The 56,816-nt window shown below is 50.1% G+C and carries 57 protein-coding genes and 1 riboswitch (2 of these 58 running past the window's edge); of the genes, 28 read left to right on the top strand and 29 right to left on the bottom strand.

Translation table 11 applies throughout. The features are described from left to right. On the bottom strand, positions 1-557 hold the 5' portion of the coding sequence (gene rlmF / locus LVQ77_RS06325) for a 23S rRNA (adenine(1618)-N(6))-methyltransferase RlmF (RefSeq protein WP_034456477.1). Its footprint begins 385 nt before the window's first position; only the first 557 of its 942 coding nucleotides appear in the window; its start codon is at positions 555-557; its stop codon lies beyond the left edge, outside the window. Positions 558-658: 101 nt separating this feature from the next. Between rlmF and LVQ77_RS06330 the strand changes: the two genes are divergently transcribed. The 6 genes from LVQ77_RS06330 to ybiJ all read left to right on the top strand — a co-directional run bounded on the left by LVQ77_RS06330 (position 659) and on the right by ybiJ (position 5,523). Further along, positions 659-1,282, top strand: coding sequence for a flavin reductase family protein (locus LVQ77_RS06330; RefSeq protein ID WP_232903985.1), 624 nt, complete (start codon positions 659-661; stop codon positions 1,280-1,282). A gap of 178 nt (positions 1,283-1,460) precedes the next feature. Then, positions 1,461-1,721, top strand: a complete 261-nt coding sequence (gene mcbA / locus LVQ77_RS06335; RefSeq protein WP_034456479.1) for a DUF1471 family periplasmic protein McbA — start codon at positions 1,461-1,463, stop codon at positions 1,719-1,721. A 362-nt stretch (positions 1,722-2,083) separates the two neighbouring features. Continuing rightward, positions 2,084-3,070, top strand: a complete 987-nt coding sequence (locus LVQ77_RS06340; RefSeq protein ID WP_232865054.1) for a TRAP transporter substrate-binding protein — start codon at positions 2,084-2,086, stop codon at positions 3,068-3,070. A gap of 72 nt (positions 3,071-3,142) precedes the next feature. Further along, positions 3,143-3,640: a TRAP transporter small permease gene (locus tag LVQ77_RS06345; RefSeq protein WP_232865055.1), complete on the top strand. Its 498-nt coding sequence runs from the start codon at positions 3,143-3,145 to the stop codon at positions 3,638-3,640. Continuing rightward, a complete protein-coding gene (locus LVQ77_RS06350) occupies positions 3,640-4,941 on the top strand; it encodes a TRAP transporter large permease (RefSeq protein WP_232865056.1) in 1,302 nt (433 codons plus the stop codon). Before LVQ77_RS06345 ends, LVQ77_RS06350 begins: the two co-directional genes overlap by 1 nt. 321 nt (positions 4,942-5,262) lie before the next feature. Then, complete coding sequence (ybiJ, locus tag LVQ77_RS06355) at positions 5,263-5,523, top strand: DUF1471 family protein YbiJ (protein WP_120066057.1); 261 nt, start codon at positions 5,263-5,265, stop codon at positions 5,521-5,523. Between the two features lie 134 nt (positions 5,524-5,657). On the opposite strand, the gene ybiB is transcribed toward ybiJ, so the two are convergent. Continuing rightward, entirely contained in the window at positions 5,658-6,626 is a 969-nt protein-coding gene (gene ybiB, locus LVQ77_RS06360) for a DNA-binding protein YbiB (protein WP_232903986.1), read from the bottom strand. Between the two features lie 14 nt (positions 6,627-6,640). Then, positions 6,641-8,800 (bottom strand): ATP-dependent DNA helicase DinG, encoded by a 2,160-nt coding sequence (dinG, locus tag LVQ77_RS06365; protein WP_232903987.1) that lies wholly within the window; start codon positions 8,798-8,800, stop codon positions 6,641-6,643. Positions 8,801-8,967: 167 nt separating this feature from the next. Here dinG and LVQ77_RS06370 point away from each other — a divergent pair, with 167 nt between their 5' ends. From LVQ77_RS06370 to LVQ77_RS06380, 3 genes are all read left to right on the top strand, one after another. Continuing rightward, entirely contained in the window at positions 8,968-10,089 is a 1,122-nt protein-coding gene (locus tag LVQ77_RS06370) for a ribosomal protein uL16 3-hydroxylase (RefSeq protein WP_232903988.1), read from the top strand. Between the two features lie 70 nt (positions 10,090-10,159). Next, positions 10,160-10,915, top strand: coding sequence for a MerR family transcriptional regulator (locus tag LVQ77_RS06375; RefSeq protein WP_232865059.1), 756 nt, complete (start codon positions 10,160-10,162; stop codon positions 10,913-10,915). 75 nt (positions 10,916-10,990) lie between these two features. Then, positions 10,991-11,098, top strand: coding sequence for a YohO family small membrane protein (locus tag LVQ77_RS06380; protein WP_232865060.1), 108 nt, complete (start codon positions 10,991-10,993; stop codon positions 11,096-11,098). Here LVQ77_RS06380 and LVQ77_RS06385 read toward each other — a convergent pair. The 5 genes from LVQ77_RS06385 to bglX form a co-directional block, all read right to left on the bottom strand. Continuing rightward, a complete protein-coding gene (locus LVQ77_RS06385; protein ID WP_232865061.1) occupies positions 11,079-11,810 on the bottom strand; it encodes an ABC transporter permease in 732 nt (243 codons plus the stop codon). The two genes, LVQ77_RS06380 and LVQ77_RS06385, sit on opposite strands and share 20 nt — an antisense overlap. Further along, positions 11,794-12,753, bottom strand: a complete 960-nt coding sequence (locus LVQ77_RS06390; protein WP_232903989.1) for an ABC transporter ATP-binding protein — start codon at positions 12,751-12,753, stop codon at positions 11,794-11,796. Before LVQ77_RS06390 ends, LVQ77_RS06385 begins: the two co-directional genes overlap by 17 nt. Continuing rightward, entirely contained in the window at positions 12,750-13,907 is a 1,158-nt protein-coding gene (locus LVQ77_RS06395; protein WP_232903990.1) for an ABC transporter permease, read from the bottom strand. Before LVQ77_RS06395 ends, LVQ77_RS06390 begins: the two co-directional genes overlap by 4 nt. A gap of 109 nt (positions 13,908-14,016) precedes the next feature. Next, positions 14,017-14,928: a glycine betaine ABC transporter substrate-binding protein OsmF gene (gene osmF / locus LVQ77_RS06400; protein WP_232865064.1), complete on the bottom strand. Its 912-nt coding sequence runs from the start codon at positions 14,926-14,928 to the stop codon at positions 14,017-14,019. A 151-nt stretch (positions 14,929-15,079) separates the two neighbouring features. Then, a complete protein-coding gene (bglX, locus tag LVQ77_RS06405; RefSeq protein ID WP_232904216.1) occupies positions 15,080-17,377 on the bottom strand; it encodes a beta-glucosidase BglX in 2,298 nt (765 codons plus the stop codon). Between the two features lie 193 nt (positions 17,378-17,570). Between bglX and dld the strand changes: the two genes are divergently transcribed. Then, complete coding sequence (gene dld, locus LVQ77_RS06410) at positions 17,571-19,316, top strand: D-lactate dehydrogenase (RefSeq protein WP_232903991.1); 1,746 nt, start codon at positions 17,571-17,573, stop codon at positions 19,314-19,316. A 118-nt stretch (positions 19,317-19,434) separates the two neighbouring features. Further along, entirely contained in the window at positions 19,435-19,986 is a 552-nt protein-coding gene (locus LVQ77_RS06415; RefSeq protein ID WP_232865066.1) for a GNAT family N-acetyltransferase, read from the top strand. 137 nt (positions 19,987-20,123) lie between these two features. On the opposite strand, the gene pbpG is transcribed toward LVQ77_RS06415, so the two are convergent. The 5 genes from pbpG to LVQ77_RS06440 all read right to left on the bottom strand — a co-directional run bounded on the left by pbpG (position 20,124) and on the right by LVQ77_RS06440 (position 24,974). After that, positions 20,124-21,065: a D-alanyl-D-alanine endopeptidase gene (pbpG, locus tag LVQ77_RS06420; protein WP_232903992.1), complete on the bottom strand. Its 942-nt coding sequence runs from the start codon at positions 21,063-21,065 to the stop codon at positions 20,124-20,126. 132 nt (positions 21,066-21,197) lie between these two features. Next, positions 21,198-21,785 (bottom strand): Yip1 family protein, encoded by a 588-nt coding sequence (locus LVQ77_RS06425; RefSeq protein WP_064517294.1) that lies wholly within the window; start codon positions 21,783-21,785, stop codon positions 21,198-21,200. A gap of 289 nt (positions 21,786-22,074) precedes the next feature. Next, positions 22,075-23,361 (bottom strand): TRAP transporter large permease, encoded by a 1,287-nt coding sequence (locus tag LVQ77_RS06430; protein ID WP_232865068.1) that lies wholly within the window; start codon positions 23,359-23,361, stop codon positions 22,075-22,077. A 15-nt stretch (positions 23,362-23,376) separates the two neighbouring features. Continuing rightward, entirely contained in the window at positions 23,377-23,886 is a 510-nt protein-coding gene (locus tag LVQ77_RS06435; RefSeq protein WP_232865069.1) for a TRAP transporter small permease, read from the bottom strand. A gap of 98 nt (positions 23,887-23,984) precedes the next feature. Further along, positions 23,985-24,974, bottom strand: a complete 990-nt coding sequence (locus LVQ77_RS06440) for a TRAP transporter substrate-binding protein (RefSeq protein ID WP_232903993.1) — start codon at positions 24,972-24,974, stop codon at positions 23,985-23,987. Between the two features lie 230 nt (positions 24,975-25,204). Between LVQ77_RS06440 and LVQ77_RS06445 the strand changes: the two genes are divergently transcribed. Further along, positions 25,205-25,774 carry a DedA family protein gene (locus tag LVQ77_RS06445; RefSeq protein ID WP_232903994.1) on the top strand — a complete coding sequence of 190 codons (570 nt, stop codon included), beginning with the start codon at positions 25,205-25,207 and terminating at the stop codon, positions 25,772-25,774. On the opposite strand, the gene LVQ77_RS06450 is transcribed toward LVQ77_RS06445, so the two are convergent. From LVQ77_RS06450 to LVQ77_RS06460, 3 genes are all read right to left on the bottom strand, one after another. Beyond that, entirely contained in the window at positions 25,771-26,544 is a 774-nt protein-coding gene (locus LVQ77_RS06450; protein WP_232865072.1) for an SDR family oxidoreductase, read from the bottom strand. The two genes, LVQ77_RS06445 and LVQ77_RS06450, sit on opposite strands and share 4 nt — an antisense overlap. Positions 26,545-26,609: 65 nt before the next feature. Next, positions 26,610-28,055 carry a multidrug resistance outer membrane protein MdtQ gene (gene mdtQ, locus LVQ77_RS06455; RefSeq protein ID WP_232903995.1) on the bottom strand — a complete coding sequence of 482 codons (1,446 nt, stop codon included), beginning with the start codon at positions 28,053-28,055 and terminating at the stop codon, positions 26,610-26,612. 165 nt (positions 28,056-28,220) lie between these two features. Next, a complete protein-coding gene (locus LVQ77_RS06460; protein WP_232903996.1) occupies positions 28,221-28,685 on the bottom strand; it encodes a winged helix-turn-helix transcriptional regulator in 465 nt (154 codons plus the stop codon). Between the two features lie 242 nt (positions 28,686-28,927). Here LVQ77_RS06460 and LVQ77_RS06465 point away from each other — a divergent pair, with 242 nt between their 5' ends. The 4 genes from LVQ77_RS06465 to LVQ77_RS06480 all read left to right on the top strand — a co-directional run bounded on the left by LVQ77_RS06465 (position 28,928) and on the right by LVQ77_RS06480 (position 32,169). Continuing rightward, positions 28,928-30,076, top strand: coding sequence for an MFS transporter (locus LVQ77_RS06465; protein WP_232904217.1), 1,149 nt, complete (start codon positions 28,928-28,930; stop codon positions 30,074-30,076). Positions 30,077-30,206: 130 nt separating this feature from the next. Then, complete coding sequence (locus tag LVQ77_RS06470) at positions 30,207-30,944, top strand: class I SAM-dependent methyltransferase (RefSeq protein ID WP_232903997.1); 738 nt, start codon at positions 30,207-30,209, stop codon at positions 30,942-30,944. A gap of 106 nt (positions 30,945-31,050) precedes the next feature. Next, complete coding sequence (gene yohP, locus LVQ77_RS06475) at positions 31,051-31,134, top strand: small membrane protein YohP (RefSeq protein ID WP_072009412.1); 84 nt, start codon at positions 31,051-31,053, stop codon at positions 31,132-31,134. 120 nt (positions 31,135-31,254) lie between these two features. Then, positions 31,255-32,169, top strand: coding sequence for a LysR family transcriptional regulator (locus tag LVQ77_RS06480; RefSeq protein ID WP_232903998.1), 915 nt, complete (start codon positions 31,255-31,257; stop codon positions 32,167-32,169). A 57-nt stretch (positions 32,170-32,226) separates the two neighbouring features. Here LVQ77_RS06480 and LVQ77_RS06485 read toward each other — a convergent pair whose 3' ends face one another. The 3 genes from LVQ77_RS06485 to licT form a co-directional block, all read right to left on the bottom strand. Next, positions 32,227-33,618 carry a glycoside hydrolase family 1 protein gene (locus LVQ77_RS06485; protein ID WP_232865077.1) on the bottom strand — a complete coding sequence of 464 codons (1,392 nt, stop codon included), beginning with the start codon at positions 33,616-33,618 and terminating at the stop codon, positions 32,227-32,229. A gap of 10 nt (positions 33,619-33,628) precedes the next feature. After that, positions 33,629-35,476, bottom strand: coding sequence for a PTS beta-glucoside transporter subunit IIABC (bglF, locus tag LVQ77_RS06490; protein ID WP_232903999.1), 1,848 nt, complete (start codon positions 35,474-35,476; stop codon positions 33,629-33,631). Positions 35,477-35,620: 144 nt separating this feature from the next. Next, complete coding sequence (gene licT, locus LVQ77_RS06495) at positions 35,621-36,463, bottom strand: BglG family transcription antiterminator LicT (RefSeq protein ID WP_232865079.1); 843 nt, start codon at positions 36,461-36,463, stop codon at positions 35,621-35,623. Between the two features lie 317 nt (positions 36,464-36,780). On the opposite strand from licT, the gene LVQ77_RS06500 reads away from it, so the two are divergent. The 3 genes from LVQ77_RS06500 (at position 36,781) to hpdC (ending at position 38,127) form a co-directional block, all read left to right on the top strand. After that, positions 36,781-37,176 carry a helix-turn-helix domain-containing protein gene (locus tag LVQ77_RS06500; protein ID WP_232865080.1) on the top strand — a complete coding sequence of 132 codons (396 nt, stop codon included), beginning with the start codon at positions 36,781-36,783 and terminating at the stop codon, positions 37,174-37,176. Between the two features lie 22 nt (positions 37,177-37,198). Further along, positions 37,199-37,408 (top strand): multiple antibiotic resistance regulatory protein MarB, encoded by a 210-nt coding sequence (gene marB, locus LVQ77_RS06505; RefSeq protein WP_232904000.1) that lies wholly within the window; start codon positions 37,199-37,201, stop codon positions 37,406-37,408. A 464-nt stretch (positions 37,409-37,872) separates the two neighbouring features. Continuing rightward, on the top strand, positions 37,873-38,127 hold the full coding sequence (gene hpdC, locus LVQ77_RS22335) for a 4-hydroxyphenylacetate decarboxylase small subunit (protein WP_166671953.1): 255 nt from the start codon (positions 37,873-37,875) through the stop codon (positions 38,125-38,127). Positions 38,128-38,231: 104 nt separating this feature from the next. Here hpdC and dusC read toward each other — a convergent pair whose 3' ends face one another. Together dusC and rhlE are read right to left on the bottom strand one after the other, a co-directional pair. After that, positions 38,232-39,164 (bottom strand): tRNA dihydrouridine(16) synthase DusC, encoded by a 933-nt coding sequence (gene dusC / locus LVQ77_RS06510; protein ID WP_232865081.1) that lies wholly within the window; start codon positions 39,162-39,164, stop codon positions 38,232-38,234. 68 nt (positions 39,165-39,232) lie between these two features. After that, the gene (rhlE, locus tag LVQ77_RS06515; RefSeq protein WP_232865082.1) at positions 39,233-40,600 is read right to left on the bottom strand and encodes an ATP-dependent RNA helicase RhlE; all 1,368 of its coding nucleotides are present in this window, start codon (positions 40,598-40,600) and stop codon (positions 39,233-39,235) included. A 253-nt stretch (positions 40,601-40,853) separates the two neighbouring features. On the opposite strand from rhlE, the gene cecR reads away from it, so the two are divergent. From cecR to LVQ77_RS06540, 5 genes are read left to right on the top strand one after another with little or no spacing between them, the layout of a single operon-like run. Then, positions 40,854-41,549 (top strand): transcriptional regulator CecR, encoded by a 696-nt coding sequence (cecR, locus tag LVQ77_RS06520; RefSeq protein WP_232865083.1) that lies wholly within the window; start codon positions 40,854-40,856, stop codon positions 41,547-41,549. Between the two features lies 1 nt (position 41,550). Beyond that, positions 41,551-42,537 carry a secretion protein HlyD gene (gene hlyD, locus LVQ77_RS06525; RefSeq protein ID WP_370639849.1) on the top strand — a complete coding sequence of 329 codons (987 nt, stop codon included), beginning with the start codon at positions 41,551-41,553 and terminating at the stop codon, positions 42,535-42,537. After that, entirely contained in the window at positions 42,530-44,278 is a 1,749-nt protein-coding gene (locus LVQ77_RS06530; RefSeq protein WP_232904001.1) for an ATP-binding cassette domain-containing protein, read from the top strand. Before hlyD ends, LVQ77_RS06530 begins: the two co-directional genes overlap by 8 nt. After that, positions 44,265-45,404, top strand: coding sequence for an ABC transporter permease (locus LVQ77_RS06535; protein WP_232904002.1), 1,140 nt, complete (start codon positions 44,265-44,267; stop codon positions 45,402-45,404). The genes LVQ77_RS06530 and LVQ77_RS06535 overlap by 14 nt, the downstream gene beginning before the upstream one ends. Positions 45,405-45,413: 9 nt before the next feature. Then, positions 45,414-46,520, top strand: a complete 1,107-nt coding sequence (locus tag LVQ77_RS06540; protein ID WP_232904003.1) for an ABC transporter permease — start codon at positions 45,414-45,416, stop codon at positions 46,518-46,520. On the opposite strand, the gene LVQ77_RS06545 is transcribed toward LVQ77_RS06540, so the two are convergent. Further along, positions 46,482-46,892 (bottom strand): YbhQ family protein, encoded by a 411-nt coding sequence (locus LVQ77_RS06545; RefSeq protein ID WP_232904004.1) that lies wholly within the window; start codon positions 46,890-46,892, stop codon positions 46,482-46,484. The two genes, LVQ77_RS06540 and LVQ77_RS06545, sit on opposite strands and share 39 nt — an antisense overlap. 132 nt (positions 46,893-47,024) lie before the next feature. Between LVQ77_RS06545 and LVQ77_RS06550 the strand changes: the two genes are divergently transcribed. The 3 genes from LVQ77_RS06550 to LVQ77_RS06560 are packed head-to-tail and all read left to right on the top strand — an operon-like array spanning position 47,025 to position 49,992. Then, positions 47,025-47,783 (top strand): endonuclease/exonuclease/phosphatase family protein, encoded by a 759-nt coding sequence (locus tag LVQ77_RS06550; RefSeq protein WP_232904005.1) that lies wholly within the window; start codon positions 47,025-47,027, stop codon positions 47,781-47,783. Continuing rightward, a complete protein-coding gene (clsB, locus tag LVQ77_RS06555; RefSeq protein ID WP_232904006.1) occupies positions 47,780-49,024 on the top strand; it encodes a cardiolipin synthase ClsB in 1,245 nt (414 codons plus the stop codon). Before LVQ77_RS06550 ends, clsB begins: the two co-directional genes overlap by 4 nt. After that, positions 49,024-49,992 carry a lysylphosphatidylglycerol synthase domain-containing protein gene (locus tag LVQ77_RS06560; protein WP_064517228.1) on the top strand — a complete coding sequence of 323 codons (969 nt, stop codon included), beginning with the start codon at positions 49,024-49,026 and terminating at the stop codon, positions 49,990-49,992. The genes clsB and LVQ77_RS06560 overlap by 1 nt, the downstream gene beginning before the upstream one ends. A 51-nt stretch (positions 49,993-50,043) precedes the next feature. Here the strand turns inward: LVQ77_RS06560 and LVQ77_RS06565 are convergent, their stop codons facing one another. The 6 genes from LVQ77_RS06565 to moaA form a co-directional block, all read right to left on the bottom strand. Further along, positions 50,044-50,754, bottom strand: coding sequence for a Bax inhibitor-1/YccA family protein (locus tag LVQ77_RS06565; RefSeq protein WP_034456535.1), 711 nt, complete (start codon positions 50,752-50,754; stop codon positions 50,044-50,046). A gap of 87 nt (positions 50,755-50,841) precedes the next feature. After that, complete coding sequence (gene moaE / locus LVQ77_RS06570; RefSeq protein ID WP_151992805.1) at positions 50,842-51,294, bottom strand: molybdopterin synthase catalytic subunit MoaE; 453 nt, start codon at positions 51,292-51,294, stop codon at positions 50,842-50,844. A 1-nt stretch (position 51,295) separates the two neighbouring features. Further along, the gene (gene moaD / locus LVQ77_RS06575; RefSeq protein WP_232865092.1) at positions 51,296-51,541 is read right to left on the bottom strand and encodes a molybdopterin synthase sulfur carrier subunit; all 246 of its coding nucleotides are present in this window, start codon (positions 51,539-51,541) and stop codon (positions 51,296-51,298) included. Continuing rightward, the gene (gene moaC, locus LVQ77_RS06580; RefSeq protein ID WP_232865093.1) at positions 51,534-52,019 is read right to left on the bottom strand and encodes a cyclic pyranopterin monophosphate synthase MoaC; all 486 of its coding nucleotides are present in this window, start codon (positions 52,017-52,019) and stop codon (positions 51,534-51,536) included. The genes moaD and moaC overlap by 8 nt, the downstream gene beginning before the upstream one ends. Before the next feature lie 3 nt (positions 52,020-52,022). Next, positions 52,023-52,535 (bottom strand): molybdenum cofactor biosynthesis protein B, encoded by a 513-nt coding sequence (gene moaB / locus LVQ77_RS06585; protein WP_232904007.1) that lies wholly within the window; start codon positions 52,533-52,535, stop codon positions 52,023-52,025. Positions 52,536-52,581: 46 nt separating this feature from the next. After that, complete coding sequence (moaA, locus tag LVQ77_RS06590) at positions 52,582-53,571, bottom strand: GTP 3',8-cyclase MoaA (protein ID WP_232904008.1); 990 nt, start codon at positions 53,569-53,571, stop codon at positions 52,582-52,584. Beyond that, positions 53,559-53,690, bottom strand: a riboswitch (molybdenum cofactor riboswitch). (Overlaps the previous gene by 13 nt.) A gap of 209 nt (positions 53,691-53,899) precedes the next feature. Between moaA and yvcK the strand changes: the two genes are divergently transcribed. Next, positions 53,900-54,808 carry a uridine diphosphate-N-acetylglucosamine-binding protein YvcK gene (gene yvcK / locus LVQ77_RS06595; protein WP_232865096.1) on the top strand — a complete coding sequence of 303 codons (909 nt, stop codon included), beginning with the start codon at positions 53,900-53,902 and terminating at the stop codon, positions 54,806-54,808. A 30-nt stretch (positions 54,809-54,838) separates the two neighbouring features. Here the strand turns inward: yvcK and uvrB are convergent, their stop codons facing one another. Continuing rightward, positions 54,839-56,816 carry the 3' portion of an excinuclease ABC subunit UvrB gene (gene uvrB / locus LVQ77_RS06600; RefSeq protein ID WP_232904009.1) on the bottom strand. The gene runs 38 nt beyond the window's last position, so the window shows 1,978 of its 2,016 coding nt (coding positions 39-2,016); the start codon falls outside the window, past its right edge — the gene reads right to left on this strand; its stop codon occupies positions 54,839-54,841.

Genomic DNA, 56,816 nt, shown 5'->3' on the forward strand with positions numbered 1-56,816 from the left:
GTGGCATCAAACATCTCATTTTTATGAATTACACCTGGAAGAATAGCGGTCGGCGTTTTCTGGCGACGCAGACGAATCAGGCGTGACAGCCCTGGATTAGCATCAATAATCGCCGTGGCGCTGCGCATTGCTTCAGGGTCCACATCGGTGCCTGTAAAGCGCCAGCCATATTCATGCTGGCCAATCAGTGGATAAATACAGTTCGCACCAACGCCCACATCCAACACTGAAGCCTGAGATGGCACCACACCGCCGTTACCTTCAGCCAATAAATCGGCCAGATGGTGAATGTAATCAGCACGGCCAGGGACAGGTGGGCAAAGAAAACCGTCTGGAATACTCCACTCTTTCACGCCGTAGAAGTGCGCAAGCAGCGCCCTATTCAGCGCTTTCACCGCCATTGGATCGGCAAAATCAACCGTAGTATCGCCATGCGGGCCAGGGCGTAAAAATGCGCTCAATTCCGGGCTGCTTTGCGTCAGAGCAGGGAAATCATAACGGTTACGATGGCGGTTGCGTGGGTGCAGACCCGGTTTAGTGGTGTCAGGGGTTTTCATTGCGGCTTCTCCTTGTGTGGGCGCGTAAGATACTCTGTGAACCCTGCGGGGTAAATACGCCGCGTGATTTTCGCCTGAGATAAATCAACATAAGGTGCGCTATGTCTAAACGCTATTACTACGAACCTGCCGATGGGCATCGTTTGCCACATGACCCGCTTAACGCCATTATCGGCCCACGCCCTATCGGCTGGATTGCTTCATATAACCAGCAGGGCGCGCGCAATCTTGCACCATATAGTTTCTTTAACTGTTTTAATTATCGTCCACCGATTATCGGTTTCGCCAGCAGCGGCTGGAAAGACAGCGTGCGCAATATCATTGAGACAAAAGAGTTCGTCTGGAATCTCACCACCCGTGAACTGGCTGAACAGATGAATGAAACGTCAGCCTCAATACCCCACGGTGAGGATGAGTTTCTCCGCGCAGGGCTAACTGCCGTTGCAGGACGTAAAGTCAAAGCAAGCCTGGTTGCCGAAAGCCCGGTCAACTTTGAATGCCGCCTGTCGCAATGCATTCAGCTCACAGCTGCCGACGGTACGGCGATTGATACCTGGCTGGTGCTTGGTGAAGTGGTCGCGGTTCATATTGACGAGTCACTGCTAAAAGACGGTATTTACCAGACCGCGCTGGCAAAACCGGTGCTACGAGCGGGTGGGCCATCAGCTTATTACACGATAGATGAGACTCACCGCTTCGATATGATTCGCCCTGACGCGCGATAAAATCAGCAAAATCATGAACCTGTATCTCACTGATCTATAAGTATTTCGTCAAGTTTTGTTGTTCAAAAAATAAGCACAAGTCCATCAGTTTTTTGCGGCTATCGTTTACCACATTGCACCTACACTTTTAGTGTTGATGGTTTTTTAATCATCCCCCAAAAGCAATGAGGATGTGATTATGAAAAAATTTCTGTATTTTTCTGCGGTTGTCACCCTTGCGGCATTACCGTTTGCAACCATGGCAGCCCAGGAATTGTCTGCGGGAAACACCGGTCAGCTTCGCCCCGCAGGAACAGTCACCGTCACCGGTGCAAGCAACCTTGACGATCTACAAACCAAGCTTGGAGAGAAAGCGAAAGAAGAAGGGGCAAAAGGCTTTGTTGTTAACTCAGCTAGCGGTCAGAACAAGATGTTTGGTAGCGCAACTATTTATAAATAGCCCCAACGGGTTATCCCATGGGTATCAATGATAGCGGTTTCCTTTTTTGGAGACCGTTATTTTATTATTTATTATAAATTGCAATCATTCATACAACTTATAAATATAGTAATCCCGAGCTATCTACTCGATTATTCCTTACACTCCACCTCTAATAACCATGTAAATTCGCTTGTGAAATTAAAATCATTTCTAAAATAGAAAAAGAGAGTGAGCGAGGACACAAAAAATAGTAATACCGCGCTGGTTAAATAAAAAATGTGAAGTTGGAACAGTATGGTTATCGGACAAATATCATAAGCTGTTATACAGCAATGTTTGACTCTACTCGTTTCTTAACATTTTTGCAGGGAGCAAAATCCATGAATCTTTTAACTCTACCTCGCCAATTACTTTGCGCCTCACTTATTACACTGTGTGCTACAGGTGCAAATGCTGCAGATAAGATAACCTTAAAACTCGCTCACAACCTGGAACGCAGCCACGTTGTACACCAGGCTTTTGAAGAACTTGCCAAAGAGGTACAACAACTTTCTGACGGCAATATGCGTATTCGTATTTATCCAAGCAGCCAGATGGGAAGTGCCAGAGAAACGCTGGAGCTTTTACAAAATGGCGCACTGGATATGACCAAAGGTTCTGCGAGTGATTTAGAATCTTTCGACAACACTTACGCTATTTATAATTTACCTTACTTATTTAAAGACCAGGCGCATTTTAATCGTGTGGTATTTGGTGAGGTAGGTAAAGAAATTATGGACTCAACAAAAGATAAAGGGTTCTTTGCTATTTCAGCTTATGTTGCAGGCACCCGTAGTTTCTATGCTAAAAAACCTATTACCAAACCTGAAGATTTAAAAGGGCTAAAAATTCGTGTTCAGGCAAGTCCAACCACACTAAAAATGGTTGAACTGATGGGCGGCTCGCCAACTCCTATTTCTTTCGGTGAAGTTTATACCGCCATGCAGCAAGGCGTGGTAGATGGCGCGGAAAATAACGTACCGTCATGGGTTCAGACACGTCATATCGAAATTGCCAAAGTGTTCTCCGAAGATGAACACACCTCCATTCCAGACTTCCTGGTTATTTCGACTAAAACCTGGGCCAAACTCTCGCCCGAGCAGCAACAAATCTTGATTAACGCCGCGAAAAACTCCGAAGCTTACCAGCAAAAACTGTGGGAAAAAGTCGATGCCGATTCGCGTGCCCAGGCTAAAGCAATGGGTGCAACTATCTTGAGCGTTGATAAAGCTCCATTCCGTGCTGCAGTAAAACCGCTTTATGACGACTTTGCTAAAGATCCAAAACAGGCGGCTTTGCTGGCTAAGTTTGAATCCGCTGCTGAGTAATTTAGAGCTGCAAGTTTCAGCGGGTGATAAGTCATCGCCCGCTCGTCCAGGTTAATTTTCAGGTATGTAAACATGATACTTAAGCCCATAAAGCTTGCGGTAGACCGGACTATTGCCACTTTTTCGGTGTTGGTGATGATCGCTCTGGTTCTCTGCGTAGTGTGGCAAGTTTTCAGCCGCTATGTACTAAACCAGCCCAGCACCCTCACCGATGAACTGGCGCGTTTTCTGATGATTTGGGTCGGTCTTTTAGGTGCGTCCTATACCGTTGGCGCACAACGCCATCTGTCCATCGATTTTCTTGCGATGATGCTGCCAGACCATAAAAAGCCGCTGCTCGGCATTCTCATCAACACACTGGTGTTGCTGTTCTCGGGTGCGGTTATCGTCAACGGTGGCTTGAAACTGATTGAAAAAACCTTAGCCACTTCGCAACTCTCAGCAGCGTTACAAATCCCGATGGGATATGTCTACATTGTGCTGCCATTAAGCGGGGCAATTATGATGTTTTACTCGCTCTATTTTATCCTGACCGACGCTCACACTCTGGTCAGCAAGGAAGGGAAATAATGGAAACTTATATCGCCCTCACCTTATTTGGTGCGTTCTTCGTGCTGGTCTTTATCGGCGTTCCGATTTCATTTGCGATTGGCATTGCCACCGTTTCTTCAATGCTGCTGATGTTCCCGTGGGATGTGGCGATTATCACCGTTTCACAACGCCTCGCCAACGGCCTGGATAACTTTGCTCTGCTGGCAATTCCGTTCTTTATCTTTGCCGGAACGCTGATGAACAGCGGCGGCATAGCCATCCGCTTAATCAACCTCGCGCAAATAATGGTTGGGCGCATTCCAGGTTCACTGGGCCACGTTAACGTGCTGGCGAACATGATGTTTGGTTCCATTTCCGGTTCGGCTGTTGCTGCTGCGGCGGCTGTTGGCGGCACGCTTTCGCCGATTCAAAACAAAGAAGGCTATGACCCGGCGTTTTCTACGGCGGTCAACGTCTCATCCTGTATTACCGGATTGCTGATCCCGCCTTCTAACGTGCTGATCGTTTTCTCGCTGACGGCGGGTGGCGTATCGGTAGCCTCATTGTTTATGGCCGGTTATTTGCCGGGCATATTAATGGGCCTGTCAGTCATGTTGGTATGCTGGATTATCTCCAAACGTCGTGGCTATCCGGTATCAGCGCGTCCAACCTGCGCACAAGCAGCCAAAGCGTTTCTCGATGCGCTGCCGAGCTTGTTGTTAGTTATCATCGTTATGGGCGGGATTCTGGGCGGCGTCTTTACCGCGACAGAAGCCTCAGCCATCGCGGTGGTTTACACCTTTGTGCTCTCGGTGCTGATCTACCGCGAAGTGAAATGGCGTGATTTACCAAAGCTGATCCTTGATTCAGTGGTCACAACATCCATTGTTCTGCTGCTGATTGGTTTCTCGGTGGGCATGTCCTGGGCGATGACCAACGCGGATATCCCGTACATGATCAGCGACACGCTGATGGGCATTTCCGATAACCCGCTGGTGATCCTGCTGCTGATCAACATTGTGCTGCTGATTGTCGGCATCTTCATGGATATGACGCCAGCGGTGCTGATCTTCACGCCAATCTTCCTGCCAATTGCGCAAGATTTGGGGATGGACCCGGTTCATTTCGGCATCATGATGGTGGCGAACCTGTGCGTTGGCTTGCTGACCCCGCCGGTAGGTAGCGCGTTGTTTGTCGGTTGCTCCATCACTGGAGTTAAAATCCAGAACCTCATTAAACCGCTGTTACCCTTCTACGCTGCCCTGTTCGTCTCACTGATGATGATTACCTACATCCCGGAAATTTCCCTGTTTATTCCTAAACTTCTGGGATTGATGTAAACCATCGATAAAAAACGGCTTTCGGGCCGTTTTTTATTTTTCACTCTTAAAATAGCGCGCAAGCGATTGCAGGACAGACCAGATGCGTGATGGCAAAAAAAGTAGCAAAAGATGCGAAAAGCGAAGCGGGATCTGTGTCACATAAATAGAGATGATAATTCGCGTGCTAATCATTACTCATTTCAATGAGTTAGCTTAGCTTCAAAAATTTTGAATAAGGTGGTCAATTCTATTCGATTTATTATTCTGCTCAAAAGTGTGACCATAATCACATCGACGGAACAACGTCACTTTAAACAGAATAACCTGCGAGAATTAATTATGAAAACCATCAAATATGCTGTAGCCGCTATCGCCCTGACCACTCTTTCTTTCGGTGCAATGGCTGCACAATCTATCAGCGCTGCTGATGCTCAGAACATGAACAAAATCGGTGTAGTTTCCGCTGATAACGCAACCACTCTGGATGGCCTGGAAGCGCAACTGGCTTCTAAAGCAGAACAAGCTGGCGCAAAAGCGTACTCAATCACTTCTGCTAACACCAACGGAAAAATGAGCGGTACTGCGGTTATCTACAAGTAAGACTGCTGTATTGCCCTGATACACCCTCATTTTGGAGCTCTGCTCCACCCTGTTTGACTCTGTTATGACCCTTGTTGCCCGCGACCATTTATCGCGGGCTTTTTTTTGTCGTTTTTCTGTCAAACAACCATGAATCAGAAGACCTGATTAACGCGGGTTAAACCTTCCTCATATGTCGTAGCTTCACCCGTTGCCACAAGACAACATGCCATTTGTATTTTTAATGACTGCGGTACGGGTTCAACGCCTGCAACGCAACGTTCAATCCAGCGGGCGGTCACTTCCGGGTCTTTTCCAGCAGGCAGCACCACTTCTTCATCGCTGACTTCCGTCTGGCGTTCACTCACTACGCGCGAACCGAGGCTGTCGATAAGCGTAATCTGCGGGCAGCGTTGCGGGTTGGCATACACCTCCCCTTCTGTTCCATGCATCAGCAAGCCACGGCCGCCAATATCGGCAAAGAATTTTGCTACTTTCGGGACATATTCAGGATGGGAAACACTGGCAAGACGTAATGCGGCATCTTCTGCAAATGGGGTCGCCAGTTTGGCAAGTGTATGAGCGCTATTTCGTACACCCATACGCCAGCGCATCGCGAGCTGATCTTCCATCGGAGGGCACAGCGCACTGACAGGAATATAAACCGGGTGATGTAAATCCAGTTTAGCTTGCGCCTGACCCGCATATAACGTTGGTTCAATGCCCATCAGTGTAAAAATGGTTTCCGTTAATACACGCGTTGGATCGTGGCTAACGCCGTGTACTACCACCGGAAATCCAAGGCGATTAAGCAAAATAGCCAGCAATGGCGTGAGGTTCGCCTGTTTGCGCGCGCCATTGTAAGAAGGAATAACAATTGGCATTGGTTTGTTCGCTGGAGGCGTAAGTGTAATCATGTGGTGCTTCATCGCGTCATAGAAACCGAGCATTTCCGCCTCGCCTTCCCCTTTGATGCGCAATGCAATCAGCACTCCACCCAGCTCCAGTTCTGGAACTTCACCTCTGAGCATATGGGCATATAAGCCACGAGCGGTGTCAAAATCCAGATCGCGAGCATGGTTCTTACCGCGCCCGACTTCTTTAATGATCTTACGGTAATCCACTCAGATTCTCCTTTCTATTTCTTGCTCACACGTTTGCGCCGCACCGTCTTTTTCGGCGTGGTATCAATCAGTTTAGCTGCTGGTGCCTCGGGTTGACTGATCGGAAACACCGGTAACGCACCCAATAAACGTTGACCATAATTTTTGGTCAACAGGCGGCGGTCATAAATCACTACCTCACCATAACAGCCATGGCTACGAATTAAACGTCCAACTTGTTGGATAAGATTAAATGAAGCACTGGGTAAACTCTGTACTTCAAAAGGATAGCGTTTCAGGGTTTTTAACCATTCACCCTCAGTGAGCACCACTGGGCTGTCGATAGGCGGGAAAGCGATTTTATGGATGTGTACCTGACTGAGTAAATCACCTTTTAAATCAAGCCCTTCAGCGAAGGATTGTAAACCAACCAGCACGCTGGTTTCGCCCTGCTCAACGCGTTTACGGTGCAGCTCCACCAGTCTGTAACGGGGCATATCCCCTTGCACCAGTAATGTCAGGCGCAAATCGGTGACATGCGTCAGGAATACCTGCATCGCACGGTTGCTGGCAAATAGCACCAGCATGCCTTTGTGTTCGCCTTTCGCCAGTTCAGCGCGGAAAAATGCGGCCATCTCAGCCAGATGCTGGGCTTCATTTTCCATGGTTGGCTCAACGGTTAACTGCGGTATAACCAGCTTGCCCTGTTCAACATGGTTAAATGGCGAATCGAGCGCAATAAAACGATCGCCCGCATCTTCATCCAGCCCGCTCATCTCTTGCAGTCGGTCGAATTTATTCAGCGAGCGCAACGTTGCAGAGGTCACAATCACATGTGGAACGTTGCGCCAGACCAGTTTTTCTAACTGATCGCAAACACGAATGCCCACACAATGGAAATACAGATGTGGCTGCCCTTCGCGGATTTCTCGCGTCACCCACTTCGACACCGGCGCTCCCGATGCCTTTTCCATTGCCGAAAGCCGCCACAGTTTGCTCTGCGTTTCGAAATAGCCTAACGCCCGGTTCATGTGCAGCAGTGAACGGTGCAAACGCACAATATCGTGCGTTCCGGTTTTTTCGCCAAGATCGTTAAGCAAGGCCTCCGACAGGCTGCGCAGCCCTTCCATCAGCTTTGCCAGCCGCTTGCAAATCACCATAATTTCTTCGGGCAGCACGCCCATTTCAAAACGATGCTCGGCCTCTTTTTCGCCCGGCAACCACAATGAAACAATGCTGTTAAATGAGCTGAGCAGCTCAAAAATTTCGTCGCAATGATTGGTCAAACGTTCTGGATTAGTCAGCGGTGGTGGACTTTTTGGGCGGAATTGCGCCATGCAGGTTTCGACCAGTTTGTTGAAGAGATCGAACTGCAAACGGCTATAGCCCGGTGTGACTTCGGCACTCATTTCCAGCGCGTCACGCGCCACATCCGGCAGATGGTGGCCTTCATCTAAAATCAGCAGCAGGTTTTTGGCTTCAGGCAGCACCGCATCACTTTCCATCGCGGCCATCACCAGAGCGTGGTTAGCGACCACCACTTCGGCATCGTCTATTTCACGGCGAGCCACAAAAAACGGGCATTCACGATACCAGTGGCAATTGCGCCCCAGACAACTGGCTTTGTCAGTGCTTAAGCGCCGCCAGAGATCGTCTTCAATATTTTGCGAAGTGTGGTCACGCAACCCGTCCCATTTATAGGCATCAAGATCGGTTTTCAGTTTTACGCAACGCTGCTGTTCATCTTTGCTGGTCGGCGCCATCTCGTCTTCGAGAAAAGCCAGCAAATCGCCCTGTGAGGCGTTGTCTGTTGCCAGAGCGGCAAGATTGCGCGGGCAAACGTAACGCCCACGGCCAAACGCGGCGGTAAATTTCAGATCGGGAATAATTTTGCGCAGCAGCGGCAAATCTTTGCTGAATATTTGATCCTGAAGAGCCACGTTTGCCGTGCTGACCACCAGCGTTTTTTGCTCGCCGCGTGCAATAGCGATACCGGGGATCAGGTATGAAAGCGTTTTCCCCACGCCGGTAGGAGCCTCAATCGCCAGATGACGCCCCGCTTCACCCGCGAGCGTTTTCGCCACTTCGGCAATCATTTGCCGTTGCGGTGGGCGCGGAATAAAGTCCGGGATCTGCTGTTGTAGCGCCTTATACCAGGCGGCGATTTGCTCTTTTTGAGCGGAGGACAAGGCCATAAAAACCACTTTTACTGTATAAACAGCCACTATTGTCCCACTTTTTACCGTGAGGCTGTATTGTTTTTTCTAAGCCCTCTTACCGCTTGCCTTGACTCATGACAAGGCGGCCAGTAGCCGCTCTTCTCTATAATCGAGCCCGTTTATCCACCACTGGTATCAAAAAAATGGATTATCAACTTAATTTAGACTGGCCTGAGTTCTTAGAGAAATACTGGCAAAAAAAGCCGGTCATCTTAAAAAATGCGTTTCCTGATTTTGTCGATCCGATAACCCCGGATGAGTTAGCCGGTCTCGCTATGGAAGCTGAGGTGGATAGCCGACTGGTTAGCCATACCAACGGTCAGTGGCAAGCAGCCAACGGTCCTTTCGAGCATTTTGACAACCTGGGCGAAACCGGTTGGTCATTGCTGGCACAGGCTGTAAACCACTGGCACGCGCCATCTGCTGAACTGGTGCGCCCATTCCGCGTGTTACCAGACTGGCGTTTAGACGACCTGATGATCTCCTTCTCCGTACCTGGTGGCGGTGTTGGTCCACATATCGATCAGTACGATGTGTTTATTATTCAGGGCATGGGTAGCCGTCGCTGGCGCGTGGGTGACAAACTGCCAATGCGCCAGTTCTGCCCACATCCTGCGTTGTTGCATGTTGATCCGTTCGAGCCAATCATTGATCAAGACCTGGAACGTGGAGATATTCTGTATATTCCACCGGGCTTCCCACACGATGGCTTCACTCACGAAACTGCACTCAACTATTCCGTTGGTTTCCGTGGGCCAAATGGCCGCGATTTGATCAGTAGTTTTGCTGATTACGCGTTGGAAAACGATCTGGGTGGCGAGCACTATAGCGATCCTGACTTAACCGTCCGCGAACATCCTGGCAAAGTTGAAGGTTACGAACTTAATCGCCTGCGTGACATGATGATGGAAGTCATCAGCCAGCCAGAAGATTTCAAACAGTGGTTCGGCCGCTTTGTTACCACACCGCGCCACGAACTGGATGTTGCTCCGGCAGAGCCGCCATATCAGCAAGATGAAATCCTTGATGCGTTACTGGGCGGTGAAAGCCTGACTCGTCTGAGCGGTTTACGAGTGCTGAATGTTGACGGTGAGTTCTTCGTGAATAGCGAAGCAATGGAAGTACCTGTTCCGGCAGCAGCGGACGCATTGTGCCGTTACACCACACTTGGTCAAACAGAACTGGGCGACGCGTTAGAGAACCCGGAATTTGTTAACGTGCTGACTGAGCTGGTAAATCAGGGCTACTGGTATTTCGACGACTAAATAGTTCTCCAAAGTTATCGTCACTGACTACAGTTATACGGGGGCTTCCCGGGCAGACAGTGGATTTAACATGGCGCTTTATACCATCGGTGAAGTGGCTGTGCTTTGCGATATTAACCCCGTGACGTTGCGTGCCTGGCAACGACGTTACGGGCTATTAAAACCTCAGCGCACGGATGGCGGGCATCGCTTGTTTGATGATGACGACATCGAACGTATCCGTGAAATCAAACGCTGGATTGAAAACGGCGTTCAGGTCGGCAAGGTGAAAGCCTTATTGGGCGGCGAACTCCAGGATCTGGATAGCGGCTGGCGTGAACGCCAGGAACTGCTGCTCCACCATTTGCAAAGCGGCAGCCCGAACCGATTGCGTACCTGGATGGCTGACATTGGCCGTGATTATCCCGCAGAAACCCTCGTCCATCAGCTTTACACTCCCCTTCGTCGCCGACTGCAATGCCATCAAGTCACATTGAATACTCTACTGAGCCTCCTGGATGGCGCACTGATCAACTACATTGCACTGTGCCTTGCCTCGGCGCGTAAACGCAGCGGCAAAGATGCGTTACTTGTAGGTTGGGACACGCCCGATACCACGCGCTTGTGGATGGCTGCGTGGATGGCAATCCAGCAGGGTTGGCGCATTGATGTGCTGGCCCATCCACTCCATCAATTGCGACCTGAGCTTTTTGCTCAACAAACACTGCTGGTGTGGTGTGGTGATACACCGACCCCCAATCAGCTCGACCAACTGGAGCTTTGGCGCTGTGCAGGACTGCAAATTTTCCCACTAATGAGCAACGGACAGTCGACTGAACGCGCATAAGGCAAAGTTAATAGTTCATTAACAAGCCTGCTTCATCTTATAATCTCCCGCGTAACGTATGGAGCGGACATAAAGATGAAACTAAGTAAAATAGCCTTGGTGGGCGGCATGCTGGTAATGGCTATCGGCGGAATTGGCGGCGTGGTGCTGATGGGTTATATCGTCATCCTTCATAACGCGTGATATAGCGCAAAAGACGCTCAAACAGGCGGTCAATAACAATTGCCGCCATCGCAACCAGCAGAGCCCCCTGAATCACATAGGCGGTGTTAAAACCGCTCAAACCAATGATTATCGGCGAGCCCAGAGTGCTGGCACCAACGGTTGATGCAATCGCCGCAGTCCCAATATTAATAATCACCGAAGTACGGATCCCTGCCAGAATCACCGGTGCTGCCAGTGGCAACTCAACTTTTCTCAACATCTGCCAGCGGCTCATCCCGGCGCCCAATGCAATCTCTTTAGTCGCTTCCGGCACTGAGCCAATTCCAGCCAATGTTCCTTGTAAAATCGGCAGCAAGCCATACAGCACCAGGGCGATAATCGCAGGCTGCTGACCAAACCCCATCACTGGAACCGCAATAGCCAGTACCGCTACCGGAGGAAATGTTTGTCCTGCAGCCGTAATGGTTTCAACCAGTGAACGGAATTCAAGCCCTGCCGGGCGAGTCACAACAACACCCAATCCGACGCCTACGAGAATCGCCACTACGCTTGAAACTCCGACCAGCATGAAGTGTTTTAACGCCAGCGCAATAAAACTGTCTTGCTGATAAAGCGGCCTTTCCAGCTCTGGAAACAGCCAACTGAACAATGCGCTGCTGTATGGCATCAACACCAGCAGTGCCATAAAGAGTGCAATCAGCCAAAGTAGCGGGTCACGTAACAGGCGCATTTTCACCTCGCCGCTCTTCAACACCCACTAAATCACTAAAATGCAGTACGCCACAGGGTTCACCTTGCTGATTAACTACCGGCAACTGTTGGCACTGGCGGTCAACAAACAACGATAGTGCCTCACGCAATGTGATGGTTTCACCGATCGGTTCGCCCTCTAAACGTTCCTGCGTTCGTACGCGATCCGCAACATGGCGCAACGATAGCAACCGCACGCCTGATTCGCTTCGACCAAAGAAGTCGCGCACAAAATCTGTCGCCGGGTGAGTTAACAGCTCCAGCGGCGTACCTTGCTGAACCACCTTTCCCCCGTCCATTAGCACAATGCGGTCAGCAAGCGTCAACGCTTCGTCGATATCATGCGTCACCAGCACGATGGTGCGTCCAAGCAGTTGGTGGATGCGAATAATCTCCTGCTGAAGCGCACCGCGTGTTACCGGGTCCAACGCACCAAACGGCTCATCCATCAGTAACACTTCCGGGTCGGCCGCCAGCGCTCGCGCTACCCCCACACGTTGTTGTTGCCCACCGGAAAGTTGATGTGGGTAACGGTCACGAAATTGCTCAGCTTCCAGACCGAGTAAAGCGAGTAATTCGTCAATACGCGCACTGATACGTGCTTTCGGCCATTTAAGCAGCTGCGGAACGGTGGCAATGTTCTGCGCAACGTTCCAGTGAGGGAAAAGCCCAATAGACTGAATCGCGTACCCCATACGACGGCGTAGCACTTTGGCGTCAAAATTGCGGATCTCTTCTCCGGCAAAGCGAATGCGCCCGGTATCGTGTTCAACCAGGCGATTAATCATTTTAAGCGTGGTGGATTTGCCGGAACCGGATGTGCCAATCAGTACCGTAAACTCGCCTTCCTTGATGTTAAGCGACAAGTCACTCACAGCGGCTTCGCCCTGGAAGAACTTGCTGACATTTTCAAATTCGATCATGGCTGTTTTTCCTCCAGTAATGAGATAAACAGTTTAAAAAGCGCGTCGAGGATGACAGCCAGCGCGATAACCGGGATCACACCAAGCAAGACCAAATCCAGCGCACTACTGAGTAATCCCTGGAATATAATTGCCCCAAACCCACCGGCACCAATTAGCGCTGCAATCACCGTCATACCAATGGTTTGCACGCAAACCACACGCAAGCTACGCAGCAAAACTGGCAACGCCAGCGGTACTTCCGCCCGCCAGAAAATCTGCCAGCGCGACATACCCATGCCCTCAGCACTTTCAATAATATTACGTGGAACATGCTGCAAGCCTGCTACAACACCACGCACCAACGGCAGCAATGCGTATAACACCAGTGCAATGAGTGCCGGAGCCACACCAATCCCGCTCACGCCAAGTGAGCCGAGCCACGGAGCTAACTTAACAAGCCCTGCCAGAGGCGCAATTAACAGCCCGAACAGTGCCACAGACGGTACCGTCTGAATCACATTAAGCACGGAGAACACCGGAGACTGCCAGCCCTGACGGGTGTAGCACAGCACGCCCAGCGGCACGCCAACCATCAGGGCGGGTAGCAAAGTCCCTGCCAATAAAGCCAGATGGCGAGTTAGCGCATCATCAAACACATCCTGGCGGTTGGCATACTCTTTAAGTAGCGAAAGATCGGCAAAGTACCCGCTCCACAGCAGCGCTACCGGTACGATCCAGACCTGCAAATTGAGCAGTAAACGCCATAGCGCATTGGGAGTCAGACGGTTGATGGTATCGGCACAAAGCAGCAGGCACAGAGTTAAAGACAGCCATAGCCCGCTACCGGGAGACGTTCGCGCAAGCGCGTTCCCTTGTTCAGCAAATTGCGAGGCGGTGTGCCCCGTCACCCACAAAATGGCGATAAAAAACAGCTCGCCCGTGATAAGCGTCAGTGTTAATGACAGTCGCCGGGAAGGTGCCAGAGTCAGGCATGCCAGAATAAGTACTGGAAGAGAGAGAATCAGACCAACATGTTCAGGAAGCCGACTAAGCGCGATAGATTCCCCGGAAACCAGGCGGTTAGGCGCAAAGTTGATAAATGGCAGAACTGCGCCCGCTACCACCAGCAAAATCACCAGCAGCAACAGAACGCGATTATGAATTTTGAGCAAACAGACATCCTGTAATTATTGTCTTGCCGGATGGCGCTTGCGCTTATCCGGCCTACTTCAACCTGTAGGGTGGATTAGCGTAAGCAACATCCACCAGAAGATCAGCAACCTACTTCACGAAGCCTTTTTGCTTCAGGTAATCAGCAGCCACTTTTTTGGCATCCAGCCCTTCCACCGCAATGCTGGCGTTAAGCTGTTGCAGTGTTTTCTCATCAAGTGATGCAAACACCGGTTTTAGCCACTCGTCCATCTGCGGATAAGCCTTTAGCACCGCTTCACGTACAACAGGCGTTGGCGCGTAAATTGGCTGCACACCTTTTGGATCGCTCAACGTCTGCAAACCCAGAGCCGCCACCGGGCCATCAGTACCGTAGGCCATTGCCGCATTCACCCCAGAGGTTTGCTGCGCCGCAGCTTTTATGGTCACAGCCGTGTCGCCACCAGCCAGCGAGAGCAGTTGCGGCTGTTCAAGTTTAAAGCCATAGGCTTTTTCAAAGGCAGGAAGCGCATCGGAGCGTTCGATAAATTCAGCGGAAGCCGCAAGTTTGAATTCACCGCCTTTTTTCAAATAAGCGCTGAGATCGTCAAGTGAGGTGAGTTTGTTTTTTTCGGCCAAATCTTTGCGTACTGCGATGGTCCAGGTATTGTTCGCCGGAGCAGGTGTTAACCACACCAGGTGATTCTTTTCGGCATCGAGTTTTTTGACTTTCTCATAGCCCTGCTGCGCATTTTTCCACGCGGCGTCTTTTTCATCTTTGAAGAAGAATGCGCCGTTGCCGGTGTATTCCGGGTAAATATCCAGTTCGCCTGCGGTAATCGCCCCACGCACCACTGGAGTTGTGCCCAACTGCACTTTATTGACGGTTTTCACGCCGTGGCTGTCCAGTACCTGCAAAATGATATTGCCGAGCAACGACCCTTCGGTATCAATCTTCGAGCCGACTTTGACTGGCTCTGCGGCCTGTGCCCCTGCGGCTAATAATGCTAACCCTGCCATGCTCCAACGCGCTGCTAAGTTCATCGTGCTTCCTCGCTGTTTTTCTTTGCTTAAAAATCATGGAGTCGCAAAAGTTTAGACGAATTTTGAGAGGTTGGTACAACGAGGCGGGCAGAATAAGAAAAGAGCCGGAAAACCGGCTCTTTATTTGGGATTAGATTCAAGGACGAAGGGATTACTTCAGTTCAAACTCGCCCTGCTTAACGCGGGCAGAATCCAGCCCGATGAACACATTAAACTTGCCAGGCTCGGCAATGTGTTTCATCTGCGCATTCCAGAACTTCAGCCCTTCGACATCAATCGGGAAGCTTACGGTCTGGGTTTCGCCAGGTTTGAGTGAGACTTTCTTAAAGCCTTTCAGCTCTTTCACCGGGCGACTCATCGACGCCGTCACATCCTGCAAATACATCTGCACCACGGTTTCGCCTGCGCGGTCACCGGTGTTTTTCACTTCAACAGAAGCTTCGACTTTGCCATCCGCTTTCATTGATGGTGCAGACATTTTCACATCAGATACGCTGAAAGTGGTGTAGCTCAGGCCGTAACCGAATGGATACAACGGGCCGTTGGCTTCATCAAAGTAGCGTGAGGTGTATTTGTTTGGTTTTTCTGGATTGTACGGGCGACCGGTGTTCAGGTGGCTGTAGTAAGTCGGGATCTGCCCAACAGAACGTGGGAAGGACATCGGCAATTTGCCTGACGGGTTGTAATCGCCAAACAGAATGTCGGCCACCGCGTTACCGCCTTCAGTACCGCTATACCAGGCTTCCAGCAGCGCATCGGCTTGTTGATCTTCTTTCACTAGCGCCAGTGGACGACCGTTCATCATCACCAACACCAGTGGCTTGCCGGTGGCTTTCAGCGCAGCAATCAAATCGCGCTGGCTTTGCGGCAGAACCAAATCGGTACGGCTTGAGGCTTCGTGCGCCATGCCTTGTGCTTCACCGACTACGGCAACCACCACATCGGCAGATTTCGCAGTATTCACCGCTTCGTCGATCATCTCTTTGGCAGAACGTTTATCTACCGAGACAGCTGGTTCATACTGATTAAGGAAATCAACAATACCTTTGTCGTCAGTGACGTTTGCACCTTTAGCGACCACGATTTTAGCGTTTCCGCCAACCGCAGTTTTAATGCCCTGCAAAACGGTGACCGTCTGGTCAGCAACGCCTGCGGCAGACCAGCTACCCATCATGTCGCGTTTGCTATCAGCCAGCGGGCCAACTACGGCAATGGTGCCGGATTTTTTCAGTGGCAATACGTCCAGACGGTTTTTCAGCAACACCATGCTTTCACGAGCAACTTCGCGAGCATCTTTACGGTGCAGGCGGCTTTCAGCGTTGGTGTCTTGCGGGTCGGATTCTTTCGGCCCTAAGTGGCTGTACGGGTCATTAAACAAGCCCATATCGTATTTCACGTTGAGCACATGGCGCGCGGCATCATCAAGTTCAGCCATTGGCACAGCACCACTTTTCACCAACTCCGGTAAGTACTTGCTGTAGTACTCATCGCTCATACTCATGTTGATGCCGGAGTTCAACGCAATACGTACCGCATCTTTCGGGTCACTCGCCACACCGTGTTTAATCAGCTCTTTAATGGCACCGTGGTCTGAAATGGTAATGCCTTTAAATTTCCACTCATCACGCAGAAGATCTTTAAGCAGCCACGAGTCGGAAGATGCCGGAGTGCCGTTCAGGGAATTCAGTGCCACCATCACACCGCCGCTGCCTGCATCCAGTGCGGCTTTGTACGGAGGCATATAGTCGTTGAACAACCGCTGCGGGCTCATATCAACGGTGTTGTACTCTTTGCCACCTTCAACTGCGCCATAGGCCGCGAAGTGTTTCACGCTGGTCATGACCGAGTAACGGTCTGCCGGGCTTTTGCCCTGCATCGCTTCAACCATGGTACGACCCATGATGGAAGTCAGGTAAGTATCTTCACCAAAACCTTCGGAGACACGGCCCCAGCGCGGGTCGCGCGACACATCCACCATCGGCGCCCAGGTCATGTTCAGGCCGTCGTCTGCGGCTTCATAAGCCGATACACGCCCTACCGTTTTCACGGCATCCAGATTGAAGGAGGAGGCTAAACCGAGGCTGATTGGGAACACTGTACGTTGACCGTGAACCACATCGTAAGCAAAGAATAATGGGATTTTCAGGCGGCTAAGATCCATCACCTGATCTTGCATAGTGCGGATATCATGACGAGTCACGGTATTGAAAATCGCCCCGACTTGCCCATCTTTGATCATCTCGCGAATGGCTTCTTTCGGGTTATCTGGCCCAACACTGATCAATCGTAACTGGCCGATTTTCTCGTCGGTGGTCATTTTCTTCAGCAAATCAGTGACGAATGCGTCACGCGCTTCCGGGGTTAACGGGTGTGGACCAAACATTTCATTAGCCAGCGCGGGTTGCAGCGCAAGGCTAACTGCAATACTTACAGAACAGAGCCATTTCATCGACATTACTCTCTTGCTCAAGCCGCCACAGAGGGCCGCACGAAGTGATAAGACGTGCAGTGTGCCACAAGGTTACTGCTGTAAGAAGTGTCGCCTCGGTGTTATCTGCTGATTTTCCGGACGTTTAAGACGATTCATTATCGATTTGCGAGCTATGCTTGTAGTCGTCAATATTTTCCCAAGGAGCGGATAAATGTCTAACCCTACACCATCCCAAAAACAAACATTCATAAATGAGCTGAACCGTCTGGTGGGCAGCCAACATGTGTTAACCGATGCGGCAAAAACGGCGCGCTATCGTAAAGGTTTTCGTTCCGGCCAGGGCGATGCGCTAGCGGTCGTTTTCCCTGGCACATTGCTCGAGTTATGGCGTGTTCTGAGCATTTGCGTAAGCACCGACAAAATTATTCTGATGCAGGCCGCAAATACCGGTCTGACGGAAGGCTCAACGCCAAATGGCAACGATTACGACCGCGAAATTGTCATTATCAGCACCCTGCGTCTGGATAAATTGCAGCTGTTAGATGGCGGAAAGCAGGTGCTGGCCTTCCCTGGAAGTACGCTATATCAGCTGGAAAAAGCCCTTAAACCGCTGGGCCGTGAGCCGCATTCCGTGATTGGTTCATCGTGCATTGGCGCGTCGGTGATTGGCGGGATTTGTAATAACTCCGGCGGCTCTTTGGTTAAACGTGGCCCGGCATATACCGAAATGGCGCTATACGCCCGTATTGATGAACAAGGCAAATTAACGCTGGTGAACCATCTGGGTATCGATCTGGGTGTTACGCCTGAACAGATCCTTGGCAAGCTCGATGACGAGCGTGTGAAGCCTGAAAATGTGCTCCATGACCAGCGCCAGGCATCCGATAAAGATTACGCCGAGCGCGTGCGTGATGTGGATGCTGACACACCATCACGTTTTAACGCCGACCCAAGCCGCCTGTTTGAAGCCTCTGGCTGCGCTGGAAAGCTCGCAGTATTTGCTGTGCGCCTCGATACTTTTGTGGCAGAAAAACAAAACGAAGTGTTCTACATCGGTACCAATAAACCGGAAGTGCTGACTGAAATCCGTCGCCACATCCTGGCTAATTTTGAAAACCTGCCGGTGGCGGGCGAATACATGCACCGCGATATTTACGATATTGCCGAAGTGTATGGCAAAGACACCTTCATGATGATCGATAAACTCGGCACCGATAAAATGCCGCTGTTCTTCACCTTGAAAGGTCGCACCGATGCGTGGATTGAAAAAGTCCCGTTTATAAAACCCCACTTCACTGACCGCATATTGCAACGCCTGAGCGGCTGGAGCCCAAGCCACTTACCACCACGGATGAAAGAGTGGCGCGGTAAATATGAACACCACCTGTTATTGAAGATGTCTGGCGAAGGTATTAGCGAGGCCCGTAAATGGCTGGAGAGCTATTTCGAGCAGGCTGAAGGTGGCTTTTTCGTCTGCACACCAACCGAAGGGGCGAAAGCCTTTTTACACCGTTTTGCCGCGGCCGGTGCAGCAGTACGTTATCACGCCGTACATGCCAACGAAGTGGAGGATATTCTGGCACTCGATATTGCCCTGCGTCGTAACGACCAGGAATGGTTTGAGCAACTACCGCCAGAAATCAGCAGCCAGATTAGCCACAGCCTCTATTACGGCCACTTTATGTGCCATGTTTTCCATCAGGATTACATTGTTAAGAAAGGGGTTGATGCACATGCATTGAAGGAGCAGATGCTTGAGTTGCTGCGCACGCGCGGTGCGCAATATCCGGCAGAGCATAACGTCGGGCATTTGTACGAAGCGCCGGACAGCTTAAAACAGTTTTATAAGGCCAATGACCCAACCAACAGCATGAACCCTGGGATTGGTAAGACCACAAAGCGAAAATGGTGGGAAGAGCAGGCTTGTAGCCATACGCATCACCACGATCCCCATTAAGTGAAACTGTCAACTGCCAGAACCCGGGCTGTTTTTTGCTTGTTTTTCGTACTAAATTAAAATGCGAAAAGTGGTGTGAGCTCATGCCACTTTGATTTTTTACGTACAGGAGCGAGAAATGTCTGTCCTCGAAACAATGCCGTCCGCTCGGATACAGGTTCGTGATGCCACTAACGATGATATCCCATCCATCACTGCTATTTATGAATGGCATGTACTGCATGGCCGGGGTTCTTTTGAGGAAATCCCCCCGACACAAGCTCAAATGGCTGAACGGATGCAAGCCGTTCGCGCTCAGGAGTTGCCGTGGTTGGTGGCTTTGCATAGCGGCATTGTGGTGGGTTATTGCTACGCGACGGTTTATCGTCCGCGCCCTGCTTACCGTTTCACGCTTGAAGATTCTGTTTATATCGACGCCAGCATGACAGGGCAAGGTGTAGGGCGTGAGTTATTGACTATGTTGATAGAGCGCTGTGAGCAAGGCCCGTGGCGGCAAATGGTGGCGATTATTGGCGATGGTGAAAACAACACGGGTTCGTGTCATCTGCATAAGCAGTTGGGTTTTGAAGTGGCCGGGTTGTTGCGAAGTGTGGGGTTCAAGCTCGGCGCATGGCGCGATACGTTGATTATGCAGCGTCCGCTCAATGATGGAGATCGGACGCTGCCATGATACCCGTCATACTTCAAGTTGCAGCTTTGTTGGCTACGCTCATTCGCCCGAATCACTTAGTTCACTAAGCTAATCGGGACTCATTCACTTGCCGCCTTGCTGTAACTCGAATTATTTAGGGTATCGTTTGATTTGCCTTAATCGTCAAGCGCATTACTCTGCGTACTATTGCTCGCCATTTGCGCAGCTTTTTGCTTTTTATAAGCCAGGGCCGAGCCCGGAACTGGCGTCACCTTGCCGGTTTCCAGATAGTTGCGCAGACGGTTTGCATCCGCAAAGTGGGTGTATTTTCCGAACGCATCCAACACCACCAATGCTACCGGTCGATTGTTAATCATGGTGCGCATCACTAAACAATGTCCGGCATTGTTGGTAAAGCCGGTTTTAGTCAGTTGAATATTCCACTTGTTGTTATAAACCAAATGGTTGGTGTTACGGAACGGCAGCGTATACGGCGGGTTGGCAAAGGTCGCCATATCTTCTTTGGTGGTACTCAACTGGCCAAGCATCGGATATTGTTTAGAGGCAATCAGCAGCTTAGACAAGTCGCGCGCTGTAGAGACGTTGTGAATCGAAAGCCCGGTCGGCTCAACATAACGCGTATGGGTCATTCCAAGAGATTTTGCTTTCGCATTCATGGCGCGAATAAATGCGTTATAGCCACCAGGATAATGGTGTGCCAGGCTCGCTGCCGCACGGTTTTCTGAAGACATTAATGCCAACAGCATCATGTCTTTACGGTCGATTTTACTATTCAGGCGTACACGGGAATAAATTCCTTTCATTTCCGGCGTTTGGCTAATATCGACACTCAGCATTTCATCCATCGGTAACTTCGCATCAAGCACCACCATTGCTGTCATCAATTTGGTAATTGAGGCAATCGGGCGTACCAGATCAGGATGGCTGGAATAGAGAACTTTATTGGTTTGCAGATCGACGATCATGGCACTGCCAGAGGCGATCTCTTGCCCGGCACTGACCTGTTGTACGGTGGTTTTATTCGCAGCCTGGGAAGCGAATGGTACGGCAATCATCAGCGCAAGGCTGAGCAACGAAAGACGAATTTTTGTCGGCATGGTGACACTTCTGTAAGTATTCAAAAAAATAATGTGCCCTTCGAATCTCTTCACAGCGCGTATGAATAGATGAGGCGCCAGCATAATACGCTGACGCCCCTGAAACCTGCCACTATTGATTCGTAACAATTATCAGAATAGACGATAACCATAACCCCAAAGAATAACACTCAGGGCTAACAGTACCTCAAGCACCAGCACGCCGATGGCGAGTGTTGAGCTGGAAAAACTCATCCCCTCTTCTTTGTTGATGCCAAGAAACTCAGGTACACCCACATACAACAGGTATCCGGTGTAAATAAGGGCTGCGGCCCCTACCAGCACGCATAACCACACCAATGGATACAATGCGACTAAACCGCTGATAAACAGCGGAGTTGCTACGTAACCTGCAAACACCATGCAACGAGCAAGCGACGGGCGATGCGGGTAGTTACGCGCCATCCACCAGATGACTCGCCCCATGACGGCCACACCAGCCAGCATCAGGGCATAAAACAGTACGCCTAAATAGAATCCGTTAAACATCGATAATTGAACGAAGGTACCATCACCAAAATTCCAGCCAATTTGGGTTGTGCCAATAAACGCACAGATAACCGGAATGGCCGCCATGATTAATACATGGTGAGTGTAGTGATGCGTTACCGTTTCGTTCTCGCGTTTTATGTCCTGCATTTCACGATTAGGGTGGGAAAAAAGCCCCCAGACATGACTCATAACGCCTCCTGACATGCCAAAAAAATCGATTGAGCACAGTCAAAGTATAATGCACAGCGGCTTGATTGTTTTTTAATCACCTGAAAATATCTGGCGTTCATTTTTATGGCTCATCTGTTCTCAAAAGTGGTGTATTCACTACATTTATTCAGCGGAGCGGGGTTTGTATTGATAGTGATACTGTCTTTAGGTGAGCGTTGGCTTAAACAAAAGTCGGTAAATTTCCGACCTGAGCAGCAATAAGCAAGAAAGCACGCCGCCCATGCTGGCGGTGTGCTTTCTCAGGTGATTACATCATCCCCATGAAACGTGGCAACCACAGTGAAATAGCCGGAACATAAGTTACCAACAGCAATACCAGCACCAGAATGGCATAGAACGGCAGCATCGATTTCACCACTTCTTCTATCTTCTGCTTACTCACCGCACTGGCGACAAACAGCACTGAACCGACAGGTGGCGTAATTAAACCGATCCCCAGGTTAACCATCATGATCATCCCAAAGTGTACCGGGTCGATACCCAGCGCATTTGTCACTGGCAGAAGCACAGGTGTTAAAATCAGGATAATTGGTGCCATATCCATCAGCGTGCCAATCAGCAACAACATGATATTGATATAAATAAGAATGACGTATTTGTTATCAGAAATAGATGTGAAGAATTCAGTGATACGCGCTGGCAACTGCATGTAGGTCATTACTGCGCCAAAAGCGGATGCAAAACCGATAAGTATCATTACGATAGTGACCGTTTTTACCGTGCGGAACATAAGTTTTGGTAACTCGCTCCACTTGTAGTCACGATAGATAAACATGGTCACAAAGAATGCCCAAAGACAGGCAACAGCCGCAGATTCAGTAGCAGTGAAGACACCAGATAAAATGCCCCCCAGAATAATGACCACAGTCATCAGGCCCCAACACGCATCCAGCAGAATTTTAAATGCCTGCTTCATCGGAATACGTTCACCTTTCGGATAACCGCGACGATGAGCAAAGAACAAGCACATCAGCATCAACGAAAGGCCGAGCAACAAGCCGGGTACGATACCTGCAATAAAAAGTGTGGCAATCGACACCGTACCGCCCGCAGCAAGTGAATAAATCACCGAGTTATGGCTTGGTGGAACCAAAATCGCCTGCACCGAACCACTCGCTGTCACGGCAGCGGCATAAGCTCGCGGGTAACCTTTTTTCTCCATCTCAGGGATCATTACCGTACCGATTGATGCGGTATCTGCCACAGAAGATCCTGAAATTGCACCGAAGAAAGTTGAAGCAACGATGTTAACCAGCGACAGCCCACCACGAATAAAGCCAACGAATACGTAGGCAAAATTAACCAGACGACGAGCAATACCGCCTTCTGCCATAATCGCCCCGGCAAGAATAAAGAAAGGGATCGCCAACAAAGTAAATTTATTTACCCCGCTGGTTATTTGAATCATTAACGCTTCTAAAGGTAAATCAATCCATAATGCCCCGGCAATAGCACTTAAACCTACGGCAAAGGCAACCGGCACACCGATTGCCAGTAATATGCCCAGAGAGGCTAATAAAATAAATGCGTCCATAATGACTCCTTGTTATTAGCCGTGGTTACCAATTAATACCACCGGGCGCTGCTCCTGAGAGCCAAATGCCAGCCGCTCGATAATAAACAGCAATAAAACAAATGCGCCAATAGGCAAAGGTAAATAGGTTTGCCCTGAGGTAACAATAGGGAATTCAGCGACCGGTTGGTCCCATAAATCCAGACATAGGAAAAAGCTGTAATAAAGCATGGTCAAGGTCATACAGAGCATGCAAATATCCACCAGACGTGCGCAGAGTTTTTTCATAAAGTCTGGAAGCCTGTCCGTCATCATCGTTACCGCAATATGGGAACCTGCACGATAACTAACTGCGGCACCAATAAAGGTAAATGTCACCATGCAAATAATTGCGACTGGCTCAGGCCAGGACTCCCCACGATTAAGGACATAACGCGAGAATATACCGATGGGGATAATGATTGTCATAGTTAATAATGCAATACCCGAAACTGCCATTGCCGTTAAATAAAGCCGATCCATCCATGGTAAATAATAACGAGCCATACGCCACCTTCACAAAACTCAGCACCTGCCAGAATATTTCCGGCAGGGTACTGATGAGTGTATAAATTAAGAGTAATTAATTAGGTCAAGTTTAAAAACTAAGACTTGTTTGCATCGGCAATCGCCTGTATTAACGCCTGATGTTTTTCACCATATTGTTGGCGTACAGGCTCCGTGGCTTTAATGAAGTAAGAGCGATCAATTTCATGGAAGGTCACCCCACCTGCCTTCATTTTATCAACTGCTTTCTGGGTGTAGTCCTGCCACAGCTTACGCTGCTCAAACTGCGCTTCACGGGCGAGGGTCAGGATTTTTTGTTGATCTTCCGGCTTGAGTTTGTCCCATCTTATTTTGGAATAGAGGAATACTTCAGGGGTAATAAAGTGGCCGCTCAGAGTGTAGTTTTTCGATACTGGCATATAGTTGTGCGCCACAAATGTTGGTGGGTTATTTTCAGCACCGTCTATTACACCGGTCTGCATGCCACTAAACACTTCACTCACGCCCATAGAAACAGAGTTTGCCCCCATCGCTTTTAACGTCGCCAATGCGACCGGGCTACCCTGGACACGAATTTTCATGCCTTTTAAGTCTTCTGGCGTTACAACAGGTTTTTTAGTTATTAAATTACGCGTACCGGAATCCATCCAGCCGAGGAATACTAATTTTGATTTAGGGTTATTGGTAATTTTATCACCGATTTCTTTACCTATATTTCCATCAACCACTTTATGCATGTGATCTTCATTTTCAAAAATATACGGTAGGGTAAAAACCTCTATTTCCGGGAGAATGGCTGCCACAGGTGCCATTGATACACGAATCATGTCAATTGCCCCCATTTGTGCCTGTTCAATCATCTGTTTTTCATCACCCAGTACACCGCCAGGGAACATTTTAATTTCCAGATTACCGTTCGTTTGTTGCTTAAGCTTTTCACCCATTTTCTCTACTGCAACAACATTCGGGTAACCTGCCGGGTGAACATCAGCTGCTTTAATAACTTGTGCTAAAACAGAAGGAGTAAACAATATTGCGGCACCGGTGATACATAAACCCGTAACCAAAGGGAGCATTTTTTTAGACATTAGGCATCCTTTCTTGTGAAATAATGTACTTTATTAATTAAACCATCGTTTTATTTTTGCGAATTGAAATTAAACCAATTGTTATTAATAGAATTTGAATGAGTTCACATAAACAACTTAACCCCTGTTATTTGTAGTGCTTTTGTGACTTGCACCACGCCAAAACACAGAAGTGTCGTAACAACCGCTATACTATTGTTGTAAAAGAACAAGGAGTTAGATTCATCATTGTGGATATTAATAATCTGATTGAGCATTACGGCTATGCCGCACTGGTTGTGGGTAGCATGGCGGAAGGGGAAACAATTACACTGCTAGGCGGCGTTGTAGCACACCAGGGGTTGCTCAAATTCCCGCTTGTGGTGCTGTCTGTCGCGCTCGGCGGCATGATTGGCGACCAACTGCTGTATCTGGTTGGCAGGCGTTTTGGTGGCACGATTTCAGAGCGTTTCAAAAAGCATCAGAAGAAGATCACTAAGGCGCAGAAGCTGATAAACCGCCACCCTTACTGGTTTGTAATTGGTTCACGCTTTATGTACGGTTTTCGGGTGATTGGGCCGATTTTGATCGGTGCCAGCCGCCTACCCCCGAAAATATTCCTCCCTCTTAACATCGTTGGCGCATTAATTTGGGCAACGCTTTTCACCACGCTCGGATATGTGGGCGGTGAAGTCGTTGGCCCATGGCTGCATAACCTGGACCAACATGTTAAGCACTGGATTTGGTTGCTCGGCGTGGTCGCCTTAGTGTGGCTGGTGCGATTGTGGTTTAAACACCGCGAGAATAATCAGCAAGACTAACCTTTCGGTTTGAAATGCGGGTTGGCAAACATAAAACCACCGTCGACGATAAACGATTGTCCGGTGGTGTAGCTGGCACTTTCTGAACAAAGCCATGCAACCAGGCTGGCTATTTCCTCGGTATCCCCCGCTCTCCCTAGTGGGATTTCCGGGATTTTGCTCCCCGCACCGTCGCCTTCTTTCATGTCGTTCATCGGCGTGGCGACAGCCCCAGGAGCCACGGCATTGACCAGGATTTTATGGTGCACCAGCTCCATTGCCATTGATTTAGTTAACCCACCCAACGCGTGTTTTGCCGCCGTGTACGCGCAGGCTTCAGGAAGCGGCGTGTGCTCGTGAACAGAGGTGATATTCACGATTCGCCCCCCCTCACCTTGCGAAATCATCGCCCGTGCCACTTTTTGCGAGCAGAGAAATGCGCCGTCTACATCGACAGTAAAAAGCTTACGCCACTCTTCGAGAGTGACATCAAGGAAAGGATTTTTGCTCATCGCACCCGCATTATTCACCAGCGCGTCGACACGTCCGAAACGGCTAATCAGTTCATCAATACCTGCGGCTCCGTCAGGCAGGTTGGCTAAATCAAGCTGTACAGTTTCGGCTCGTCGCCCGTACCCCCTGACCTGGTCTGCTGTTTCTTGCGCACCCTGTTCATCGGAATGCCAGGTGATACCCACGTCATAGCCTTGCTGCGCGAGAAGCAGCGCGCATTTTTTGCCAATTCCTGAATCCGACGCCGTGACGATAACGACTTTATTAGCCCCAGACATCACCACCTCCAGAGTACATTTTGACCTGTACGTAATTATAGGAGGTGGAGAAAAATCCGTGTTCGTTACGCTTTTCCTGCCCGATAACCCCCACCTAATGCAGAGACTAACTGCACATCAGCGTTCAGCCACTGGCCGTGGAGCTGAATGGCTTTGGCCTGCTCGGAGAGATCTGGCAGCAACGCGGCACTCATCTTCGCACCGGAAATAATACCGGCTTTATAACGAGCTTGGGCAAGCGTCTTGAGTTTTTGCGTGCCTTGCAAAACGGTAACCTGGTGCTGGTTTTCAGCCGCAATAGCATTCAATTGGCTTGCTGCTTTCTCCACATCATTTACCGCTCCAACAACAGCTTTGTTGTAGCTGGCAATCGACAAATTACTTTCCGCGCGCACGATATCGAGATTGGCATTGAGTCGGCCGCTGTCGAAGATGGGCAGCGTAAAGCCCCCAATCACGCCCATTTGCTGAGCGGAACCGCGGAACAAATCACTCAAGTGCAGAGCATCATTTTGCAAGAAGGCACTCAGGTTTACATCCGGGTAGAAAGCGGCTTTTGCGGCATCAACACTGCTCAGTGAGGATTCGATGTACCAGTGCGCCTCCTGAAGATCTGGGCGACGAGCCAACAGTTCATAACCCATATGATCAGGTACCTGGCTTTTCACGCTAGGCAGCGGTACACGTTTAATATTTGATGCGGCATGGGCGTCACCGGTAAATGCGGCGAGCTGCGCTTTAGCCATGTTGATACGCCCATCTATTTCATCAATCTGCTGCTGAGTTTTCACGAAATCGATATTGGGTTCTACGCCGTCCACCGATGAGTTAATCCCTTCGGCATACAGGCTTGTCTCTACATCAACTATCTTCTTCTGCGCAGCAAGTGTTTGTTGTTTCAAATCTTTTAATGCCAACAGGGTCTGCATATCCCAATACAAACGCACGACATTTGCCGAAATAACCTGTTTTGCCTGGGCCAACTCCGCCTGCTTCGCCCTCATGACACCCACTTTAGCTTCCACTTCCGAGCGGTTTTTACCCCACAAGTCCAGATCCCAACTGGCGGTCAGCCCAAAGTTACCGTTGGTGTAGTACGGGCCTGTAGTACCTGCGGCTGGATCAGTCAGAGCAAAGGGCCCCATCACCCCCTCCTGGGACATTTTCTGACGCTCAATGTTAGCTGAGAAATCCATCTGCGGACCGTCGCTTGCCTCCTGCATTTGCGTCTGAGCCTGGGCAAGCTTAATACGCTGTTGCACGACGGCGAGGTCTGGTGAGTCTTTGAGCGAGCGTTCTACCAACCTGTCAATTTGGCTATCGTGGTAACCACGCCACCAATCACTGCCCGGCCAACCGTGTGCCAACTCAGGCGGAAGTTTGGTATCAAGCTGTTGTGGAGGCGTTTTTTGAGCGAGAGGTGCATCGTCATCATGCATTGGCGCGCAGCCAGACAAAACGAGCATTAACGCGACGCCAGTCGCCGCGAGAGGGAAACGTGAGGAAGTCATAATTAGCCACAGAATAATAGAAAGGGCTCAGGTTACGCATTCCGGGACTGAAAAGTTTAGGTATCAGTGGCAATACACATAAGGTTAATAAGGGATACAATTTGAAATTGATTTACAGTAATTATTATTACCATGATAAATATAATTATAGTTACTACATCTCCTTTAGGCGCTGTCTTCGGTTTTGACCACCAGGCGTCTGTGGCAGTCTCCGGGCTCGAGTTTTTTCCCCCGAGCGGAACGCACTTCTAGTGGCAAAATGGTTTGTTCAAGCTCGTTATCCAGCAACACAGAGTGCGTCTCTCCTTTTTCGAACATGTAGCGCTCGCCCCACTGGCGCATAGCAACAACGATAGGAAAGACGGAACGTCCGCATTCTGTAAGCACATATTCTTTATAGGCACTACCGTCTGAAGCTGGACGTATCTCAAGCACCCCAAGTTCGACCAACTGCTTCAACCGCGCAGCCAGAATATTTTTTGCCAGACCCAGGTTTTTCTGAAACTCGCTGAACCGGCGAACATCGTCAAATGCCTCGCGAATTATCATCAAACACCATCGCTCGCCAATCGCCTCTAAAGTCCTTGCGACAGGGCATTCGCTGCCTGTGAGTGATTCCTGTTTAGCCATTTGAGCTTCCTTTTAATCGCGTACTTATATTTCGAGAGCATAATCGCATAACAAACTGGTTGCAAAATAAAACCACCACTGATAAAAACAAATAATCTGGTTGCTAAAAGCAACCACAATGTCACTGGAAACGAGTTATGAATATGAAACCAGTCGTATCAGTCGTTAAAACAGAAATAACAGCCGGCAGTACTGTTTCTAAAACAGAAAATAATAGTCAAAACCACGCGCAGGCTGCTCCTTTGTTAACACCAGCTCTAACACTTCTCTTTTCATTGACGTCTGCGCTTGCCGTCGCGAATGTTTATTTTGCGCAGCCTCTCCTCGAATCTATGGCAAAAAGCTTCAGCGTACAGTCAGCTGCGATAGGTATGGTTGTGACAATGACTCAGGTCGGATATGGGGCTGGCCTACTTTTTATCGTTCCCCTTGGCGATATCGTTAATCGTAAATATCTCGTCATTACCCAGATGGTGCTTTTAGCGACAGCATTGTTCATTGCTGGTTTCTCTCAAAACTGGGCAACATTTCTGGGGGCGATGGTTTTTGTCGGACTAATGGCAGTGGTCGTTCAGATAGTGGTGGTCTATACGGCTTCGCTGGCGGCAGCACATCAGAGAGGAAAAGCCGTCGGTGCTGTGACAAGTGGCGTGGTACTGGGCATTCTCCTGGCTCGTTTTACATCAGGTGTCATTGCCGACCTTGCGGGGTGGCGTGCCGTGTATTTGAGCTCTGCCTGCCTCATGCTGATGATGGCTGGCGTACTTTACAAAGCAATCCCCTCCTTGCCACAGCCACGGGTTAAGAGTTCTTATTGGGTGTTGATAAAGTCAGTATTTATGCTTTTTATAACTGAACCAACGCTAAGAGCCAGAGGGATATTTGCCCTGCTTATTTTTGCCGCTTTCAGCGTATTGTGGACATCTATGGTATTACCGCTAAGCGCGCAATCGCTCTCACATACTCAAATAGGTATGTTTGGCCTGGCAGGTATTGCTGGGGCATTAGCTGCGTCAAAAGCCGGGAAGTGGGCCGATCGGGGCATGGGACAACGTACTACGGGGTTATCACTGACCTTATTGCTGCTTTCCTGGTTACCCATTGCATTCGCCGAAAGATCCCTCCTGTTACTAATTGTTGGTGTCATAGTGCTGGATTTCGCCGTACAAGCGGTACACGTGACAAACCAGAGCCTTATATTTTCCGCAAGACCTAATGCACACAGCAGCCTGGTCGGGGCCTATATGTGCTTTTATTCTTTGGGCAGCGCACTGGGCGCCATAGCCTCAACCCAGTTTTACTCACTTTGGGGTTGGTACGCAGTATGCGCGTTGGGTGCAGGAATCAGTGCGGCAGCTTTGCTTTTCTGGTTATGGTTACAGAAAAAATGAGATTACAGCCAGAGGCATGGCTTTTCTAAAGGTATACTTTGAGCAGTTCAATGTCTCACTATCAGCTCAGCAACGCAGATTTCTACCTACTGATAGCCTGCCAATTACGGCTTTGCGAACAGGAGTTGCAATGACACAAAATATCTACGATAACCCCGCATTTTTTGAAGGATACGCCACGCTAGACCGCTCGATTAAAGGGTTGGATGGCGCACCTGAATGGCCAAGCATGCAAAAGCTACTTCCTGCGCTACAGGGAAAAACAGTAGTAGATTTAGGCTGCGGTTACGGCTGGTTTTGCCGTTACGCACATGACCAGGGTGCAGCAAATGTACTAGGGCTGGATGTCTCAGTAAAAATGCTGGAGAAGGCTCGGGAGATGACAACTGGCGAAGATATTGTTTTTCGCCGTGAAGATCTCGAGCAATTGCAGCTTGAGCCACAAAGCGTTGATCTGTTTTACAGCTCGCTGGCGCTGCATTATCTGGAAAATATTCCTGCCCTTTTTGCCACGCTTTATCAGACGCTGGTACCTGGCGGCATGCTGGTGTTCTCTGCAGAACATCCGATTTATACCGCACCGCTACAGCAGGGTTGGCTATCTGACCAATCCGGGCAAAAATCCTGGCCAGTGAATCACTATCAGCAAGAGGGCGAGCGCATCAGTAACTGGTTTGCCGACGGTGTTAAAAAGCAGCATCGCAAGCTTTCAAGCTGGATAAACGCACTCATTGCTAGTGGGTTTGTCATCGAGAAACTTGATGAGTGGGGCCCGAGTGTCGAGCAAATCGCGCAAAACCCAGCGCTTGATGAAGAAAAAGAACGCCCGATGATTTTCCTGCTGGCGGCGCGTAAACCACTTATCTAATTGCCTTCAACTATTCTCATTTTCTGCCCAAGGGGAGGTCACTCCCCCCGCGTTTTCCATCCTTGCCTATACTCTTTAAACACTAGTCATAAAATAGGAAGCATTGATGAAAATTATTCTATGGGCAGTTTTGATTATCTTTATTATTGGCTTACTGGTCGTGACTGGCGTGTTTAAAATGATTTTCTGATATCTGCGGGTGCCACCATGGTGGCACCCCTTTGCTTATCTCTTCCTTCGATTTAAATCCCCTACACTTGCGAACCCTGGTGGCGAAGCATTATTATCACTCCAATTGATTGGAGAAATAATGACTATCAAAGAAAGTGATTTTCGCAAAATTGACCTCAACCTGCTGATTGCCTTTGCGGTTTTATTTCGCGAACAAAGCGTCTCGCTGGCGGCTGATAAGCTGCATCTGGGACAACCTGCGGTGAGCGGCTCGCTCGCTCGTCTACGTGAGATGTTTGACGACCCACTGTTTATTCGTAGCGGGCATCGTATGCAGCCTACCGCACGGGCGTCAGAACTGCATGGCGAACTGATGCCGCTGCTTGAGCAATTGCAGAGCGCACTGTTCCAACAGGCGGAGTTCAACCCTGCGCATGCGAAAGCAACAGTTACCATCGGCATGAACGATTGGGTAGAGATGTGGCTGATGCCGCAACTGGTTCCCGCGTTGTGTGAACATGCCCCTGGCGTGCGCCTTAACGTAGTGGCAAGCGATCCTTTCACTGATGCGCAGCGTCTGGAAGGTGGCGAACTGGATATGATCATCAGCGTGGCGAATCAGTCAGCGCGCTGGATGGAGCGTGAACAGTTGAGTGCAATGGAGTTTGTCACTCTCTGGAATCCCACACAGCTAAAGCTTGAGGCACCGCTTAGCGCTGAGACGTATGCCGCGCAGCAACATGTCCTGGTGAGCTACCGTGAGGCCTCCAGTAGCCACATCGACACATTGTTAGCCAGGCAGGGTCTAAAACGTGAGATTAGCTACACCACGCCGCATTTCTCCGCTTTACCGGGTTTATTAAGCATGATGCCTGTGCTTGCGACCGTGCCGCAGGGGCTTTGTGAGAGTTGGCAGAAAACATGGGGATTACGCAGCAGCCCTGTTCCGCTGGAGATGGCCCCGTTTGATGTGGCATTGCTGTGGCATCAGCGCCATAACAGTGACGCGGCGCTAATGTGGGTTCGAGGGTTTATTAAGCGCCTGGTGGGTTAAGCTTATTTAAAATAAAATGCCATCCGCCAAATGTCGGATGGCGCAAGCTTATCCGGCCTACTTCAGACTCGCCCCATTGCTGGCAATCACTTCTTTATACCAGTTGAAGCTTTTCTTACGGCGGCGCTCAAGGGTACCGTTGCCCTGGTCGTCGCGATCGACATAGATAAAGCCGTAGCGCTTAGATAACTCAGCTTTCGATGCGCTCACCAGGTCAATTGGCCCCCAGCAGGTGTAGCCCAGCACTTCAACACCATCTTCAATCGCTTCGCGCACCTGCACCAGATGGTCGTTGAGGTAGCTAATGCGGTAGTCGTCATGCACTGTGCCATCGGCTTCGAGCTTGTCTTTAGCACCAAGACCGTTTTCAACAATAAACAGTGGTTTCTGATAACGATCCCACAGCTTGTTGAGCAAAATACGCAGGCCTACTGGGTCAATCTGCCAGCCCCACTCAGAACTCGGCAGGTGCGGGTTTGGCACCATATTGAGGATATTGCCACGCGCCTTCTCATTCAGAGCTTCATCAGAAGTGACGCAACCCGTCATGTAATAGCTGAACGAAATAAAGTCGATTGTGGTTTTCAGCGCTTCGCGGTCGCTATCTGAGATCTCAAGCTTAATGCCATTGTCGCGGAAGTAACGCAGCATATAGCCCGGGTACTCGCCCCGACACTGCACATCACCAAAGAACAACCAGTTACGGTTTTCCTGCATGGTTTCCAGCACGTCTTCTGGCTTACAGCTGAGCGGATAAACCAGGCCACCAAGCAGCATGTTACCGATACGCGCATCGGGAATGATTTCGTGGCAGACTTTCACGGCCAACGCACTGGCGACCAGCTGATGGTGAATCGCCTGATAAATTTCTGCTTTGCTGCTGCTCTCACTTAGCCCAACACCCGTCATTGGCGCATGCAGCGACATGTTGATTTCGTTAAAGGTCAGCCACAGTTTCACTTTGTTTTTATATCGCGTGAACACGGTGCGGGCGTAACGCTCAAAGAATGTGATGACTTCACGATTGCCCCAACCGCCATAATTTTTCACCAGTCCCCACGGCATTTCGTAGTGGGACAGCGTCACCATTGGCGTGATGTTATGTTTCGCCAATTCATCAAACAAACGGTCGTAATAGGCAAGGCCCACTTCATTTGGCTGAGTTTCGTCCCCTTGCGGGAAAATACGCGTCCAGGCAATTGAGACGCGCAGGCAGCTAAAGCCCATTTCTGCAAACAGCGCGATATCCTCTGGATAGCGGTGGTAGAAATCAATGGCGACGTCTTTAATGCCAAAATCACCTGGTTTGCGTTCGGCGACATCACCAAATACGCCATGCGGCTGAACGTCGGACGTAGAAATCCCCTTTCCGTCTTCCTGCCACGCGCCTTCTACCTGATTTGCGGCAATCGCGCCGCCCCACAGAAACTTCTCAGGAAATGCTTTCATCTACTTCTCCTTAATGTTGAACCGTCAGGAACGGCATGCCCGAATCAATGGAATGGCTATTAGTCATACGTGTCACTGCTGTGTATTCATCGCTATTGCTGATAATCACCGGCGTCGCCAGGTCGTATCCAGCATCCAGGATGGCCTGCCTGTCGAATTCAATGAGCAGGTCACCTGGCTTAATTTTGTCCCCCACCTTCACATGGGTCGTGAAGTGCTGACCATTCAGTTTTACTGTATCAATACCGATGTGAATGAGTACTTCAATGCCGCTATTGCTAAGTAAACCAATGGCATGGCGTGTCTGGAATAACGAGGCTACTTCGCCATAGAAAGGTGCGATAACCTTGCCAGTGAGTGGAATGATTGCCGCCCCCTCACCGAGCAAACCACTGGCGAATGTGGAATCAGGGACCTGATCCATCGCCAGAACGGTGCCGCTCATTGGTGCAAGAATGTCGTTTTCACTCGTGTTCGTCGCGACATTCTCTGTGGCTTCGCTGCGAGGTAATCCCGCGATATAGGTCAGCGCGCAAGCCAGTACCAAAGCCAGAACCATCCCAATTACCGCGCCCCACACGCTGGCATCAATACCGCCTGGCGGAATCATTTGCGCGATGGTGAAGATATTGGCAAAGCCAAATGAATAAACGTTACTGTGGCTGAACCCCACGATGGCACCACCAAACGCCCCTGCTATACATCCGAAAATAAACGGACGACGATTCGGTAATGTGACGCCATAAACGGCGGGTTCAGTGATACCAAAGATCCCGGCACTCACCGCCGACCCTGCCAGCATTTTCAAGCGTGTATCACGAGTTCGTAGGAAGACACCGAGACAGGCACCAACCTGCCCCATAATCGCCGGAAGCAGCAGTGGCAACAGTGTGTCGTGCCCAAATACCGATAAATTGTTAATCATCAGCGGCACCATGCCCCAGTGCAGGCCGAAGATAACGCACACCTGCCAGATAGCACCCATCACGGCACCTGCAAGCCAGGGTGCAAAGGTGTAAATCGCCTGATATCCATGCGCCAGCATCTGGCTAAGCCAGGTTGCCGCCGGGCCAATCAAAAGGAAAGTCAACGGTACGGTAATCGCGAGGCAAAACAGTGGGGTAAAGAAATTACGCACCGCAGAAGGCAGCAACTTATTGCCCTGCTTTTCCACCCAACAACTTACCCATGCAGCAAAAATAATGGGGATAACCGATGAGCTGTAGTTAATAAAAGTAATGGGTATGCCGAGGAAATATTCAGTCGCAGCGCCCGCATCTAATGCCTGCATCACCACCGGGTGGGTTAACGCTCCACCAATAGCCATGGTAATAAATGGATTTCCACCAAATTTCTTGCCTGCCGTATAACCGAGCACCAGCGGGAAGAAATAAAACAGTGCGTCACTTGCCGCAAACCATAGCTTGTAAGTACCGCTATCGGTCGCCAGCCAGCCGAACACCACCGCCATAGCCAGTAAGCCTTTGAGAATACCCGAGGCCGCCATCACACCAATAAAAGGGGTGAAAACTGCCGAGACAATATCAATCAATCGGCTGAGCAGACTGACTTTTTCACCTGATTCCTGTTCTTGTTGGGCCGTATCTTCCGTAATCCCCGCTTCGGCACAAACGGCGTTGTAAACATCATGGACGTGGTTACCAATCACCACCTGGAATTGACCGCCGCTTTCCACCACCATAATGACGCCCGGATTTTTTTTGAGCGTCTCCGCTGCGGCTTTTTTCGGGTCTTTTAACTTAAAACGCAGCCGTGTAGCGCAATGCACCAGGCTTGCTATATTCTCGCGCCCACCAACATGGGTCAGAATGTCTCTGGCAACCTCTTGATATCCCATAATGCTTTCCTTCCACCTTTCGGCATGTGTGTCTTGAGTAAAAAAAAACCTGAGACCAGCCTCCCGTGAAGGGAAGCCAGTGCTCAGGTTTTGCCTGCCGCAGCAGTAACAATCCGTTTTTATCACACGTCTTACGACGCGCATTTATGAAGCTTTAAGACTCTCTTTACGCACTCGCTCAATGTGAATAGCGAGAAACATAATCTCTTCCGTCGTCAGTTCACGCTGGTATTCACTCACCAAATGACGACTAATTTTTTCAGCACAGCGCCATGCGTGGGGATAATTATCTTTCACCGCCGCATGGAGCGTTAAGTCATCATCTGCCACCACATTACGACTTAGCATCCGCTGGGCGAAAAACTTAAGATGGGTAACAAAGCGCTGATAACTCAAACTATCTTCATCATACTCAAACCGTAGCTGGTACTTTACGATTTGCAAAATCTCCTGCATCACCCGGGTAACATGCATCACTTCCGGCATTTCGCTGTTTAACTGCGCGGTGACCAGATGCAGCGCGATAAACCCGGCCTCGTCTTCAGCGAGCTGCACATTAAGCCGTTTTCCAATCAGCTCTACGGCTTCCTGACCCAGCAGAAACTCTTTAGGGTAAAGGCGCTTAATTTCCCAAAGCAGCACGTTACGGATTGCCACCCCCTTCTTTTGCCGCTCGATGGCAAAATGGCAGTGGTCGGTCAACGTGATGTAGAGACTATCTTGTAACTTCCCCAACTTCTGGCGAGAAAGCTCGATAATACGATCGCAGGTAGTCATCACTTCCAGCGGGATTTGGCTCAACAGCTCACCTAAACGCGCTACCAGCTCATCACTTTTCAGGGCAAACACTTTCTCGATCTTGTCGTTTTCCAGGGTGTCGCCAATATGCTTCTGAAAGCCAAGGCCACGCCCCATAACCACTTGTTCACGTCCGTGTTCGTCAAGAATCACCACTACATTGTTATTGAGTATTTTGGCGATTTTCATCAGTACCCCAGAAACAAAAAAACCTGACATCCGGCAGGAGCCAGAAAATCAGGTTTTGCCTGCCGCAGCAGTAACAATCCAACTGGGACACTCTATCAGCTTCGAAATATCACTCAAATGAATGTGTTGAAAATCGTGACGAAGATCGCGGCTTAATGCCTCCCTGTAGGAACACGGTATATCAGATCTTAAGCTTTGTTTTCGTCAGAGCATTCATAACATTGACAAATGGTTAGCGTGGTAATAATATTATTATCAAATTAGAAGCCAGCTAATCAAATTGAAAACCGATTTTTAGCTTGACTGGAGTTGTAGTGATGTCCAGACGAAACAACGATGCAATGACAATTGATTGCATTTTGGATTGGATAGAAGAGAACCTGGAAGCTTCAATGTCAATTGAAAGGGTTTCAGATCGTTCAGGCTATTCGAAGTGGCACTTGCAAAGGATGTTTAAAAAAGAGACTGGCTATTCATTAGGCCAATACATCCGCAACCGTAAACTGACGGAGATAGCCCGCAGACTCAAACAAAACGATGGGTCAATTATCCATTTAGCCTATCTTTATGGGTTTGAATCACAACAGTCTCTCACGCGCGCCTTCAAAAACTTTTTTTCCGTACCACCGCACAGATACCGTGTTGCGCACGTAGAACGCGCAGAGGAAATGTATTTCCTCCGCATACCACATTCAATGCATTCCATCGCTTAAGCGGTAGATAAAACGAGGGGTTATGAAAAATTTTGTTTTATTTGTCATTCTTCTTCTGACATCAAATAATATTCTGGCAGAACAACCTAATAACTTTAACGCCCCCCAAAGTAACGAGGGAGAAATGATCATCCCGCATACTGATGATCCTTACGATATCAATGCGCTCCATAATTATAGTGATAAATCAGAATCACTCTCTTCACCTTATTATAATGACAACATTATTTAATACTTTCATTGATAAAGAAAAACCCAGCATGTTTAGTATTAATCCCTGGGGTAAGATTTCTCTCCCTGTACTTTTTTTTACAACTCACTCTCTACAAATAAATCCGCTGAATTTTTACCTATTTGTGGTGGTAATACGCGAGTTAAAGGTTATGACTTACCCGAACCCTTTGGCGTTGGTGTGAACTATATTAACCGGTAACAGAATATTATTGTTGATGGGTGTGCAGTATGGAGTCATTCGCAATTTCAATGTTATTACAGAAGGTTTCATTGCCGAACGTATTAGTTTTATGCACCGGGATAATTCCGTTTTTAATATGCGGAATTATTGATTATGAAAACCCTTAATTTATATTCATCATTAAGAGCTAACCAACTCTCCCAGGCTATAGGAAATTTCATGCTGTATGACCTTGATTATATTGCTGCATGGCAAATTCATTGCAAATAAAGGTATTAACCATGAGCAAGCTTAACCATACCCACTGCAATCACTTTTGCCCGATTGATGGAACAAAAGGTCAATGCCAACTAAGCGGAAATATCATCATGAATAACGATCCGCGTTGCAGAAACTTCAGCGAGAGATTGTGCTGTAGACATTGCTACCATTTTTGTGATGCAACAGTACCCGCACTATGCTCAGGTCTAACAAAACTGAGCATAGTCGATGCCGACACCCATGCCGAACAATGCAATGCCTTTAAACCTTATTAGCCGATTAATTCTGGTGATGACACCAAAGCGTTAATGCCATAAACATTTCGTTTTCCAGGGTCTGCAATGCTAGTCACAATTATGCTGGATACTTCAAATACAAATCAAAGCCGTTGAATAGATGATGCAATATCTTTCGATGTTTTCAATGTGCGAATTTCAGCAAAAACATCCGTCGCTTCAACATATTCTTTACGCAAATACCCCAGCCACTGCTTGATGCGCGCAACGTGATACATACCGGTATCGCCCTGCTTTTCGAGCTGGCTATATTTTTGCAGAAGTTTTACTACATCCGGCCATGGCATACGCGGCTCGTTGTATTTAATCACGCGGCTGAGATTGGGGATGTTCAACGCGCCACGGCCGATCATCACTGCATCACAGCCCGTTGCCGCCATACAATCCTGCGCACTTTGCCAATCCCAGATTTCACCGTTGGCAATCACCGGGATCGATAACCGTTTGCGGATTTCACCAATCGCAGCCCAGTTAATGCGCTCGGCTTTATAGCCGTCTTCTTTGGTACGCCCGTGAACGACAAGTTCAGTGGCGCCTGCCTGCTGCACCGCATCAGCAATTTCAAACTGCCGCGCATCACTGTCCCAACCGAGTCGAATTTTAACGGTTACGGGTAAGTGCGCAGGCACGGCTTCACGCATCGCTTTCGCGCCGCGGTAAATCAGATCGGGATCTTTGAGCAGTGTGGCACCGCCGCCGCTACCATTCACCAGTTTAGATGGGCAGCCGCAGTTAAGATCAACACCCCAGGAACCTAGCTCCACCGCGCGCGCAGCGTTTTCAGCCAGCCATTGCGGATGTTGCCCCAGGAGTTGAATTCGGACTAACGTACCGGATGATGTACGGCTCGCCTGATGCAGTTCGGGGCAAAGTTTATGGAAGGATTTTGCCGGTAAAAGCTGGTCGACCACGCGCAAGAATTCGGTGATACACAAGTCGTAGTCATTGACCTCTGTCAGCAGTTCACGAACCAACGAGTCGAGAACCCCTTCCATTGGCGCAAGCAGTACACGCATAGCGTTTTTCCGGTAAAAAAAGAGGCGCTATGTTAGCGCCTCTATTTGAGTTGGCAAAGCCTAATTAATTATGCGGATGCAGGCTTACGCGCCGGACGACGACGAGCGTTCGCACCAGCCGGTTTCGCAGCACCATCACCTTGTGGGCGAGATGGACGACGCGGTGCATTGCTGCGCTCAGAAGATGCGCCACCATTGCCACCACGACGTTGGCCCTGGCCCTGACCGCCGCCATTACCACGACCGCCACCACGCTGCTGTTGACGACCATTAACAATCGGCTCAGCAGGAATTGATGGGTCAACTTCGTAACCTGGCAGCGCCATACGCGGCACTTCACGTTTAAGCACACGTTCGATGTCACGCAGCAGTTTGTGTTCATCAACACAAACCAGTGACAGCGCTTGACCAGTTGCCGCCGCACGGCCTGTACGGCCAATACGGTGTACGTAATCTTCCGGAACGTTTGGCAGTTCGTAGTTCACAACGTGCGGCAGTTCTTCGATATCAAGACCACGCGCGGCGATGTCTGTTGCCACCAGCACACGAATACCACCGTTTTTGAAATCAGCCAATGCGCGAGTACGCGCACCCTGGCTCTTGTTACCGTGAATCGCCGCTGCGGTAATACCGTCTTTACCCAGCTGTTCTGCCAGGTGGTTCGCACCGTGTTTGGTACGGGTAAACACCAGCACTTGCTGCCAGTTACCTTCACCAATCATCTGTGACAGCAGTTCTCTTTTACGTTTCTTATCGACGAAATGAACGTACTGAGTGACTTGCTCGGATGCGGTGTTACGACGCGCAACAGAAACTTCTTCCGGATTATGCAGCAGCTTTTCAGCGAGGCCTTTAATCTCATCAGAGAAGGTTGCGGAGAACAGCAAGTTCTGACGACGCGCAGGCAATTTAGCCAGCACACGACGGATATCGTGGATAAAACCCATGTCCAGCATGCGGTCAGCTTCATCCAGCACCAGGATTTCGACCTGATCGAGTTTCACGGCGTTCTGGTGTTCCAGATCTAACAGACGGCCAGGTGTTGCCACCAGCACATCGACACCGCTACGCAGTTTCATCATCTGCGGGTTAATGCTCACGCCACCGAAAACCACCAGCGAACGGATATCTAAATACTTGCTGTAGTCACTCACGTTTTCGCCAATCTGAGCGGCAAGCTCACGAGTTGGCGTCAGGATGAGCGCACGAACCGGACGACGACCTTTGGCATGAGGCTGTTTGTCTACCAGGCGCTGCAAGAGCGGCAAGGTAAAGCCAGCGGTTTTACCGGTGCCGGTTTGGGCACTGGCCATCAGGTCACGGCCGGATAAAACAACCGGAATCGCCTGGCGTTGAATAGGGGTAGGCTCACGATAGCCCTGCTCTTCCACTGCACGCAGAATATCGGCGTTCAGGCCGAGAGAATCAAAAGACATTTGGAACTCCAGAATCGCCCTGACCGCGAGGTGCGGTGTAGTTTCCAGGGGTTCATATGACGCCAGTCATTCTGGCGCGAGAGAGGGGCACAAACCACGGTGCCGTAAGCCGCGCAGTGTAGCAGCTTTTGTGACTTTGCGCACAAATTCTATTTTTGCATGCATCCACAAGATAAATGTTTGCAACTGGACACGACTGAATCGGGAGCCTACTCTTAGTCAATCGATTGATTAACTTTTTTAAGAGGTCGGTATGAATGCCACACCGACGCCTGTCACCTCCCGTGGCGAGCAGGCCAAAAACACGCTGATTACCGCCGCCATTGCCCAATTTGGCGAATACGGTTTACACGCCACGACTCGTGATATCGCGGCTCTTGCCGGGCAAAACATTGCCGCTATCACTTACTATTTTGGCTCAAAAGAAGAGCTGTATATGGCGTCTGCGCAATGGATAGCCGACTTTATCACGCAAAATTTCAAGCCTCATGTCGAACGCGCCGAGGCGATCCTTAGCCAGCAGCAGCCCGATAAACCGCAGATTCGCGAACTTATTCATACCGCTTGCGAGCATATGATCATCCTGCTGACCGCCGATGAAACGCTCAATCTAAGCAAGTTTATCTCCCGCGAGCAGCTCTCACCGACCCCGGCTTATCAACTGATTCACGAGCAGGTGATTGCACCGATGCACACCCATCTCACCACGCTGGTTGGGCGCTACACCGGGCGCAGCCCTGATGATACCGCCACCATTTTGCACACTCACGCGCTACTCGGGCAGGTTCTGGCGTTTCGCCTCGGGCGCGAAACCATTCTGCTGCGCGCTGGGTGGCCGACGTTTGATAAAGAGAACGTGAAACAAATCAGCGATGTGGTACGCAGCCATATCGATTTCATTTTGCAGGGGTTATCAATGGAACGAGGAAATGCCAGCAATGAAAAGTAAAATGCCAATAATTATTGTGGCGCTGGTGGCGCTTATCGCGGCGGGGCTTGGCGGTTGGTACTGGTACAAAAGCCAGCAAGACCAAGGCCTGACTCTTTATGGAAACGTGGATATTCGCACCGTTAATTTGAGCTTTCGCGTTGGCGGGCGACTTGCGGCCCTGCAGGTTGACGAAGGTGATGCAATCAAAGCCGGGGAAACGCTGGGCGAGTTGGATCAAGGGCCTTATCAAAACTCATTGCTGCAAGCGCAGGCGAATGTCGCAGCAGCGCAGGCAAAATTTGATTTGATCATCGCCGGTTACCGTGACGAAGAAATCGCTCAGGCCGCAGCACAGGTAAACCAGGCACAGGCCGCTTTTGATTACGCACAGAACTTTTATCAGCGCCAGCAAGGTTTATGGGCGCGCCGGGTTATTTCTGCCAACGAACTGGAAAATGCCCGTTCATCGAGTGACCAGGCGAAAGCGACGCTGAAAGCCGCACGCGATAAGTTAAGCCAGTACCGCACCGGTAACCGCCCGCAGGAAATTGCCCAGGCGCAAGCCAGCCTGCAACAGGCGAAAGCGCAGCTTGCTCAGGCGCAACTGGACTTGCAAGACACCACGCTGATCGCGCCATCTGACGGTACGCTGCTGACCCGCGCGGTTGAACCTGGCACCATGTTGAACGCCGGAAGCACCGTGTTAACCCTCTCCCTCACCCGCCCGGTTTGGGTGCGAGCTTACGTCAACGAGGTGAGTCTGAATCAGGCAAAACCAGGCACTGAACTGCTGGTTTACACCGATGGTCGCCCGGATAAGCCTTATCACGGAAAGATTGGCTTTGTCTCCCCAACGGCTGAATTCACTCCGAAAACTGTTGAAACACCTGATTTACGCACCGACCTGGTTTATCGCCTGCGAATTATCGTAACCGATGCCGACGACGCGCTGCGCCAGGGAATGCCGGTCACCGTGAAATTCAATGACGAGAAAGCGCATGAGTAGCCAGGACGGTATCATTCGCCTGCAAGGGCTAATGAAGCAGTTCCCAGGCCAGGAAAAACCAGCGGTGGCACGCCTTGAGTGCGAGATTCATACCGGTTCAGTGACAGGTCTCGTCGGCCCGGATGGTGCAGGGAAAACCACGCTGATGCGCATGCTGGCGGGGCTGTTAAAACCAAGCGAAGGGAATGCCAGCGTAATCGGGCTCGATCCTATAGAAGATGACCGTGCGTTACATGCGGTTCTGGGATACATGCCGCAAAAGTTTGGCCTGTATGAAGATTTAACCGTGATGGAAAACCTGACGCTGTACGCCGATTTACGTGGTGTAACCGGGGAGGAACGCGAAAAAACCTTTAAGCGGCTGCTGGAATTTACCGCGCTCGGCCCGTTTACCACTCGCCTTGCCGGGAAGCTCTCCGGCGGGATGAAACAAAAACTCGGCCTCGCCTGCACGCTGGTCGGCCAGCCAAAAGTGTTGCTGCTCGATGAACCCGGCGTTGGCGTCGACCCGATTTCTCGCCGCGAATTGTGGCAAATGGTGCATGAACTGGCAGGCGACGGCATGCTGATTCTCTGGAGTACATCATACCTCGACGAAGCAGAACAGTGCCGCGACGTGCTACTGATGAACGAAGGCGAGCTGTTGTATCACGGTGCCCCTAAAGAACTGACGCAGCAAATGGCTGGGCGCTCGCTGCTGGTCACTCATAGTGACGAGAACAACCGCAAGTTGCTGCAACATGCGCTGAAATTGCCGCAGGTCAGCGATGGCGTGATTCAGGGCCGGTCGGTGCGCCTGATACTCGCCAAAGACGCCTCCGTTGAAGAACTCACCCAGGCACTGAATGTGCCACCAGAAAATATTTCACAAACCGAGCCACGCTTTGAAGATGCGTTTATCGACCTGCTAGGTGGTGCGGCAACCCACGAATCTCCGCTGGGGAAAATTCTGCATACCGTGGAAGGGAAGCCGGGGGAAACTGTAATCAAAGCCGAATCGCTCACCAAAAAATTCGGTGATTTTGCTGCCACGGATAACGTTGATTTTACCGTCCAGCGTGGGGAAATTTTTGGCCTGTTAGGGCCAAACGGTGCCGGGAAATCCACCACTTTTAAAATGATGTGCGGCCTGCTGGTGCCAACGTCTGGCAAAGCACTGGTGCTGGATATGGACTTGAAAACCAGCTCTGGAAAAGCTCGCCAGCATCTTGGCTATATGGCACAGAAATTTTCGTTATACGGCAACCTTACCGTGGAACAAAACCTGCGATTTTTCTCCGGTGTGTATGGTCTGCGCGGCAACGCTCAGGAGGAAAAAATTAACCGAATGAGTGAAGCTTTCAGCCTAAAACCCATCATGAACAGCTCAACAGATGCGTTACCCCTGGGCTTTAAGCAGCGCCTGGCGCTGGCCTGTTCGCTGATGCATGAGCCAGATATTTTGTTTCTTGATGAACCTACCTCGGGTGTTGACCCGATCACCCGCCGTGAGTTCTGGCTGCATATCAATAGCATGGTGGAGAAAGGCGTGACCGTTATGGTGACCACGCACTTTATGGATGAAGCCGAATACTGTGACCGCATCGGGCTGGTTTATCGCGGTAAGTTAATAGCCAGCGGCACACCGGATGACCTGAAAGAACAAGCAGCCGACGACGAGCAAACTGACCCAACGATGGAGCAGGCATTTATTACGCTTATCCATCAGTGGGATAAGGAGCACGAAAATGCGCGAGCATAATCAAGCCGTTTCCTGGCGGCGCGTACGCGCTCTGTGCGTGAAAGAAACACGCCAGATCGTGCGCGACCCAAGCAGTTGGCTGATTGCGGTGGTTATCCCACTGTTGTTGCTGTTTATTTTTGGCTACGGCATCAATCTCGACTCCAGCCGCCTGCGCGTCGGGGTTTTGCTGGAGCAGCAAAGTGAGGAAGCACTGGATTTCGCCCATACCATTACAGCCTCACCCTATATCGACCCCACCATCAGCGATAACCGCCAGCATCTGATTCAACTGATGCAGGCAGGGAAAATTCGCGGGCTGGTGGTTATCCCTACTGATTTTGCGCAGAACATGGCGCGAGCTGGAGCCACCGCCCCGGTGCAGGTGATTACCGACGGTAGCGAGCCGAACACCGCCAACTTTGTGCAGGGTTACATGGAGGGTATCTGGCAAATCTGGCAGCAACAGCGAGCGGAAGATCGGGGCGAGAAGTTTGAGCCGTTAATTGATGTGCAACTACGTTATTGGTTTAACCCGGCAGCCATTAGCCAACATTTTATTATTCCTGGAGCCATTACCATCATCATGACGGTGATTGGCGCGATCCTGACCTCGCTGGTGGTGGCGCGCGAATGGGAACGCGGCACTATGGAAGCGTTGCTCTCAACTCAGGTGACGCGCACCGAGTTGCTGCTGTGCAAACTGCTGCCTTATTACGTACTGGGTATGCTGGCGATGCTGCTATGCATGTTGGTGTCGGTGTTTATTCTTGGCGTGCCTTATCGCGGTTCGCTGCTGATTCTGTTCTTTATCACCAGCCTGTTTTTACTCAGCACGCTTGGCATGGGGCTGTTAATTTCGACAATCACCCGCAACCAGTTTAATGCAGCCCAGGTGGCGTTAAACGCCGCGTTTCTACCGTCGATTATGCTGTCGGGCTTTATCTTCCAGATTGACAGCATGCCAGCGATTATCCGCGCGGTGACCTATATCATTCCGGCGCGCTATTTCGTCAGTACGCTGCAAAGCCTGTTTTTGGCGGGGAATATTTCGACCGTTTTGATTATCAACACACTGTTTTTGATTGCCTCGGCGGTGATGTTTATCGGCCTGACGGCACTTAAAACCAAGCGCCGTCTTGATTAGGGGAAAGCGATGATTTATCGGTTATGGACATTAATACGTAAAGAGCTGCAATCCCTACTGCGCGAACCGCAAACGCGGGCGATCTTGATTTTGCCTGTGGTATTGCAGGTCGTACTGTTCCCGTTTGCCGCCACGCTTGAAGTCACTAACGCTACTATCGCGATTTATAACGAAGATAACGGCAGCCACTCGGTTGAATTGACTCAGCGTTTTGCGCGCGCTAAAGCGTTTAGCCATGTGTTGTTGCTAAAAAGCCCGCAGGAGATCCAGTCGACTATCGACAACCAAAAAGCCTTGCTGCTGATTCGCTTCCCGGCAGAGTTTTCACGCGATATTGCCAGCCAGCAACCGGCAAAACTGCAAATTATTCTCGATGGGCGTAACTCCAATAGCGCACAGATTGCGGCAAATTACCTGCAACAGATCGTCAAGAATTACCAACAGGAACTGGTCTCCGGGCAGCCAAAACCGAATAACAGCGAACTGGTGGTTCGCAACTGGTACAACCCAAATCTGGATTACAAATGGTTCGTGGTGCCTTCGCTGATTGCGATGATCACTACCATCGGCGTGATGATTGTTACCTCGCTTTCCGTGGCTCGCGAACGTGAACAAGGCACGCTCGACCAACTGCTGGTTTCCCCACTGGCGACCTGGCAGATATTTGTAGGCAAGGCAGTGCCTGCGCAAATTGTGGCGATTGGCCAGGCAACCATCGTGCTGGGTGTTGGGATATGGGGTTATCACATTCCATTTTCCGGCTCGCTGCTGCTGTTTTACTTCACGATGCTGATTTATGGCTTGTCGTTGGTGGGGTTTGGTTTGCTGATCTCATCGCTATGTTCAACACAACAGCAGGCGTTTATCGGGGTATTTGTCTTTATGATGCCGGCGATTTTGCTGTCGGGTTATGTGTCGCCTGTCGAGAATATGCCAGTGTGGCTGCAAAACCTAACATGGGTAAATCCGATACGGCATTTCACCGATATCACTAAGCAGATTTATTTGAAGAACGCGAGTTTTGACATTGTGTGGGGAAGTGTGTGGCCACTATTGGTGATAGCAGCCACAACGGGTTCAGCGGCGTATTGGATGTTTCGGCGCAAAATCGCCTGATGCCTTATCTTTAACCAGCAGTGAATAAATAATCGGCCCGGCAATCATTGCCAGGCCTGCGCCTGCCAGCAGGAATTTGTTTTCGACCACGCGTGACAACAGCCACAGCACGATCATCGCATTGCCGAAATACCAGGTGGTAGTCAGCTCTTCAAGAAAATCACCAATGTCACGTAACCGCCCGGTGCGTACACGCTGGAGGGCGAACATTAAAATTACTGTTGCTGCATACAGCAAACATAAGCCAATCCCGACCGGTATGAGGGAGGCAGTTTTCCAGCCAACGAGCAGTAAACAAAGCACAGAAAGATGCAGCATTATCTGCCAGCAGCTTAGGCCTGTTGTCACTTGTACACGTTGTTGCCATTTCATTATTTCTCTCCTGGCCGCTATTTCCTGTCATTCAGAGTACCGCAGTATGCGGAAAATTCCGTAACCCGGCACCTATTTGTGACAGAGACTACACTTTATTTTCATCAGGATGTTAACAATGCCGGGAGAAGCATGAGTAATAAGGCTCAGCACCTATCTTTTAAAGTGCTCACAATTAATACACACAAGGGCTTCACCGCACTCAACCGGCGTTTCATTTTGCCTGAGTTGCGTGATGCAGTACGTGCGGTTTCTGCTGACATTGTCTGTTTGCAGGAGGTGATGGGTGCTCACGAAGCACACTCACTGCATGTTGATAACTGGCCGGATACCAGCCACTACGAATATCTCGCCGATACAATGTGGAGCGATTTTGCCTACGGCCGCAACGCGGTTTATCCCGAAGGCCATCACGGCAATGCCGTGTTATCTCGCTTCCCTATCAGCCAGTATGAAAATCGCGATATCTCGGTAGAAGGCCACGAAAAACGCGGCATGCTGCACTGCCAGATAAATCTACCGGGTGCCAATATTCGTGCGCATGTCATTTGTGTGCATCTCGGTTTGCATGACGCTCACCGCCAGGCTCAGCTCAATATGCTCTGCCAACTGGTTAATGAACTGCCAGAAGGCGAGCCAGTAATTGTGGCTGGCGACTTTAACGACTGGCAGCAACGCGCTAACCGGCAATTAAAGCAAACTGGATTGGATGAGGTATTTACCCGTGCAACCGGCCGTCCGGCACGCACCTTCCCTGCTCGTTTTCCGCTGCTTCGCCTCGATAGAATTTATGTAAAAAATGCGTCCGCGAGTGCACCAACGGCGCTGCCATTGCGGCAGTGGCGGCATCTCTCCGACCATGCGCCATTAGCCGTGGAGATTCATTTATGAAAAATAACTGGCGTGACGGGAACCGAATTACATTACTCGAAAACGGTGACCAGTTTTTCCCGGCTGTATTTAAAGCCATAGAACATGCCCGCAGCAAAGTGATTCTCGAGACATTCATCTGGTTTGAAGATGATGTTGGAAAGCAATTACATGAAGTTTTGCTTAATGCTGCCCGTCGCGGCGTGAGCGTAGAAGTTCTGCTTGATGGCTACGGTTCACCAGATTTAAGCGATGATTTTGTCAGCCAACTTACTACCGCAGGAGTGATGTTCCGATATTACGATCCGCGCCCGCTGGTATTTGGTATGCGTACTAATTTGTTCCGCCGTATGCATCGCAAAATTGTGGTGGTCGACGGCACGGTGGCGTTTGTCGGCGGTATTAACTATTCCGCTGAACAGATGAGTGATTACGGCCCGGAGGCGAAACAAGATTACTCGGTCAAAGTTGAAGGGCCGGTGGTGGATGATATTTACCAGTACGTGATTTCTAACCTGCCCGGTCACGACGATAAACGCCACTGGTGGCGACGCCGCCGTAACCCAGCGCAAGAAAACCTGACGCCCGGTGAAGCACAAGCATTGTTTGTCTGGCGAGATAACAATCAGCACCGCGATGATATCGAGCGTTATTACCTGAAAATGCTCAGCAAAGCGAAGCGTGAAGTGATTATTGCCAACGCCTATTTCTTCCCCGGCTACCGGCTGCTCCATGCAATGCGTACTGCATCTCGCCGTGGCGTATCGGTGAAATTGATTGTGCAAGGCGAGCCTGACATGCCGATTGTCAAAGTCGGTGCACGCCTGCTGTACAACTACTTAGTGCGTTCCGGAGTGAAAATCTATGAATATCACCGCCGCCCACTACACGGCAAAGTCGCTATCATGGATGACCATTGGGCAACGGTCGGCTCCAGCAATCTTGACCCGTTGAGTTTGTCGCTAAATCTTGAAGCGAATTTGATTATTCACGACCGCACATTCAATGACACGCTGCGTGGCAATCTAACCGGGTTGATTGCCAAAGATTGCCACCCGGTTGTCGAATCGATGCTGCCAAAACGCACCTGGTGGAATTTGGGTAAGAGCGTGCTGGCATTCCACTTCTTGCGCCACTTCCCGGCGATGGTCGGCTGGTTACCTGCGCATACGCCAAAACTTGCGCAAGTGATGCCACCCGCGCAGCCACATATGGAAACGCAGGATCGGGTTGAGACAGATAATCCAGGGGTGAAATACTGATGTCGCACTCGCATCCAAAATGGCGCAAAGCGAAGAAGATACTCACCTGGCTGTTTTTCATCGCCGTTATCGTGCTGCTGACGGTGTATGCAACGAAGGTTGACTGGGAGGAGGTCTGGAAGGTTATCCGTAACTATAACCGTCTGGCCCTGTTTAGCGCAGTCGGTCTGGTCATTTTGAGCTACCTGATCTACGGCTGTTACGATTTACTGGCGCGGTCGTATTGCGGACACAAACTGGCAAAGCGCCAGGTGATGTTAGTGTCATTTATCTGTTATGCCTTTAACTTAACGCTGAGTACCTGGGTTGGCGGAATTGGCATGCGCTACCGGCTCTATTCACGGCTTGGCCTGCCCAGTGCCACTATTACGCGTATTTTTTCGTTAAGTATTTCGACTAACTGGCTCGGTTATATTCTGCTGGCCGGCATGATTTTTACCGTCGGCGTGGTGCAACTACCGGAGCACTGGTACATCGATGAGACGACATTACGGATTTTAGGTGCCGTTCTGCTGGCAATTATCGCGGTGTATTTGTGGTTCTGCGCCTTTGCTAAACATCGCCATATGACGATAAAAGGCCAGCGTCTGGTGCTGCCATCGTTTAAGTTTGCTCTGTTGCAATTGGCAATTTCAGGCGCCAACTGGATGGTTATGGGCGCGATTATCTGGCTGTTGCTGGGTCAGGATGTGAATTACTTCTTCGTGTTAGGCGTGCTTTTGGTCAGCAGTATTGCCGGGGTGATTGTGCACATTCCTGCCGGAATCGGCGTGCTAGAGGCGGTGTTTATCGCGCTACTGGCAGGAGAGCATGTTAGCAACGGCACTATTATTGCCGCCCTGCTCGCCTATCGAATGCTCTATTTTATCGCTCCTCTGCTGCTGGCGATTGTTTGCTATTTAGGGCTTGAGAGTCGGGCGAAGAAGATGCGCGTGAAGAACGAGAAGAATATTCAGGAGAGTTCGTAAGAATTAGGGTGGATGTCGCTAACGCTAATCCACCCTACATAATCATCGAAATTAACGGCGATTGCCGAAAATACGCAACAACATCAAGAACAAGTTGATGAAGTCGAGATACAGGGTCAATGCGCCAAGAATTGAATATTTGCGCATAGTTTGCGTATCACGGGTATCAATTTGCTCACCGATGTTTTTCAGCTTCTGGGTGTCATAAGCCGTCAGACCCACAAACACAATCACGCCGATATATGTTACAGCCCACATCAGCGCCGTGCTTTTCAGCCACATGTTCACCAGTGAAGCCAACACAATACCGATCAGCGCCATAAACAGCATATTGCCAAAACCGCTGAGATCACGCTTGGTGGTGTAACCGTACAGGCTCATGGCCCCGAACATGCCGCCTGCAACGACGAAGGTGCTGGCGATAGACGAGTAGGTGTAGACGATAAAAATGCTGGAAAGCGTCAGACCCGTTAATGCCGAATAGAGCATAAACAAGCTGGTTGCCATACCTGCGCTGAGCTTATGCACCATGCCCGAGAGCACAAATACTAAACCCAACTGAACGATGATAAGCCCGAAGAAAGTGATTTTACTGGAAAAAACGAACTCCATTACTGCTGGCGTATTCGCCGCATACCAGGCGACAAATGCCGTCAGTAACAGGCCGCAGGTCATCCAGCCATAAACTTGTGCCATATATGCCTGCAAGCCGGTACGGGCCTGCTGCACGATGGTGTCATTGGAACGTGGGAATCGATCCATGATGCTTCCTTAAGTGAATTACGTTGACCGAATTTCAGGCTTGATAGCCTGTACTTTAAGATTAACACAACTGCGCGAAGGTGCCTGTTACCAGCGTTTGGCCGCCTGCTTATCACTTTCGCGTGATTCGACCCAACGGTCGCCTTCAGCAGTGGCTTCGCGCTTCCAGAACGGCGCACGCGTTTTCAGATAATCCATAATGAATTGCGCAGACTCGAATGCCGAACTACGGTGCGCGCCGGTGACCCCGACAAAAACGATTTCATCACCCGGCCATAGCTCACCAATACGGTGAATCACACTGACACGTTGGAGCGGCCAGCGATTACGCGCTTCTTCGATAATTTCCGCCAGCGCTTTTTCGGTCATGCCGGGATAGTGTTCGAGCGTTAAAGCGCTGACGCTATCGCCAAGATTGTGATTACGCACTTTGCCAGTAAAGGTCACCACCGCACCGTCTTCATCGCACTGCGCGAGCCACTGGTACTCATCACCCACGTTGAAGTTTTCATGGCTTACGCGGATTCGGGTGTTCTCCATTTCAGCCTCCGGTAACCGGTGGGAAGAAAGCAACTTCATCACCGTCGGTAAGTGGATGGTCGAAACTCACCAGCGTCTGGTTCACGGCAGCCAGTAATTTCCCGGACTCTAATGCCAGCGCCCAACGATCGCTTTTGGTTGCAAGGTTCTCTCGCAGCTGTTCAACATCGCTAAAAGTGGCGTCTAGTTGCAGTTGGTCACAATCGACCAATTCACGCACCTGGGCAAAAAACAGAACTTTAATCATTGCTCTCAACCTTAAAGTCGCCAGACTTACCGCCACTTTTTGCCAGCAAACGCACCGGGCCAATCACCATGTCTTTTTGCACTGCTTTGCACATATCGTAGATGGTTAACGCGGCGACAGATGCTGCGGTCAGTGCTTCCATTTCAACACCCGTTTTGCCCGTCAAACGGCATACAGATTCAATACGCACGCGGTTATGTTCAGGCTCAGCGGCTAAATTGACTTCGACTTTGCTAAGCATTAGCGGGTGGCAGAGCGGAATCAAATCCCAGGTGCGCTTCGCAGCCTGAATCCCGGCAATACGCGCTGTGGCAAATACATCACCTTTGTGGTGGCTGCCTTCAATAATCATGGCGAGCGTTGCAGCTTCCATGGTGATAAACGCTTCCGCACGCGCCTCGCGCACGGTTTCTGCCTTGGCGGAAACATCAACCATGTGCGCTTCGCCTTGCGCATTAATATGAGTCAGTTGCGACATAGTTTATTTCTTGAGATGTGGGTGGAAATTACAAGGGCGCACGCGGGCATCGAGCTGGGGCTGAATGATATTTTCCCACGCGGTATGACATGCTTTGGTGGAACCCGGCATGGCAAAAATCAATGTCCGGTTTGCCATTCCTGCAAGGGTGCGAGATTGCAGCGTTGAAGTGCCGATTTCTTCAAAAGAGAGCATGCGGAACACTTCACCAAAACCTTCAATTTCACGGTCAAACAGCGGCAGAAGCGCTTCCGGGGTCTGGTCGCCATCGGTAAAACCGGTGCCACCGTTAATCAACACCACCTGAACTTCATCATCAGCAATCCATTGGGAAACGTGGGCACGAATTGCGTAGCGGTTTTCTTTCACAATCGCTTTGGCAACAATGTGGTGGCCCGCGTCAGTTGCAGCTTCACGCAGATAATGGCCGGAGGTGTCGTCTTCTTCGCCACGGCGGCTTGAGACGGTCAGAATGGCAATATTTACCGGGACAAATTCGCTACTTATCTGGCTCATTGTTATCTTCCTTTTTATACCCAAAATTATTGGGGTCCAGCGGGTTTTAGCCGCCGATATAAGACAGGTTTTGAGTGATACCGGTATCACCGTCATGCAGGAAATGGGTCTGTTTTTTGTGCGTTAAGGCTTCAGCAATGCGCGCCTCAAGCTCGTCGATTTGCCCGTCATCAGCTAACAGGTCACGCAGGGAAATGCCCTGTTCACCAAACAAACACAGATGCAGGTTGCCGACAGACGACACGCGCAGGCGGTTGCAGCTGGCACAGAAATCTTTTTCATACGGCATGATCAGGCCAATTTCGCCTTGATAATCCGGGTGGCAAAAGACCTGCGCCGGGCCGTCGCTGCGGCTGCGAAGCTGGTGAACCCAGCCGCGAGCCAGAAGTTGGTCGCGAATGGTTTTGCCAGAAATGTGGTGTTTGCGGAACAAATCGCCGCCGTCGCCGGTTTCCATCAGCTCGATAAAGCGTAGCTGGATTGGACGGGGTTTGATCCACGCAAGGAAGGTATCGAGTTCGTGGTGGTTTACGTCGCGCATCAGCACTGTGTTCACTTTTACACGTTCAAAACCTGTGGCAAAAGCGGCATCAATGCCATCCATCACCTGGCGGAATTTATCCTGCCCGGTAATAGCATGGAATTGGCGAGCATCGAGGCTATCGACACTGACATTCACTGCGGTGAGCCCTGCATCGCGCCACTGCTGGATATCACGTGCAAGACGATAGCCGTTAGTTGTCACGGCAATCTGGCGAATACCAGGGTTTTCACGCACAGCGGCGATAATGTCAGTGAAGTCTTTACGCAAAGAGGGTTCACCACCTGTCAGGCGTACTTTTTCAGTACCCAGGGCGGCAAAAGCGCGCGTTACACGGCGAATTTCATCGACGTTGAGGAAACTTTTGTTTGCCACGCCATGAGGCTTGTAGCCATCCGGCAGGCAATAGTTGCAACGGAAATTGCAAACGTCGGTAATAGACAGACGCAGGTAAAAAAACTTACGAGCGAATGCATCGGTAAGTTGAGTAGCCATGTACACCTTCCAAATACGGGAGATGCAGTCATTTCTTTCTGCACCCTGGTGACTCAAGGTCACGGCCAAAGCACCGTATCTTTCGACTTAGGTCCAGAGGCTTAGTGTGTTTTAGAGCGATAAGCGATAGTAGCGCGTGACGGCGTTAACTGCCATAACAGCTTTCGCTATATAAATCTATATATAACGAACTAATCGTTCAATTTCGCCACAGACTACGCGAAAAGTGAACTTTTGCTTTGATATACATCATTAACCCTTGAGCCTGAATCGTATTCTGTACTCTTTTGCGCTACCTTATTTCGATAGTTCGTCATAAGGAATAGTTATGCGCAATCGTACGTTTGCGGATTTAGACCGGGTGGTCGCCCTTGGCGGTGGGCACGGTCTGGGCAGGGTTATGTCATCCCTATCCTCTCTTGGTTCACGCTTAACCGGCATTGTTACCACAACCGATAATGGTGGTTCGACAGGTCGTATCAGGCGCTCTGAGGGAGGCATTGCCTGGGGCGATATGCGCAACTGTTTAAATCAGTTAATTACTGAACAAAGCGTTGCTTCTGCTATGTTTGAGTACCGTTTTGGCGGTAATGGCGAACTTTCCGGGCATAACCTCGGAAACTTGATGTTAAAGGCATTGGATCACCTGAGCGTGAGGCCTTTAGAAGCCATCAATTTAATTCGTAACCTGCTAAAAGTGGATGCATTTCTAATCCCGATGTCTGAGCACCCCGTGGATTTGATGGCAACAGACGCAGATGGCCATTTTATTTACGGTGAAGTAAATATTGACCAGCTTTCTTCACCGCCCCAGGAGCTATCGCTGTACCCAAAAGCGCATGCTACCCGCGAAGCTGTTCAGGCTATCTCTGAAGCAGACCTTATTCTGATTGGGCCCGGTAGTTTTTACACAAGCTTAATGCCGATACTTTTGCTGGAAGATATGGATCAAGCATTGCGCAGGACTCCAGCTCCAGTAGTGTTTATCGGCAATCTGGGTAAAGAATTAAGTACCGCCGCCGCCAGCCTGTCGCTTGGGCAGACACTGGACATCATGGAACAGCGCATCGGGAAACGTATTGTTGATGCGGTGGTGGTTGGCCCGCAGACCGACGTTTCTGAAATTACCGACCGTGTAGTCATTCAGGAGCCACTGGAAGCAGTTGATATTCGTTATCGCCACGACCGGCATCTACTACGCCAGGCATTGGAAAAAGCGATTCAACAACTCGGATAAGACAACGCCTTCTTCACGAAGGCGTTATTATTACGACGTTGCGATAAACAACTGCCGAAGCTGATGAAGCTGGTCACGGATCTGCGCGGCCTCTTCAAATTCCAGGTTTTGCGCATGCTCCAGCATCTTCCCTTCCAACTGGTGAATTTTCTGCTGCAAAGCTTTTGGCGTCAGGATGATTTCATCATCTTCAATCACGCTGCGGGCTTTACTCTTCATTCGGCCTTTGGTTTTCGCCATGCCTTCACCAAGCTGAAGGATATCCACGACTTTTTTGTTCAGCCCTTGCGGCGTAATACCGTTTTCTTCGTTGTAACGCTGCTGTTTTTCACGGCGACGTTCAGTTTCACCGATAGCCTTAGCCATTGATGCTGTGATCTTCTCGCCGTACAGAATCGCTTTACCGTTGATGTTACGTGCCGCACGGCCAATGGTCTGAATCAACGAACGCTCAGAACGCAGGAAGCCCTCTTTATCGGCATCCAGAATCGCGACCAGCGACACTTCAGGCATATCCAACCCCTCACGCAGCAAGTTGATGCCCACCAGCACGTCGAACTCGCCAAGGCGCAAATCACGGATGATTTCCATACGCTCGACGGTGTCGATATCTGAGTGCAGATAACGCACCTTTTCGCCATGCTCTTCGAGGTATTCGGTTAGATCTTCTGCCATACGCTTGGTCAGTGTGGTGACCAGCACGCGTTCGTTAACCTCCACGCGCTTGCGAATTTCAGAAAGCAGGTCGTCAACCTGAGTGCCAACCGGGCGAACTTCGATAATTGGGTCCAGCAAACCTGTTGGCCTGACAACCTGGTCGACAACATCGCCGCCAGACTTTTCTAATTCATAGTTGCTAGGCGTTGCCGAAACATAAATGGTTTGCGGTGCCAGCGCTTCAAACTCTTCAAATCTCAGCGGGCGGTTATCAAGTGCTGATGGCAAACGGAAGCCATACTCCACGAGTGTTTCTTTGCGCGAACGGTCACCTTTGTACATGCCGCCAATTTGCGGAATTGTCACGTGGGACTCGTCAACAATTAACAAACCATCTGCTGGCAGGTAATCGAAAAGCGTAGGAGGTGGCTCGCCAGGACCGCGCCCGGAAAGGAATCGCGAGTAGTTTTCTACCCCTGAGCAGTAACCCAATTCATTCATCATCTCTAAGTCGAACTGAGTACGTTGCGTCAGGCGCTGCTCTTCAAGCAGTTTATTGTTTGCCAAGAGAACTTTGCGGCGGTCTGCCAGCTCAACTTTGATCTCTTCCATGGCTTGCAGAATACGTTCACGCGGTGTGACGTAGTGCGATTTTGGGTAGACAGTGAAACGCTGGATAGCCTGGTCAATTTGCCCGGTCAGCGGGTCAAACAGCGATAGACGTTCGACTTCTTCATCGAACAGCTCAACGCGTAATGCGAGGTCGTCCGACTCGGCCGGGAAGATATCAACCACTTCGCCGCGCACGCGGAAAGTACCACGCTGGAATGCCTGGTCGTTGCGGGTATATTGCAGCTCAGTCAGGCGGCGAATAATTGAGCGCTGATCGATGATCATCCCTTTGGTCAGGTGAAGCATCATCTTCAGATATAAATCCGGGTCGCCCAGACCGTAAATTGCCGACACAGACGCCACCACAATCACATCACGTCTTTCAAGCAACGCTTTGGTCGCCGACAGACGCATCTGCTCGATGTGCTCGTTAACCGAAGAGTCTTTCTCGATAAATGTATCGGAACTTGGGACGTAGGCTTCTGGCTGGTAGTAGTCGTAATAAGAGACGAAGAACTCCACCGCGTTATCCGGAAAGAACTCTTTCATCTCACCATACAACTGCGCGGCCAACGTTTTGTTAGGAGCCAGCACCATAGTGGGGCGTTGTAAATCAGCAATCACATTTGCCACGGTAAAGGTTTTACCAGAGCCCGTCACTCCCAATAAAGTCTGATGGGCAAGCCCGTCCTCCAGACCTTCTTTAAGGCGACGAATGGCCTCTGGCTGATCGCCAGAA

The organism is Buttiauxella cochleicola (genome assembly GCF_021282435.1).
Lineage (GTDB): Bacteria > Pseudomonadota > Gammaproteobacteria > Enterobacterales > Enterobacteriaceae > Buttiauxella > Buttiauxella massiliensis.

What these genes read in the sequence shown, in the direction of transcription:
- LVQ77_RS06380 (WP_232865060.1), top strand. Translation starts at nt 10,991, where the DNA reads ATGAAACTAAGTAAAATAGCCTTGGTGGGCGGCATGCTGGTAATGGCT.
- marB (WP_232904000.1), top strand. Translation starts at nt 37,199, where the DNA reads ATGAAAAATTTTGTTTTATTTGTCATTCTTCTTCTGACATCAAATAAT.
- LVQ77_RS06545 (WP_232904004.1), bottom strand. Translation starts at nt 46,892, where the DNA reads ATGAAATGGCAACAACGTGTACAAGTGACAACAGGCCTAAGCTGCTGG.
- mdtQ (WP_232903995.1), bottom strand. Translation starts at nt 28,055, where the DNA reads ATGACTTCCTCACGTTTCCCTCTCGCGGCGACTGGCGTCGCGTTAATG.
- bglX (WP_232904216.1), bottom strand. Translation starts at nt 17,377, where the DNA reads ATGAAATGGCTCTGTTCTGTAAGTATTGCAGTTAGCCTTGCGCTGCAA.
- dinG (WP_232903987.1), bottom strand. Translation starts at nt 8,800, where the DNA reads ATGGCCTTGTCCTCCGCTCAAAAAGAGCAAATCGCCGCCTGGTATAAG.
- LVQ77_RS06535 (WP_232904002.1), top strand. Translation starts at nt 44,265, where the DNA reads ATGCGCGAGCATAATCAAGCCGTTTCCTGGCGGCGCGTACGCGCTCTG.
- dld (WP_232903991.1), top strand. Translation starts at nt 17,571, where the DNA reads ATGTCTAACCCTACACCATCCCAAAAACAAACATTCATAAATGAGCTG.
- LVQ77_RS06560 (WP_064517228.1), top strand. Translation starts at nt 49,024, where the DNA reads ATGTCGCACTCGCATCCAAAATGGCGCAAAGCGAAGAAGATACTCACC.
- moaC (WP_232865093.1), bottom strand. Translation starts at nt 52,019, where the DNA reads ATGTCGCAACTGACTCATATTAATGCGCAAGGCGAAGCGCACATGGTT.
- hpdC (WP_166671953.1), top strand. Translation starts at nt 37,873, where the DNA reads ATGAGCAAGCTTAACCATACCCACTGCAATCACTTTTGCCCGATTGAT.
- LVQ77_RS06435 (WP_232865069.1), bottom strand. Translation starts at nt 23,886, where the DNA reads ATGGCTCGTTATTATTTACCATGGATGGATCGGCTTTATTTAACGGCA.
- licT (WP_232865079.1), bottom strand. Translation starts at nt 36,463, where the DNA reads ATGAAAATCGCCAAAATACTCAATAACAATGTAGTGGTGATTCTTGAC.
- LVQ77_RS06450 (WP_232865072.1), bottom strand. Translation starts at nt 26,544, where the DNA reads ATGTCTGGGGCTAATAAAGTCGTTATCGTCACGGCGTCGGATTCAGGA.
- mcbA (WP_034456479.1), top strand. Translation starts at nt 1,461, where the DNA reads ATGAAAAAATTTCTGTATTTTTCTGCGGTTGTCACCCTTGCGGCATTA.
- LVQ77_RS06330 (WP_232903985.1), top strand. Translation starts at nt 659, where the DNA reads ATGTCTAAACGCTATTACTACGAACCTGCCGATGGGCATCGTTTGCCA.
- LVQ77_RS06440 (WP_232903993.1), bottom strand. Translation starts at nt 24,974, where the DNA reads ATGTCTAAAAAAATGCTCCCTTTGGTTACGGGTTTATGTATCACCGGT.
- moaB (WP_232904007.1), bottom strand. Translation starts at nt 52,535, where the DNA reads ATGAGCCAGATAAGTAGCGAATTTGTCCCGGTAAATATTGCCATTCTG.
- moaD (WP_232865092.1), bottom strand. Translation starts at nt 51,541, where the DNA reads ATGATTAAAGTTCTGTTTTTTGCCCAGGTGCGTGAATTGGTCGATTGT.
- LVQ77_RS06565 (WP_034456535.1), bottom strand. Translation starts at nt 50,754, where the DNA reads ATGGATCGATTCCCACGTTCCAATGACACCATCGTGCAGCAGGCCCGT.
- LVQ77_RS06425 (WP_064517294.1), bottom strand. Translation starts at nt 21,785, where the DNA reads ATGAGTCATGTCTGGGGGCTTTTTTCCCACCCTAATCGTGAAATGCAG.
- LVQ77_RS06385 (WP_232865061.1), bottom strand. Translation starts at nt 11,810, where the DNA reads ATGCGCCTGTTACGTGACCCGCTACTTTGGCTGATTGCACTCTTTATG.
- LVQ77_RS06350 (WP_232865056.1), top strand. Translation starts at nt 3,640, where the DNA reads ATGGAAACTTATATCGCCCTCACCTTATTTGGTGCGTTCTTCGTGCTG.
- osmF (WP_232865064.1), bottom strand. Translation starts at nt 14,928, where the DNA reads ATGAACTTAGCAGCGCGTTGGAGCATGGCAGGGTTAGCATTATTAGCC.
- LVQ77_RS06340 (WP_232865054.1), top strand. Translation starts at nt 2,084, where the DNA reads ATGAATCTTTTAACTCTACCTCGCCAATTACTTTGCGCCTCACTTATT.
- LVQ77_RS06540 (WP_232904003.1), top strand. Translation starts at nt 45,414, where the DNA reads ATGATTTATCGGTTATGGACATTAATACGTAAAGAGCTGCAATCCCTA.
- yvcK (WP_232865096.1), top strand. Translation starts at nt 53,900, where the DNA reads ATGCGCAATCGTACGTTTGCGGATTTAGACCGGGTGGTCGCCCTTGGC.
- dusC (WP_232865081.1), bottom strand. Translation starts at nt 39,164, where the DNA reads ATGCGTGTACTGCTTGCGCCAATGGAAGGGGTTCTCGACTCGTTGGTT.
- bglF (WP_232903999.1), bottom strand. Translation starts at nt 35,476, where the DNA reads ATGGGATATCAAGAGGTTGCCAGAGACATTCTGACCCATGTTGGTGGG.
- yohP (WP_072009412.1), top strand. Translation starts at nt 31,051, where the DNA reads ATGAAAATTATTCTATGGGCAGTTTTGATTATCTTTATTATTGGCTTA.
- rhlE (WP_232865082.1), bottom strand. Translation starts at nt 40,600, where the DNA reads ATGTCTTTTGATTCTCTCGGCCTGAACGCCGATATTCTGCGTGCAGTG.
- LVQ77_RS06375 (WP_232865059.1), top strand. Translation starts at nt 10,160, where the DNA reads ATGGCGCTTTATACCATCGGTGAAGTGGCTGTGCTTTGCGATATTAAC.
- LVQ77_RS06345 (WP_232865055.1), top strand. Translation starts at nt 3,143, where the DNA reads ATGATACTTAAGCCCATAAAGCTTGCGGTAGACCGGACTATTGCCACT.
- moaA (WP_232904008.1), bottom strand. Translation starts at nt 53,571, where the DNA reads ATGGCTACTCAACTTACCGATGCATTCGCTCGTAAGTTTTTTTACCTG.
- cecR (WP_232865083.1), top strand. Translation starts at nt 40,854, where the DNA reads ATGAATGCCACACCGACGCCTGTCACCTCCCGTGGCGAGCAGGCCAAA.
- moaE (WP_151992805.1), bottom strand. Translation starts at nt 51,294, where the DNA reads ATGGAGAACACCCGAATCCGCGTAAGCCATGAAAACTTCAACGTGGGT.
- LVQ77_RS06390 (WP_232903989.1), bottom strand. Translation starts at nt 12,753, where the DNA reads ATGATCGAATTTGAAAATGTCAGCAAGTTCTTCCAGGGCGAAGCCGCT.
- hlyD (WP_370639849.1), top strand. Translation starts at nt 41,551, where the DNA reads ATGCCAATAATTATTGTGGCGCTGGTGGCGCTTATCGCGGCGGGGCTT.
- LVQ77_RS06460 (WP_232903996.1), bottom strand. Translation starts at nt 28,685, where the DNA reads ATGGCTAAACAGGAATCACTCACAGGCAGCGAATGCCCTGTCGCAAGG.
- LVQ77_RS06430 (WP_232865068.1), bottom strand. Translation starts at nt 23,361, where the DNA reads ATGGACGCATTTATTTTATTAGCCTCTCTGGGCATATTACTGGCAATC.
- clsB (WP_232904006.1), top strand. Translation starts at nt 47,780, where the DNA reads ATGAAAAATAACTGGCGTGACGGGAACCGAATTACATTACTCGAAAAC.
- LVQ77_RS06530 (WP_232904001.1), top strand. Translation starts at nt 42,530, where the DNA reads ATGAGTAGCCAGGACGGTATCATTCGCCTGCAAGGGCTAATGAAGCAG.
- LVQ77_RS06550 (WP_232904005.1), top strand. Translation starts at nt 47,025, where the DNA reads ATGAGTAATAAGGCTCAGCACCTATCTTTTAAAGTGCTCACAATTAAT.
- LVQ77_RS06470 (WP_232903997.1), top strand. Translation starts at nt 30,207, where the DNA reads ATGACACAAAATATCTACGATAACCCCGCATTTTTTGAAGGATACGCC.
- LVQ77_RS06415 (WP_232865066.1), top strand. Translation starts at nt 19,435, where the DNA reads ATGTCTGTCCTCGAAACAATGCCGTCCGCTCGGATACAGGTTCGTGAT.
- LVQ77_RS06485 (WP_232865077.1), bottom strand. Translation starts at nt 33,618, where the DNA reads ATGAAAGCATTTCCTGAGAAGTTTCTGTGGGGCGGCGCGATTGCCGCA.
- LVQ77_RS06500 (WP_232865080.1), top strand. Translation starts at nt 36,781, where the DNA reads ATGTCCAGACGAAACAACGATGCAATGACAATTGATTGCATTTTGGAT.
- LVQ77_RS06480 (WP_232903998.1), top strand. Translation starts at nt 31,255, where the DNA reads ATGACTATCAAAGAAAGTGATTTTCGCAAAATTGACCTCAACCTGCTG.
- pbpG (WP_232903992.1), bottom strand. Translation starts at nt 21,065, where the DNA reads ATGCCGACAAAAATTCGTCTTTCGTTGCTCAGCCTTGCGCTGATGATT.
- ybiJ (WP_120066057.1), top strand. Translation starts at nt 5,263, where the DNA reads ATGAAAACCATCAAATATGCTGTAGCCGCTATCGCCCTGACCACTCTT.
- LVQ77_RS06370 (WP_232903988.1), top strand. Translation starts at nt 8,968, where the DNA reads ATGGATTATCAACTTAATTTAGACTGGCCTGAGTTCTTAGAGAAATAC.